This window comes from Ruegeria profundi, from assembly GCF_001507545.1.
Classification (GTDB): Bacteria; Pseudomonadota; Alphaproteobacteria; order Rhodobacterales; family Rhodobacteraceae; genus Ruegeria; species Ruegeria profundi.
This window is the reverse complement of the sequence record NZ_LQBP01000016.1, coordinates 1-41,846: the sequence shown is the minus strand read 5'-3', so window position 1 is coordinate 41,846 and position 41,846 is coordinate 1. Positions and strand designations below refer to the sequence as shown.

Here is a 41,846-nt window from a genome sequence, read left to right as displayed (position 1 = left end):
GCCCCCGATCCGTCCCCTCAATATACCCCGACATGCCCGCCTCCGGTCTTTGCCGAAAAGCATACCACAATCGGAGTTTCCACACAGCCTCAGCCCTGAGCAGTCACTTATGTTGACCGATATCAAGGACCGCCGTTTTCGAAACTGCAACACTTCAGTCATTGCTAATCCATTGATGTATCTTATTTGGGGGGAAGAGAATGAACCGGTTGTGTTTCAAGTCGTTCGCGAGAAGTGCGAGTGCCACTGCTTTGTTGACCAGCGCCACCTTGACATGCTTGGCTGGAATGGCTGCGGGGCAGGGCACGGAAATTGTTCATGACGCAGAGTACTATGTGCTTGAGCGACAGCACGCGGAGGCTTGGGCAGAGGACGACGCTGCCGTCGACGCTCGACTTGCCGAAATACGCAGCGCTAATGGCGGTCAGCCTCCCAACATCCTGTACATCCTAATTGATGACATTGGTTTCGGCGAGATCGGCACACCCTACTTGAACTACGTGCGTGGCTACGAAACTCCGAACATCAATGAGTTCGCGGAAGACGGGTTGCGTATGATGCGCATGTACACGGAGCCGTCCTGCACTCCCACTCGTGTCGCCTTTATGACCGGACGACAGCCCTATCGGCTGGGCATGGCTAAAACCTCGGTGGCGATGGACGGGTTCGGCATGGCCGCCGAGGAAGTGACCTTGGCCGAGGTTTTGAAAGCCGAGGGGTACAACACATCTCATGTCGGGAAGTGGCATATCGGCGACATTGCCGAGAGCTTCCCGCACAATCAAGGTTTCGACTTCGCCGCCTTCCCTGTGCACCAACAAGCGCAATTGGCACTTTTTGCGCGTGCCTCTCATGAAGGCAACCAGATGATCGGCGCAAACTACACCCAGTTTGACGACAAGTGGGTGTTGGATCGCAGTTTCCGTCCCGTACCGGGAACTATGGTTACGGGATTGGAGGCTGTGGCGGGCGAGTTGGCATCTGAAGTGGACCTTCAGGCCGGGGAAGAATGGACACAGGCGAAGTATATCGAAATGAACGAACGATATCAGCGCCAGACGCTTGAGCAATTAGATGCACTGATGGCCAAGGACGAACCGTTTTTTCTGCAATACTGGCCATTGCTACCGCTGACCTTTACCAGATCAGATGTTGACCAATTCACCTCACCCAATGGTGGATTTCAAACGGAATCGATGCAGAAAGTTGACGGTTGGATTGGCGATATTCTCGCGCGTCTTGAGGAAGGCGGGAAGGCCGACAACACGATTGTTATCATTATGGGTGACAACGGCAACTTCACAAAGTATGCGCCGTATTCAGGCTATTCACCGATGATCTACCGGGGCGGCAAGGGCGATGCGACCGAAGGTGGAGTGCGGGTTGATGCATTTATTCGATGGCCTGCGGCAATTGAAGCGGACAGCTACGTTGGAGACATGATCCATGTAGCCGACCTGTTTACGACACTGGCGCGCGTCGCCGGGGGACTCGAGCATCTTCCGACGGACCGTGTCATTGACGGTGTCGACCAAACGTCAATGCTGCTTTTGGGCGAAGGCAAAGGGCGGCGAGATACCGTGTTCGTTTACCAATCTTTCAATCTGGCGGCTGTTATCAAAGAGCACTTCAAACTGAACTTGGCGGACGCCGGCTCTAATTTGGTCGTCGCACCATTCTACGACTTGCTTCGTGACCCCGGCGAAAAGTATCCGGTTTCAACGCCTGTCGGTGCATGGGCCGCTTCTCCTTTCGAGCGCATTCTACAGCGACACATGGCTTGGAAACAACGTTATCCCGACCTTCCAGCGGCTGTAGATACGCCATATAGCGGGATCGACAACCTAAGGCTGGAGACGATTCAAATGCGGGATGAATGGCTTGCATGGAAGCGTCAGATCGGCGCACTTGAATAGAGATGGATAGATTGGCGTTTAGGTGGAGCATTTGCGGCAAATGCAACGGGTAGATGTCGCGCAACCCCTTTAGTGTAGAGGTTGTAGGGTGGTTGCGCTGCAGTCCACTATCAGGCCTGAATAGACAGCAGTTTTGTCCGGCTTCGCTGCCACCGGCCTAGCGCGCAGTTTCAGCCCGTTCCGCCACCACTTTCTGTAGGGCTGCTATACACCTCGGGGAACCGCTCCATAAAACGCAACGCCTCATCAGTGATGCAGTGGTCTTGACCCTGCATATGCGGCTCCTATCCTGTCGATTGAGCGGACGGAGAAACTGCGTGCTCAATGATGGACCCCAGCCGCCTCCACCCCTTCACCCCTTGTCAGCATCCGGATGACGTGCCGAAGGTTCAGCTCCGCACCGCGTCCGGAAATTTCCAACGCCTCAGCCACGGCCTCAACCGACGCCTGCGTCAATCCACGGCGTCGCACCTCACGACTGGCAAATTCGGTCAACTCCGTGACAGGAATTGAAGGAAGGTGAATAAGCCCTGCTCAAAACCGCCGTTTCAGTCAACAGGAGGTGCTGATCTTCGGAGGGGGAAACGCACCCCTTCAGCATGCAAAAGGCGGAGATCGCGTAAGCTATTGTTTTAAAACAAAACCACCGGCCGAATTTCGGCCGATGGCAATTAACCTCGTGTCAAAATGGCGGGAAACCCTTGCCAATGGCAGTTAATTCATGGGTCCGACAATATGTCTAAGCTGCGCAATTACCCACACTTGGAATGACCGCAACTTCGGCAGGTCATGCAGCCTTCAATCATCACCATGTCGTACTGGCCACAAGACGGGCAGGCTTTTCCACGCGGCGCATCCATGTTCACAACCTGCGCCTGAGGGTCGGACTTGAGGCCCATGCCCTCACCTTCAAGGAAGCCTATGGCGACCATATGCTGCTCGATCACACCACCGATTGCCGCTAGGATCGACGGGATGTATTTGCCTTGAACCCACGCCCCCCCGCGCGGGTCAAAAACGGCTTTCAATTCTTCGACGACAAACGAGACGTCACCCCCACGCCGGAACACGGCCGAGATCATGCGGGTCAGCGCAACGGTCCAGGCGAAGTGCTCCATATTTTTCGAATTGATGAAAACCTCGAACGGGCGGCGACGTCCACCGATGATAATATCGTTGATTGTCAGATAGATGGCGTGCTCACTGTCGGGCCATTTCAGTTTGTAAGTCGAACCTTCAAGTGACTGCGGCCGGTCCAGCGGTTCTGACATATAAATGACATCACCGCCTTGGACTTCTTGCGGGGCATCCGCGCTTTCACCCGGCGCTTTGTCCGAGTTTTCCGAAACGCTCAACACGCTTCCGGTCACATCATTCGGGCGATAGGTGGTGCAACCTTTGCAGCCCTGATCCCAAGCCTGCATGTAGACATCTTTGAAGTCATCAAAACTGATATCTTCCGGGCAGTTGATCGTCTTTGAAATCGAGCTGTCGATCCATTTCTGCGCCGCCGCCTGCATCTTGACGTGATCCGCGGGCGTCAGCGTTTGCGCGTTCACAAAGAACTCAGGAAGTTCCTTGTCACCAAACTTGTTACGCCACATCTGCACGGCATAGTCCACGACCTCTTCCTCGGTGCGTGATCCGTCTTTCTGCAGCACTTTTCGCGTATAAGCATAGGCAAAGACCGGCTCGATCCCGGACGAGACATTCCCCGCGTAAAGCGAAATCGTCCCCGTCGGTGCGATCGAGGTCAGCAGCGCGTTGCGAATGCCGTGTTCCCGGATTGCGTCGCGCACGTCTTCGTCCATCTGCTGCATCGTACCGCTGGCCAGGTATTTCTCGGTATCGAACAGGGGAAACGCACCCTTTTCCTTCGCCAAATCGACCGACGCCAGATACGCGGCGCGGGCGATCGCGTGCAACCAGCGCTCGGTCTGACGCGCCGCCTCGTCGGAACCATAGCGCAGCCCAAGCATCAACAGGGCATCGGCCAGACCTGTAACGCCCAAACCGATGCGGCGTTTGTCCTGCGCTTCGGCCTCTTGCTCGGCCAGCGGAAATTTCGACACATCAACCACGTTGTCCATCATTCGGACCGCTGTGGCGACAAGTTCTTGCAGGGCATCTTCATCCAGATGCGCAGCAGTTTCGAACGGCTCGGCTACCAGCCGTGCAAGGTTGATCGATCCCAAAAGGCATGCGCCGTAGGGTGGCAGGGGCTGCTCGCCACATGGATTGGTCGCCGCAATGGTTTCAACATAGCTCAGGTTGTTTGCCGCATTGATCCGGTCGATAAAGATCACGCCGGGTTCGGCGTAGTCATACGTCGCCTGCATGATCTTGTTCCACAGATCACGCGCCTGCACTGTGTGGTAGATCTTACCGTCAAAGACCAGCTCCCACGGCCCGTCCGCCTTGACCGCCTCCATAAAGGCATCGGTCACCAAAACCGACATGTTAAACATGCGCAGTCGGGCGGGGTCGGATTTGGCTGTGATAAAGTGTTCAATGTCCGGGTGATCGCAGCGCATCGTCGCCATCATCGCCCCGCGACGCGATCCTGCGGACATGATGGTGCGGCACATCGCGTCCCACACATCCATGAAAGACAGCGGCCCCGATGCATCAGCGGCCACCCCATGCACATCAGCACCCCTTGGCCGGATGGTCGAGAAATCATACCCGATCCCACCCCCCTGCTGCATGGTCAGCGCGGCCTCTTTCAACATGTCGAATATGCCGCCCATACTGTCTGGAATCGTTCCCATGACAAAGCAGTTAAACAGCGTCACCTGCCGTGCCGTACCTGCCCCGGCTGTGATGCGACCTGCAGGCAGGTATTTGAAGTCCTCCAATGCCGCGTAAAATTTTTCCTCCCAATGGGCCGGATCCTGTTCTACCCGCGCCAGATCGCGGGCTATGCGTCGCCAGCTATCCTCAACCGTAAGGTCTATGGGTGTCCCATCCGCCTGTTTAAAGCGGTATTTCATATCCCAAATCTGTTCGGCGATGGGGGCAGCAAAGCGGCTCATTGGCGATTCCCTGAGTAGAAAGAGATAAGCAGCTTACCCCAAATCACACCCTCGCCACAACACCTTGATGGCAGCGCCCAGCAGTCTACAATATAGAGGTGGTCTTCGGGACGACTCTGTGGGAAAGCTGTGGATAAATACGTTAATCTCATTAAACTTTCGGTTGGCTCAGAAAGCGTTGACAGCCTGATTGCGTGGCAGGACAGCTATCGCCAGCGGTTTGATGACCGTCTGCCCCGCCATGTCACCCGCATGTGGCCGAAACGCGAGGCCGAGATACTGAATGGCGGATCAATCTACTGGGTGATCAAAGGCGTCGTCCAATGCCGTCAGCGCATCCTTCGTTTGGATGAGGTGCGGGGTGAGGACGGAATCCGCCGCTGCGCCATCGTTTTGGACCCAGATGTTGTCCGCACACAAAACGCCCTAAAGCGCCCTTTCCAAGGGTGGCGCTATCTGCAACCGGAAGATACACCAGCCGATCTGCCAAAAAGTCGCGCGCAAGACGACGCGCTGCCCGATGATCTGAACCGCGCGCTGGCGGAAATCGGTGTGTTGTAATCAGGCAAGACGATCCAAAAGCTCGGATAACACGGCCTTGTCCTCTGCATCATAGCTGGCCACGCGGCTGCGCCACAACGTTGCCTGAGACCGCAGGATCAACCCATCTGACAAAATCTTCAGGTGGTTGGCACGCAAGGTTTCACCCGTCGATGTGATATCCGCAACCGCCTCAGCCGTTTCATTCATTACTGTGCCCTCGGTCGCACCCTGACTGTCGACCAGAGTGTAATCGGCCACGCCCGCATCTGTCAGGAACTCACGCACCAGCCGGTGGTACTTCGTTGCAATCCGCAGCCGATGGCCGTGTGCTTTGCGGAATGCTGCGGCAACGGCATCAAGATCGTCCAGCGTATCGACATCCACCCAACAGGCTGGTGTCGCGATGATAAGATCGGCCTTGCCGAACCCAAGTTGCGAGACTTCTTCGACCTGCTGTTCCCAACGCGGCAGTTTCTCTTGCACCAAGTCAATTCCGGTGACGCCCAAATGTATGCGCCCTGCGGCCAGTTCGCGCGGCATTTCCCCAGCGGACAGCAAGATCAGGGAAACGCCGTCAATGCCTTCAACCTTGCCGGCATATTCCCGGTCCGATCCGCTGCGCGACAGAACAATCCCGCGCTTTTCGAACCACGCAAAGGTCTTTTCCATCAACCGGCCCTTGGAAGGCACGCCCAGTTTCAAACTCATTGTGCGGCCTCCTCGATTTCCAGCATCAGATCGGGGCGCAGCACGCCGCCCACGGCGGGGATTTCGGCACCGTTACCCAATTGTCGGGTCAGCGCATCATAGCGCCCGCCGGTTGCAATCGGCGGCAGATCGGGGCGACCCTCGGCGTAAAAACCGAAGACAAACCCGTCGTAGTACTCCATCGAAGTACGTCCGTAGGCGGCCTCAAAATCCAGGCGTGCGACGTCCACACCGCGTGCTTGCAGCGCGGCCACCCGCGCCTCAAGCCGATCAAGCGCCTGCGTAATCTGCGGCAGGTCCACCGCCACGTCGCGCAATTGCTCTAACGCAAAGGGCATGGTTTCGCGCACATTCAATAGGGTCTCCAACCCTGCCAATTCGCTGTCGGCGATCGGCGGCGTATCGCGGTCTTCGCGCAACGCCTCGATCCGTGCTTCGATCTCGGTCGCGCGACGTTTGCCGATCATAGGTGCGTCAACCGCCAAGGGGTCTTCGGCATTCAGCAGCGCATCCCGCTCTTCAGGCGCTGGTTTACGCCCGGCGAACCGCTCCAGCAGGATACGAAAGCGACGCGGCCGCCACAGATGCCGCATCAACGCCGCCTTACGTCGGTCCGTGGTACGCAGCCCCTGAACCGCCGCCGTCAGAATGCCAATATCCCCGGTCGCCGCGCGCAGCGGCAAGCCACGCAGTTGGAGGGCGAACAGCGAGAATACCTCAGCATCCGCGCCCGAAGGATCGTCACGGTCAAAGACCTCGTATCCGACCTGAATGTATTCGTTGGACCGATCCGGGTTGAGCTCTTGCCGGCGGAACACCTCGCCGGAATAGGTATAGCGCGCAGGCTCGGCCCCGTCGCTCATGTGCATCTGCACCACCGGCAGGGTGAAGTCGGGACGCAACATCTGCTCACCCCGCAGCGCGTCCGACGTCACATAAGCGCGGGCCCGGATGTCTTCTCCGTATAGGTCCAGCAACGTCTCTGCCGGTTGCAGCAGCGGCGGATCGACGACCTGCGCGCCCGCAGCCTCGAACCGGACACGCATCATGGCCGCGCGGGCCTGAATCTGAGAACGATTGGCCATGAGCTAGCCCTGACTGTCCAGAATTTCGCGAACCTTGGCGACCAGATCACCTCGCGGCACTTCGAACTGACTGGGGCGTTCTTTCCATTCCTCAAGCGTGGCGCTTTCGGCGATCTTCGCCCCAAGGATCAAATCTTTGATCTGAACGATACCATTGGCCTTTTCGTCGCCGCCTTCGATCACGGCAATCGGAGAGTTCCGCTTATCCGCATATTTCAGCTGATTGCCAAAGTTCTTGGGGTTGCCCAGATAAACTTCGGCCCGAATGCCTGCATTGCGCAGCTCGGCCACCATAGCCTGATAGTCCGCCATGCGGTCGCGGTCCATGACAGTAACAACGACAGGCCCCTTGGCCTGCGCGCTGATCCGTCCTTTTTCACGCAGAGCAGCCAGCAAGCGGTCAACCCCGATTGAAATTCCAGTCGCAGGTACTTCCTGCCCGGTGAAGCGTTTGACCAGATCGTCATAACGCCCACCACCTGCAACAGACCCGAACTGCCGCTTGCGGCCTTTTTCGTCGAAGATCTCGAATGTCAGTTCGGCCTCGTAGACCGGGCCAGTGTAATAGCCGAGGCCACGCACGACCGAAGGGTCGACAACTATTCTGTTCCCTTCGTAGCCTTGAGCCTCCAACAAGGCACAAATGCTCTTAAGCTCATTGACACCTTGCCGACCGATTTCTGAACCCTCAACCAGTTTATACAAGCCATCAAGTGTTTGTTGATTATTCTCTTTTCGCGAATTCAAAAACGAGAGCACTACATCGATTTCTTCGGCGCTTCGGCTCCAACCTTCAATGAACGCTCCAGACTCGTCCCTTCGACCAGGGCCAAGCAGTTCGCGAACTCCTTGGTCACCTACTTTATCGTGTTTGTCCATTGTCCGCAGAATCGCCTCTTCTACGTTTCGATCCCACACTGCCTGTAGCTTGGCATTCTCCTCTTTCGAACCCTCGAGCTTGCCGAGTTTCACCTTGCCAAACGTGAGTTCAAGAATACCGTTCAGAATTTTCCGGTTGTTCAATCGAATAACATAGTCACCGCGTGGAATCCCAACCGTCTCGAGCGTGTCAGCCAGCATCGCGCAAATCTCGGCGTCCGCCGCCATCGAAGCTGTACCTACGGTATCCGCATCACATTGATAAAACTGGCGATACCGCCCAGGCCCAGGCTTTTCATTCCGCCAAACCGGCCCCATCGCATAGCGGCGATAGGGCGTAGGCAGATCATTGCGGTGTTGCGCATAGACACGGGCCAAAGGCGCGGTCAGGTCATAGCGCAGGGCCATCCAATCGCCGTTGCCGCCCTCATCGAACTCCTGCCATGCAAACACGCCTTCGTTCGGGCGGTCCACGTCCGGCAGGAACTTACCCAGCGCCTCAACCGTTTCGACCGCGCTGCTCTCAAGCGCGTCAAAGCCATAGCGATGATAGACGTCCGCAATAGCCCGCAGCATTTCAGTGCGCTGCGTGACTTCCTGGCCGAAATAGTCACGGAACCCTTTTGGCGTTACGGCCTTGGGGCGGGGCTGTTTCTTGGGCTTGGCCATGTGGGGCGTCCTTGGGAGTATCCTTGTTCCGCGCGCGGTCTATCCCATGCCCCGCATCGGGGCAAGGTACGCTTTCGCTGGCCTTGGACTGCCGGGGTCGTTATGACCGGCTCAAGACAGGAGATCCCAATGCAGCATCTGGAAGAACAGATCGCCCACCTGACCCGCACAGTTGACGAGCTGAACACAGTCGTCACCCGCCAACAAGGCGATATCGACCGTCTGGCCCGACGGGTCGAGATGCTGCTGCAGCGCGAGGCTGATCGTGCACAAGAAGGTTCGGGCGGGGTCGTGTTCGGAGACGAACGCCCGCCGCATTACTGAACGTCTTTGAGCCCCAGCGTGGTTTTCACTGCGTTGTCGATGAGGCAAGCTTTTGGCCAGAGCTAGTCAATCCCGGCACCAATCCAGCGCGTTAGATTTCCTCGACCAAGCTCACGCCGTCCAGCGATTTGATCGCGCCCTTGATCTGCGGGTTGATGGGGAAATCCTGACCCAGATCCATCTCGACATCTCCGGGCAAACCCGGGTCCAGCAGGCAAATGTGGATCGGGCCTTTGGCAGCCCGTTTGGCGGCACCGGCGGCATCCTCAAGCACCTTGGCAACGGTCGGTAGCACTTCGGGCACGTCCACGAATATGCGTAACCCCGTGGCACCTGCCTCGGCCACGACCGAATCCGCCGGACCCACCGAACGCGCCAGCAACTTCAACTGATCGGATTCCATCGTAGCTTCGGCCGACAGAACCACCTGCGCGCCGGTTTCCAGAAACTCACGCGACTTCTCAAGCGTTTCCGAGAACAGTGTGACCTCATACGCCCCTGTCGGGTCGGACAATTGCGCAAAGGCAAAGCGGTTGCCCTTGGCCGATTTCCGCTCTTGCCGCCCGGCGACAACACCCGCCATTTTGGCAATGAACGGACCCGAGCGCGCTTTTTCCGTTACATCGTCAAACGTCATGACCTGCTTGCGCTTCAGCGCCGGCATGTAATCATCCAGCGGGTGACCGGATAGATAGAACCCGATGGCTTTGAACTCTTCGCTGAGGCGCTCTGCCGGCAGCCAGTCCGCCGTGGGCGACAGGCGCGGTTCGGGCAGATCATCACCCGCCTCACCAAACAGCGACACCTGGTTCGAATTCTTCTGGTCATGGATCGCCGCCGAATACTGAACCAGCGGATCGAGGCTTTCGAAAACGCGGCGGCGGTTCTTGTCTAGCTCATCGAATGCTCCGGCCCGTGCCAGCATCTCCAACGGGCGTTTGCCAACTTTCTTAAGATCGACCCGGCGGGCAAAGTCGAACAGGTTGACAAAGGGTTTGTCCCCACGCCCGTCGACGACAAGATTCATTGCGTCCACGCCCACGTTTTTCAAAGCGCCCAGCGCATAGACAAGTTGCCCGTCTACTACGTCAAACGTGGCGATTGACCGATTCACGCAGGGCGGCACATAGGGCAGCTCGAGCCCTTTGCGCACCTCTTCGAAATACACCGCCAGTTTTTCGGTCAGGTGGATATCGCAGTTCATGACACCGGCCATGAATTCGACCGGGTGGTTCGCCTTTAGCCAGCCTGTCTGATAGCTGACCACCGCATAAGCCGCCGCGTGGGATTTGTTGAAGCCGTAATTGGCGAATTTCTCAAGCAGGTCGAACACCTCGGACGCCTTCTTGGCATCCACGCCGTTTTCTGCCGCGCCCTTTTCGAATTTGGGGCGCTCGGCATCCATCGCCTCTTTGATCTTTTTGCCCATCGCGCGGCGCAGTAGGTCAGCGCCGCCAAGGCTATACCCCGCCATGACCTGAGCGATCTGCATCACCTGCTCCTGGTAGACGATGATGCCCTGCGTTTCCTCAAGGATATGGTCGATCAGAGGATGGACCGAAGTGATCTTGCGTTGGCCGTTCTTGACCTCACAATAGGTCGGGATGTTCTCCATCGGGCCGGGGCGGTACAGCGCCACAAGGGCGACGATATCCTCGATACAGGTTGGCTTCATGCGCTTGAGCGCATCCATCATGCCCGAGCTTTCAACCTGGAACACCGCTACCGTCTTGGCAGCCGAATAGAGCTTGTATGTCGCCTCATCATCCAGCGGGATGGCATTGATCTGGTTCTCCGCCCCTTCGGCCGGTTCGTACAGTTCTGTCCCATCTGCCGCGATATGCAAATCCCGCCCGGATTTGAAGATCAGATCCATGGCGTTCTGGATCACAGTCAGCGTCTTAAGGCCCAGAAAGTCGAACTTCACCAACCCGGCCTGTTCGACCCATTTCATGTTGAACTGGGTCGCGGGCATGTCTGACCGCGGATCCTGATAAAGCGGCACCAACGCATCCAAAGGACGGTCCCCGATCACCACACCTGCCGCGTGGGTTGAGGCGTTGCGTAGCAGCCCTTCAACCTGTTGGCCATAGGTGAGCAGACGATCGACCACCTCTTCATTCCGTGCCTCTTCGCGCAGACGCGGCTCGTCCTTAAGCGCTTTTTCGATCGAAACCGGTTTTACCCCCTCGACCGGGATCATCTTGGACAGGCGATCCACCTGCCCGTATGGCATTTGCAAAACCCGCCCGATATCACGCACGGCGGCTTTCGATAGCAAGGCACCAAAGGTGATGATCTGCCCCACCTTGTCGCGTCCGTATTTCTTTTGAACATAACGGATCACTTCCTCACGACGGTCCATGCAGAAGTCGATATCGAAATCGGGCATCGAGACACGCTCGGGGTTCAGGAACCGTTCGAACAGCAGGCTGTAGCGCAACGGGTCAAGGTCGGTGATCGTCAGTGCATACGCCACCAGCGACCCAGCCCCCGAACCCCGCCCCGGCCCAACCGGAATGTCATGGTCTTTGGCCCATTGGATAAAGTCGGCAACGATCAGGAAATAACCCGGAAACCCCATGCCTTCGATAATATCCAGCTCGAAATCCAACCGTTCCTGGTATTCCTCGGGCGTTACTGCGTGCGGGATGACAGCCAAGCGTTTCTGCAGACCTTCATTGGCGATGCGGCGCAGCTCGGCCACCTCGTCATCAGCGAATTTCGGCAAGATCGGATCGCGACGATAGGCCATGAAGGCGCAGCGCTTGGCGATCTCAACCGTGTTTTCGATCGCTTCGGGCAGGTCTGCGAACAGCGTCGCCATCTCTTGTTGGGACTTGAAATAATGCTGCGCCGTCAGGCGGCGGCGGCCCTGCTGCTGATCGACATAGGCCCCTTCGGCAATACAGATCAGCGCATCATGGGCTTCGTACATATCCGAGGTCGGAAAATAGACGTCATTAGTGGCGACCAAGGGCAGGTTCTTGGCGTAGGCCATCTCGACATGGCCGCGCTCGGTCAGGCGTTCTGCTTCGGGCTGGCCATCCTCACCCGGATGGCGTTGCAGTTCGATATACAAACGATCCGGGAACATCGCTGCCAGCCGGTCCACCAACGCCTCAGCCGCCGGGCGTTGGCCTTGTTGCAGCAAACGGCCTACCGGCCCGTCTGGTCCGCCGGTCAGGCAGATCAAACCATCCGAGCGTTCGGCCAGTTCCTCAAGCGTGACCTGCGGCAACTGCCCGCCCTTGTCCACATAAAGACACGAGCTGAGCTTCATCAGGTTCTCATACCCCGTCTCGGATTGCGCCAATAACACTAGCGGCGCGGGTGCCTTGGGCTTTTCACCCGGCTGGGCCTGCACAAAACACAGATCCACCTGACAGCCCATGATCGGCTGCACCCCCGCCCCGCTTGCAGTGACCGAGAATTCCAGCGCCGAGAACATGCTATTGGTGTCCGTAACGGCAACGGCGGGCATCTCCATCTGCTCGCACAGGGCAGGCAGCTTTTTCAGCCGCACGGCCCCTTCTAACAGGGAATATTCAGTATGAACGCGAAGGTGGATGAATCGAGGTGTACTGCTCATGCCGCCTACGCTACCCCAGCCAGCAGCGCGGCAAAAGCGGGAACCGACGCTTTTGGATGTTTAAAAAATCAGCGCCGATTGTTCGGCTTTTTCAGAAGGTGCTTCGGCAGGGGCTGCTAGGTCAGAACGGAAAACGCATTGATTTCAAATGGCTGAATGGTTCGGAAAACAGGCATTACCCTATCGAATGGTCGTAATCATGCATAACATAATCAGTTTTTCTTGCCAGATAACCTGCCCTGTTTCTAACATCGAACGGCAAGCTATTCGCCCGCCACTCTTTCTACGTCGCATCGAAGGAGGGCACCGCAGGGCGCAACCGGGTAAGGCGACGGGTTTCTCGAATGAATATCACGTTTCTTCTGAACGGAGAGACAGTTGAGCTGGCGGATGTCGATCCTACAGCCACACTGCTGGACTGGCTGCGCGAGGATCGCGGCCTGACTGGCACCAAGGAAGGCTGCAGCGAAGGCGACTGCGGCGCCTGCACCGTAATGGTGACTGACACAGATGGGGCCAAGGCACTGAATTCCTGCATTCTGTTTCTGCCGCAGTTGCACGGCAAAGCGGTCCGCACCGTCGAGGGGGCCAGCGGCCCGAACAATGAACCCCATCCGGTACAACAAGCGATGGTGGACCTTCACGGCTCACAATGCGGGTTTTGCACGCCCGGTTTCGTGATGTCGATGGTTGCAAGCCACGCAAATGGCGCAACAGATCACGATACACAGCTTGCCGGGAACCTGTGCCGCTGCACCGGCTATGCGCCGATCATCCGCGCAGCGGAAGCGGCTGAGGCGCAGCCTGTCCCGGTCTGGGTCAAGGACGAACCCGTTGCAACGTCAGCCGCGCCGACCATGTTGCCCGGTTCGTCTGACGAATTGGCCGCCTTATATGCAAACCACCCGGATGCCACCTTGGTCGCAGGTGCGACCGATGTAGGCCTGTGGGTCACCAAGCAGCTGCGCGATCTGACCCCGGTGATCTTTCTGAACCGCTGCGAGGATCTAAAAAAGGTCACGATCACCGAAGACGAAATCCGCTTTGGCGCCATGGTGGACATGAACCGAATGGGCGAGGCGCTGGCCGATATGCACCCCTCTTATGCCGAGATGATCCGCCGTTACTCCAGCGTTCAGATCCGGCACGCCGCCACAGTCGGCGGGAATATCGCCAATGGCTCACCCATCGGGGACAATCCGCCTGCGTTGATCGCGCTTGGCGCGACCCTTCACTTGCGCCACGGGGATGAACGCCGATCGATCCCGCTGGAGAATTTCTTTATCGACTACGGCAAGCAAGATCGCGGCCCCGGCGAATTCCTCGAAGCTGTCAGCTTCCCGCGCCAGCCGGATCGTCTGAAGTGTTACAAACTCAGCAAAAGGTTCGATCAGGATATCTCGGCCGTATGCGGGTGTTTCAACATCACCATTACAGAGGGCACCGTCACTGATGCGCGCATCGCGTTTGGCGGTATGGCCGGTATTCCAAAACGCGCCTCAAACGTTGAGGCCGCTTTGATCGGCCAACCGTGGACGCCCCAGACCATTCAGGCGGCATTGCCTGCCTTCGGAACGGATTATGCCCCGCTTACGGACATGCGCGCCTCGGCCACCTATCGGCTAGAGACGGCCAAAGCGATGCTGGAAAGATACTTCCTTGAAGATCAGGGTGAAGTAACAAACGTGCTGGAGGTGTCAGTATGAGCGTGACCAAGGCTCTGCCTCATGACGCGGCCCCCCTACATGTCTCTGGTGTGGCGCGATACGTCGACGACATCCCCACGCCAAAAGGAACGCTGCACCTGGCGTTTGGCCTCAGTCCGATAGCCAAAGGCAGAATCACCGCGATGGATTTGTCGGCTGTAGAGGCCGCGGACGGCGTGGTCATGGTCATGACCGCCAGCGACCTGCCTTTTGCCAACGATGTCTCACCGTCGATCCACGATGAACCGCTGTTATCAGATGGCACCGTTCATTATATCGGCCAGCCCGTATTTTTGGTCGTTGCAACAAGTCATTCGGCCGCGCGCAAGGCCGCGCGCCTTGGCAAGATCGACTATGACAAAGAGACGCCGATCCTGACGATCGAAGACGCGCTTGCCGCTGACAGCCGGTTCGAAGACGGTCCGCGCATCTATGCCAAGGGCGATACGGATGCCGCCATTGCCGGCGCGGCGCACGTGATCGAAGGCTCGTTTGAGCTTGGTGGGCAAGAGCATTTCTATTTGGAAGGACAGGCCGCCTTGGCGGTTCCGAATGAAGGCGCGGACATGTTGGTGCATTCTTCGACCCAGCACCCAACCGAGATTCAGCACAAGGTAGCCGATGCTTTGGGCGTTCCGATGAACGCCGTCCGGGTCGAGACCCGTCGCATGGGCGGGGGTTTTGGCGGCAAGGAAAGTCAAGGCAACGCTTTGGCCGTCGCTTGCGCCGTTGCAGCGCGGGCCACCGGCAAAACCTGCAAAATGCGATATGACCGCGATGATGACATGATCATCACCGGTAAACGCCACGCCTTCCGCATCGCCTACAAGGCTGGGTTTGATGAGAATGGCCATATTCAGGGCGTCTCGTTCCACCACTATGCCATTTGCGGCTGGGCACAGGACCTGTCCTTGCCCGTCGCCGACCGCGCGATGCTGCACTCGGACAATGCCTATTTGCTGCCGAATGCCCGGATCGAAAGCCACCGCTTAAAGACCAATACCCAATCCGCCACCGCCTATCGCGGGTTCGGCGGCCCTCAGGGAATGGTTGGGATCGAGCGGGTCATGGACCACGCGGCCTATGAATTGGGGCTGGACCCCGTCGAATTACGTCGTCGCAACTATTATGAGCCCGCACACGCAGTAACCGAACACGCACCCGCTGAGAAACCGATGGGTCATCCCGATCCGCATGAAGACCTGACCAGCCGTGGCGCTGTTGAGATCGGGAACGCTCCGGTGCGTCCTTTGCCTGCCGGTGGCAATACCACGCCCTACGGCATGGAGGTTAGCGACTTTGAGCTTCACGGTATGACCGAGGCGCTTTTGAAGTCCAGCGATTATGCCGCGCGCAAAGCGGCCATCCAGAAATGGAATGCCGCGAACCGCGTGATCAAAAAGGGTATCGCCTTTTCCCCGGTCAAGTTCGGTATCTCCTTCACGCTGACCCATCTGAATCAGGCGGGCGCCTTGGTGCACGTCTATCAGGACGGCTCGGTCCACCTGAACCACGGCGGCACCGAGATGGGCCAAGGGCTGTTCCAAAAAGTCGCGCAGGTCGCTGCTTCGCGCTTTGGCATCCCGTTGGAGATGGTGAAGATCACCGCCACTGACACCGCGAAGGTGCCCAACACATCAGCCACCGCGGCATCATCCGGCAGTGACCTGAACGGAATGGCAGTGAAAGCTGCGTGCGATACGATCCGCGACCGGATGGCCGAATATCTCGCCGAACGTCATCAGGCCGATCCATCGACTGTCATCTTTTCCGAAGGCACCGTTTCGGTCGGTGAAGAACGCTATACATTTGCCGAAGCCGCTGCCCTTGCCTATCAGGGCCGGATCAGCCTGTCGGCAACCGGGTTCTACAAAACCCCGAAGATCGAGTGGGACCGGATCAAGGGGCGCGGCCGCCCGTTCTTTTACTTCGCCTATGGCGCGGCTGTGACCGAGGTCGCCGTCGACACCCTGACCGGGGAAAACCGCATCCTGCGCACGGATATCCTGCATGACGCGGGCGCCTCGCTGAACCCCGCGCTGGACATCGGGCAGGTCGAAGGCGGCTATGTGCAAGGTGCCGGCTGGCTGACGACCGAGGAACTGGTCTGGGACGATACCGGCAACCTGCGCACGCATGCGCCGTCGACTTACAAAATCCCCGCCTGCTCGGACCGGCCGGATGTCTTCAACGTCGCGCTGTGGGAGGGTGAGAATCGCGAGAACACGATCTATCGCTCGAAAGCGGTGGGTGAGCCGCCCTTCATGCTGGGCATTTCGGCTTGGTTGGCGCTGTCAGATGCGGTAGCGGCCTGTGGCGACAGCTATCCGGCGTTGAACGCGCCCGCGACGGCCGAAGAAATCTGGCACGGCGTGCAAAGAATTAAGGGAGGCATCTGATGGGATTTGACCTGGAGGCTTTGAGGGAGGCGATCAAAACCCACGGGACAGTCACCCGGGTGGTTATCGCTGCGATCAAGGGATCGTCCCCGCGTGAGGTTGGTGCTGCAATGCTGGTTTGGGAGGACGGGCAAAGCGGCACAATCGGGGGTGGCACCCTTGAGTTTCAGGCGACCGAAGCCGCGCGGTTGCAAACATCGCAAATTAAGCTGACCCACCACGCGCTTGGGCCCGAGATGGGACAATGCTGCGGTGGCGCGGTGTCCCTGCTCAGCGAGGTCTACGACCTTGAGGCCGTGAACGCACTCGACAGCACTATTGTTGTACGGTCAGCGAAGGATGGTGACATGCCTTTATCCGTCAAACGCCTGCTGGCGTCCGCCCGCAGTCAAGGCATCGCACCTGAACCACAACTGATTGAAGGCTGGATGGTTGAACCGGTACACCAACCCACGCGCAATCTGTGGATCTGGGGCGCAGGCCACGTTGGCCGCGCGCTGGTGGATGTCCTGTCCCCACTGCCCGATCTGGCGATTACCTGGGTCGATACCACGCAAGATCGGTTCCCGGACAGCATTCCACCCGGTGTAACCGCGATTCCGGCTGCCAAACCGGCGGCGCTGGTCCATCATGCACCACGTAGTGCCGAGCATCTTGTGCTCACCTATTCTCATAATCTGGACCTGGAACTGTGCAACAGGCTGCTTTCGCACGATTTCCGCTTTGCTGGCCTGATCGGCTCGGCTACGAAATGGGCGCGATTCCGGTCTCGGTTGGCGGCCCTTGGGCATTCACCCGAACGGATAAGCCGGATCACCTGCCCAATCGGTGATCCGTCACTGGGCAAACACCCGCAAATGATCGCCGTTGGCGTCGCCGCGCAAGTGTTGCGTCCGGCCCGGCAGAATGACTTGAAGAAGGACCTGAGCGCGTGACCACTCCACTCCTAAGTTTGCAGGGGCTGACCAAGGCCTATCCCGGTGTCGTGGCCAATGATCAGGTGTCCTTTGACATTGGCGAGGGCGAAGTCCATGCCCTGCTGGGCGAAAACGGCGCGGGCAAATCGACGCTGGTCAAGATGATTTATGGTTTGGTCAAGCCCGATAGCGGCACCATGACGCTTCGTGGCCAGCCTTTTGCGCCTGCTGAACCCAGGGCTGCGCGCGCGGATGGGATCGCGATGGTGTTCCAACATTTCTCGCTGTTCGACGCGCTGAACGTGGCCGAAAACATTGCCCTGGGAATGGAGAACCCGCCCCCGATGGGCGATCTCGCCTCGCGCATTCGCGAAGTGTCCGAGACCTACGGCCTGCCTTTGGACCCTTACCGCACGGTTGGTGACCTATCCGCCGGTGAGCGTCAGCGGGTTGAGATCATCCGATGCCTTCTTCAAGACCCCAAGCTGTTGATCATGGATGAACCAACCTCGGTTCTGACCCCGCAAGAGGTCAACATCTTGTTCGAAACACTGAACAAATTGCGGTCCGAAGGGACATCCATCCTGTATATCTCGCACAAGCTCGAAGAAATTCGCACGCTGTGTGACCATGCAACAATCCTGCGGCTGGGCAAGAATGTGGGCGAATGTGTCCCCTCACAGACCTCGGCCCGCGATATGGCCGAGTTGATGGTGGGTTCAACCCTGCAAACGCCCGAACGAGCAGGACGTGAGTTCGGTGAAGTCGCACTGGATGTCAGCGGGTTGTCGGTGCCTTCGCCTTCGGAATTCGGAACCGCGTTGAAAAATGTGCACATGACAGTTCGAAAGGGTGAAGTTCTTGGCATTGGCGGGGTTGCCGGGAACGGGCAGGATGAACTGCTGGGCGTGCTGTCCGGTGAAATCCTGACCACCGCAGACGCGATCAAGTTTAACGGACAGCCCATCGGAAAACTCGGCCCAACAGCACGCCGCAAGCTGGGCGTTCTGACCGCCCCCGAGGAACGGCTTGGACACGCGGCAGCCCCGGATATGAGCCTGACCGAAAACGCGCTGCTGACCGGGTCGGTCCGCGAGAGCCTTGAGAACAACGGTTTTCTCAAATGGGCCGAAACGAAGAACTTTGCCGAGAAAATCATAAAAGCGTTCGATGTCCGAACCCCCGGCCCCGAGAATGCGGCCCGATCATTGTCGGGTGGCAATCTGCAAAAATTCGTCATTGGCCGCGAAGTTATGCAAGACCCGGACGTTCTGGTGGTGAACCAGCCAACCTGGGGCGTTGACGCCGCTGCGGCGGCGGCAATCCGACAGGCCATTCTGGATCTGGCCGCCAAGGGTACGGCAGTTGTCTGCATCTCGCAGGATTTGGATGAGCTGATGGAAATCTCCGACAGTTTCGCCGCCCTGAACGAAGGCCGGCTAAGCGCACCGCGTCCGACCTCCGGCCTGACCGTAGATGAGATCGGCCTGATGATGGGTGGCGCGCATGGCATGGAGGTGGCCCATGTCTAAAACACAACAAAAGAGAACAATAACAGGGGGATGAGCGGATGATTGTGTTGGAGAAACGGCCTCAGCCGTCCAAGGCGTGGTCTTATGCCACCCCTTTGGTCGCGGTGGTGGCAACGATGATTTTTGGCGGCGTTCTGTTCGCCATCCTGGGAAAGAACCCGATCGAAGCCATCGGTACCATTTTCTGGGAACCGCTGTTTGGTGAGTTTGCCTTCTACTACCGTCCGCAATTGCTGGTGAAAGGCGCGCCGCTGGTGCTGATCGCAATTGGCCTGTCGCTGGGTTTTCGCGCGGGCATCTGGAATATCGGCGCCGAAGGCCAGTACATCATGGGTGCCATTTTTGGGGCCGGGGCCGGGCTGGCTTTTTATCCGCTGGAGGCGTGGTACATCTTTCCGATCATGGTGATCGCCGGGGCGTTCGGCGGCTGGCTTTGGGCGATGATCCCGGCCTTTCTGAAGGTTCGCTTTGGCACCAACGAAATCCTTGTGTCGCTGATGTTGGTCTATGTGGCCGAGCAGATGCTGGCCTCGGTCTCACTTGGTCTGCTGAAGAACCCCGAAGGCTTTGGCTTTCCCGGCTCGCGCAACCTGCAATCCTATGACAGCGCGCATAATGCCGAACTGATCGCCGGATCAGGGATGCACTGGGGCGTCGTAACGGCACTGATCGCCGTGATTTTCGCCTATATCCTGCTGAACCGGCATATGCTGGGGTTCCACATTCGCCTGACGGGTGAGGCCCCTCGGGCAGCGAAATTCGCCGGCGTGAACCCTGCCCGGCTGATCCTGTTCTGTCTGGGTTTGTCCGGCGCTCTGGCAGGTCTGGCTGGGATGTTCGAGGTCTCAGGTCCTTCGGGCGTGGTCAGCATCGACTTTAACGTGGGCTACGGCTTTACCGCGATCATCGTAGCTTTTCTGGGCCGCCTGCATCCGGTGGGCATTCTGCTGGCCGGGGGCCTGATGGCGCTGACCTATATCGGCGGCGAGATCGCACAGTCTCAGTTGGGCCTGCCAGCCGCTGCCATCCAAGTTTTCCAGGGGATGCTGTTGTTCTTCCTGCTGGCTTTCGATCTTCTGACAAACTACCGCATCCGTGCGGCCCGTAGCGAGGTAGCGTAACATGGACCTTGGTGAAATTAACCCCGTCCTTCTGATCGCCTCGCTGATGGTGGCCGCAACCCCACTTCTGCTTGCCGCGATCGGAGAGCTGGTCGTGGAAAAAGCAGGCGTTCTTAACCTTGGCGTCGAAGGCATGATGATCGTCGGCGCAATCAGCGGCTTTTCGATCTCGGTCGAGACGGGCTCGCCCTATCTGGGTTTTGTCGCAGCCGCTGTTGGTGGCGCGGTGCTGTCGCTGTTGTTCGTGCTGCTGACGCAGGTGGCGCTGGCCAACCAGGTTGCCAGCGGGTTGGCGTTAACGCTTTTTGGACTGGGCTTCAGCGCCTTGATGGGGCAGGGCTACGTTGGGGTCAAACCGCCCAGCATGGGTGAAATCCATATCCCGGTAATCAGCGATATTCCAGTGATCGGCCCGATCCTGTTTCAGCATGACCCGATCCTTTATGTCGGTATCGGTCTGACCGCCGCCGTGTGGGCGACACTGAAATACACGCGGGTCGGCCTGATCCTGCGCGCCGTGGGCGAAAACCACGATGCCGCGCACGCGCTTGGCTACAAGGTGATCAAGATCCGCATACTGGCGATCCTTTTCGGCGGAGCCTGCGCAGGCCTGGGCGGAGCCTATATCAGCCTGATCCGCGTCCCACAGTGGACCGAAGGGATGACCGCAGGCGTGGGCTGGATCGCTCTGGCCTTGGTCGTGTTCGCCAGCTGGAAGCCGTGGCGCGCGTTGCTGGGTGCCTATTTGTTCGGCGGTATCACCGTGTTGCAGCTTAATTTGCAGGCAGCGGGCGTTGCCATCCCTGTCGAGTATCTGGCAATGTCGCCCTACATCATCACGATCCTTGTGCTCGTGATCCTTTCGGCCGACAAGAGCAGCGCACCTGCCTCACTGGGCCGGATCTTCCATGCCTCACACTAGGGGCCAACTGAACCAACTTGGGGAGTAACACATGAAATTCACTTCACTTCTGACAAGCGCCGCCATCGCGCTTGGTCTGGCCACAGGCGCTGTGGCCCAAGACAAAACCAAGGTCGGTTTTGTCTATGTCGGCCCCATCGGCGACGGCGGCTGGACCTACGAGCACAACAAGGGTCGTCTGGCCGTCGAAGAACATTTTGGCGACAAGGTTGAAACCGTGTTCGTCGAATCCGTTCCGGAAGGTCCAGATGCCGAACGCGTGATGACTCAGATGGCGCTGGACGGTGCAGATCTGATCTTCACCACGTCATTTGGCTATATGGATCCGACCATTAACGTTGCCAAGAAATTCCCGGATGTGAAATTCGAGCACGCAACAGGCTATAAGACCGCGCCGAACGTTTCGGTTTATTCGGCTCGTTTCTACGAAGGACGCGCGGTTCAGGGCCATATCGCTGGTAACATGACCGAGTCGAATATCATCGGCTATATCGGATCTTACCCGATCCCCGAAGTGATCCGTGGCATCAACTCGGCTTATATCCACGCCAAGAAGGTGAACCCGGATGTCGAGTTCAAGATCGTCTGGGCCTACACATGGTTCGATCCGGCGAAAGAGGCGGATGCCGCCACCGTTCTGATCGAACAGGGCGCGGATGTGATCCTTCAGCACACCGACTCGACCGCACCACAGGCGGCCGCACAAGAGGCCGGCAACGTTGTCACCTTTGGTCAGGCCTCGGACATGAGCGAATACGCTCCGTTCCCGCGTGTATCCTCGATCATCGACGACTGGGCCCCTTACTACATCGCCCGGACTCAGGCCGTCATGGACGGCACATGGGAAACCGCCAACACGTGGGATGGTATCCGTGAAGGCATGGTTGCAATCGGAGAGATCTCGGACGCCGTACCGGCCAATGTAAAGGAAGAGGCGCTGGCGCTGAAAGCCGCAATGGCCGCAGGTGAATATCACCCCTTCACCGGCCCGCTGAAAAAGCAGGACGGCAGCGACTGGTTGGCAGAAGGCGAAGTGGCCGATGACGGCACGCTGGCGGGTATGAACTTCTATGTCGAAGGTCTGGAAGGTGACATTCCGCAATAAGCGGCACCGCAAAAACACCGAAGGGCTGGCCGCTTGGCCGGCCCTTTTTTGTTCTGCACTACACATTGTTTTGGAATACCTTCGCTCCCTCTGATGCAGGCGATCAACACCGCTTTTGGTCAAGCGGCTTGATGCGCTCCAGCAAGACTGCTTTAAGCGTCCAAGCAGGCTCAGGTGGCGGCGTCCGGCTGGCCTGCACCGTTCAATCGAAGCGTACCGCAGAGGACAAATGATTGATTTCCTTGTCATAGGCGGCGGCATCGCTGGCCTGAGTGCCGGGGCGCGCCTGTCGGCCCACGGGCGGGTAACCGTTCTTGAGGCTGAAGACGCGATTGGCTATCACGCGTCCGGTCGCTCGGCCGCATTGTTCGAACAAAGCTACGGTCCGCCTTCGGTTGTTGCGTTGAACAAGGCCAGCGCGGCGTATCTACACGATGAGAATGGCGGATATCTGACTCCTCGCGGTATTTTGTTGGTCGGTCGCAAGGACCAGCAAGCCGCGTTTGAAGCAGATGCTGCCGCGTTGAACATGCGTGCCATTTCTGCGGCTGATGCAATAGATCGCGTGCCCATTCTGGACTCAGACAAACTTGCCTATGCGGCTGTCAGCCAATCTACATTCGATATCGACACCGACAGGTTAATGCAGGATTTCGTCCGAACCATCCGCGGAAATGGTGGGGCGGTGCTGACCAAGGCGCGTGTCACCTCAATTCGGAAAGACAAGCATTGGATCGTGGAGGCCGGGGATGTTTACGACGCGCGCAAATTGGTGAATGCAGCAGGTCCTTGGGTCGATGAGGTTGCCGCCCTGGCGGGGATCAAACCCATCGGTATTACGCCAAAGCGCCGGTCAATGGCGCGCTTGCCTGCCCCCGGCGGACATGACATCAGGGGCTGGCCGATGCTGTTCGGTGTGGGGGAGGCATGGTACGCCAAGCCCGATGCGGGCAAACTGCTGGTCTCACCGTCCGAGGCCGAGCCTGTGCCGCCTCAGGACGCATATGCCGACGATTTGGTGCTGGCCGAAGGCTTAGCCCGCTACGAAGAGATGGTCATCGAACCCGTCACACGGGTTGAGGCGAACTGGGCCGGGCTGCGCAGCTTTGCGCCAGATGGGACCTTGGTGCTTGGCCCCGATCCGGCAGACCCTTCCTTTATCTGGTCAGCGGGTCAGGGCGGGTATGGATTCCAGACCTCTCCCGCCGCGTCGCAACTGGTTGCTGATCTGGCGACAGGTATGACCCCCGATCTTGATACAGAAACCACAGCCGCCCTCAGCCCGGAAAGACTGCGCCGATGATCAAACGAACCCTTCCCCCTAGCGCCAGCGTTGCAACCAAAGGTCAGGACGGGCGGCTTGTTGCCCCCGCGGCGACCCGCAACGCGGATGCACTTTGCGATCTGCTGGTGAAGTGGGCACCGACCGAAGGTCAGGCACTGGAAATCGCCAGCGGGACAGGCCAGCATGTCAGCGCCTTTGCGCAGGGCTTGCCCGCCTTGAAATGGCAACCGACCGAAGTTGAGCCCGAGCGACGCGCAAGCATCAATTCCTATACTTCGGATTTGCCCAATGTTGCAGAAGCAGTCGCACTGGACGCAACGGCCCCCGGTTGGCATACGAAATTTTCGGATCAAAACCTTATCGTCTTGATCAATCTGGTGCATCTGATCAGTTGGCCGGAAACGCAGGTGCTGATTGCCGAAGCCGCGCAGGCGCTTGCCCCAAAAGGCCGATTTATCCTCTATGGTCCGTTCAAAAGGTCGGGCCGACTGACGAGCGATGGCGACCAGAGGTTCCATGATGCGCTTGTCCAGCAAGATCCGGAAATCGGATACAAGGATGACGGTGACATCGCCAGTTGGATGGCCACCCAGGGCCTGAACGTCCTTGAAGTGGTTGAGATGCCGGCAAACAACCTGACGTTTGTTGCAGAAAAACGTGATAGCTGATCAAGATCAAAGTCGGTCTCAGCACGCTGCAGCATATCCATATCACATTATGTGAAATGGAATGGTGACATGAGCTGGCAGGAAAAGATCAAGGACACGCGACAAGGTCTGCGCGCCCTTAACGGTGCGCTACCGGATACCACCCGCGCATTCGGTGCGCTTGGGGCAGTCGTGAAGCAAGGGGGTGAGCTGGACTACAAAACCAAAGAGTTCATCGCTTTGGGCATCTCGATCGCGATCCGGTGTGAGCCCTGCATCACGCTCCACACCGAAGCCCTGATCAAAGCCGGGGCGTCGCGCGCTGAGTTTTCAGACGTGTTGGCGATGACCATCCAGATGGGTGGAGGCCCGTCGATGATGTACGCCGCCAAAGCGTTGGAATGTTTCGACGAACTGTCCCAATAAAAAAGACCCCGGAGTTCTCCGGGGTCTTTGACTAATCACCCATCCTTGCGGATGGTTTCGTTTTTCGGGTCATAGGGGCTGTCGCAGGTCACGACTGCGTCCCACAGCTTGTCTTGCATCTTGACCTTCAGTTTGGTGCCTTCGACCGCCAATTCGGGCTTCACATAGCCCATGCCGATGGATTTCTCAAACGCCACCGAATACCCGCCCGAGGTCAGACGCCCCACGCGCTCACCTTCCGGAGTGTACAACACCTCACGTCCCCACGGGTCGGCATCGTCCGGCCCGTCGATCAGCAGAGTGCAGCATTTCACGCGCACACCAGTCTCTTCCAGCTTGGCCTTGCCGTAGAAGTCTTTCGACAGATCGACAAAGCGCGGTAGATCAGCTTCCAGCGGGGTCGCATCGCGGCCCAGCTCGGTGCCGAAGGCGCGATAGGATTTCTCCTGACGCAGCCAGTTCTGGGCGCGGGCTCCGACCAGCTTCATACCGTGCTTCTCACCAGCTTTTTCCAGCAGGTCGAACAGATAGTTCTGCATTTCGATCGGGTGGTGCAGTTCCCAGCCCAGCTCACCTGTATAAGCCACGCGGATCGCGTTGACCGGGCACATGCCCAGTTCGATCTGGCGCGCCGACAACCACGGGAAGCGCTTGTTGGACAGTGCGGTTTCGGGGTCGGCGTCTTTGATAACCTCTTTCAGAACATCACGCGACTTTGGTCCGGCGATGGCGAAGACGCCCCACTGGGTGGTCACGTCCTGGATCTCGATGTAACCGAACTCCTCCATCTTGTCCTCGGCCGCTTTACGCAGGTAATCGGCGTCATACTCGGTCCAGGCACCGGCGGAGACGATGTAATAGCTGTTCTCGCCATTGCGGACGATGGTGTATTCGGTACGGGTGGTGCCGTGCGAGGTCAGCGCATAGGTCAGGTTGATGCGTCCGACCTTGGGCAGCTTGTTACAGGTGAACCAATCGAGGAACTGGGTCGCGCCGGGGCCTTTGACCACATGCTTGGTAAAGGCCGAGGCGTCGATCAGGCCAACGCCGTTGCGGATCGCTTTGGCTTCTTCGACGGCATATTGCCACCAGCCACCACGGCGGAAGGAACGGCTTTCCTTGTCAAAGTTGTCCGGTGCATCCAGCGGGCCGAAGTAGTTCGGACGTTCCCAGCCGTTGACCCAGCCGAACTGCGCGCCGCGGGCTTTCTGACGGTCATAGGCCGGAACGGTGCGCAGCGGGCGGCAGGCTTCACGCTCTTCATCCGGATGGTGCAGGATATAGACGTGCTCATAACACTCTTCGTTCTTGCGCGCGGCGAACTCGGTGGTCATCCAGTTGGACGAATACCGCTTGGGGTCCAGCGAGGCCATGTCGATCTCGGCTTCGCCATCGACCATCATCTGCGCCAGATAGTAGCCGGTGCCGCCTGCTGCGGTAATGCCAAAGCTAAAGCCTTCGGCCAACCACATATTGCGCAGACCCGGAGCCGGACCAACCAGCGGGTTTCCATCAGGTGTGTAACAGATCGGCCCGTTGAAATCGTCCTTCAGGCCCGAGTCGGCGCAGGACGGCACGCGTTCGGCCATCGCCATGTATTGCTCGGCAATCCGATCGAGATCCAGCGGGAACAGGTCTGCTCGGAAGCTGTCTGGCACACCATATTCAAACCGTGCGGGTGCACCGTGTTCGTAGATACCCAGAATCCAGCCACCGCGTTCCTCACGCGCATAAGATTCGTTGTCAGCGTCACGCACAACGGGGTGCTCGGGGTTGCCTGCCTCACGCCATTTGACCAGTTCAGGGTCTTTGTCCATGACGATGAACGTGTGCTCAACCGGGATTGCGGGCATCTTGATGCCCAGCATCTTGGCCGTGCGCTGTGCATGGTTGCCCGACGCGGTCACAACGTGTTCGGCGGTGATCACCACCTGCTCGTCGGAGGGAACAAGGTTGCCGCCCTGCTCAACCATCTTGGTGCAGGTGACTTCCCAATGAGTACCGTTCCAGTGGAAGGCATCGGCCTGCATTTTGCGCACGATGTCCACGCCGCGCTGACGGGCACCTTTGGCCATCGCCTGAGTCACGTCAGCGGGGTTAATGTAGCCGTCTTCGGTGTGGTAAATCGCGCCCTTCAGGTCGCCGGTTTCGATCAACGGCCAGCGTTCCTTGATCTGATCCGGGGTCAGCCATTCGTATTTGACATCACAAGTCTCGGCCGTGGATGCATAGAGCATGTATTCATCCATACGATCCTGCGTCTGCGCCATGCGCAGGTTCCCGACCACGGCAAAGCCCGCGTTCAAGCCGGTCTCTTCCTCAAGCGTCTTGTAGAAATCGACCGAGTATTTGTGGATGTGAGTTGTCGCATAGGACATGTTGAACAACGGCAGCAAACCGGCTGCGTGCCAGGTTGAGCCAGACGTCAGCTCATCCCGTTCGATCAACATGACATCGTCCCAGCCCGCCTTGGCCAGGTGATAGGCAATCGAGGTCCCGATGGCGCCGCCGCCAACGACCAATGCTTTGACTTGGGTTTTCATAACCGGGCGTCTCCCCTTGAATTCAGTTGACACCATATGGCGCAATTGAAGACCCCGGCGCGACATTCATCCGACCAGTGAGAGAAAGAAAACGACCCGCTATTCAATACGGGCCGTTGATTCAATGGATTTGGCCTATTGGCCGGCGGCTGCACATCGTTTTATGCTGCCAACTTGTGCGCAGGATGTCCCCAACCCGCCCTTGTGCACGCGCACGGGCTGCGACGACTTCTTAGGCGCAGCAGAGTCCGCAGACGCGCCCGTAACCCCAGGTATTCCGAAGGCCGGTAATTTGTCTTTCAACCGCTTGAAAAAGCCCGACCCTTGCGCCGTGTCGTCGGCAAGCGCAGCTTGGCGTTGGTCGGACTCCAACAGCAGCTTTTGCGCCCGACCATATCCGATTTGCAGAACATCCTGATTTTCGAACACCTTGCCACCGGTAATGTCCATGATGCCATCGCTATTATACCCAGATGCCGTCATCGCGTTGACCATCACCGCAGCAAAGTTAAGATTCTCGAGTTTTTCGTCGGTCATCTTTTCCTGCACCAATATCATCTCAGAGTATAAGTCATCCATCTTCTGTGCGACTTCTGCTTGCCGGTCTTGCGGGATCAGGATACCTGCCCCCACGACGGGCGAAGGGAAGGTCAGCAACGCATTCAGGGCGGCATAATCGACAGCTTGCAACAGTTCGAGAATGGCTTCGTCTGACGCATTGGTGTTCATTCGGATCACGACTTCCTCATCGATTCCAATGCGCCCGGTAATCCTGCGATAGTCGGGGGCTTCGTCAGACTCCAACATGGAATATGTGGTTTCCATGAACGCGACGCCATCAATGACCGCGAAACCTTTGGTGATCTCGGTCATCGCTGCAAAATTCTGCTGCCGCGACAAGGCGATACCAGCCAATGAGTTGCGCGCGGATTTGGGCTTGAGGCTAATGTCGAACCAGGCGACCTCATCCCCGTTGGAATAGACCAGCCCCGTCTTGCTTAGCTTGCGGGCGAAGCCCTCTTTTCCCGCTTTGGATAGGCGTATCAACTCGGACGTACCAGAAACCGAGCTTATCAGCGGCGTCGGGTCATACTCCGAAAGAACAGTGTCCACCGGTGCGCTGTCGAGGTCTGTCAGCTCATACCGATCCCAACCCTGTGCGGCCGCAGGAAGATAGGGTTTGGCACCGGCGTTCCAGCGGTTCTGACGATCGCGCTCAACGGCTTTGGCCTCACGTTCGCCCTGTTGCTGCGCGAAACGCTGTTTGATCGTGTCAACATAACCACTGACGGACAAACTGCCGTCGTGTTTTTTACCCTGCTGGAAATAGTCGAGGCCAGCGATGACCAAACACACGATCATTGCAAAACCCAAAATCCGTAAAACGCCCATTCGAGACCCTAAAATCAATCACTGCTCTTGAATGCGAAAGATAGTCTGCGAATAGGGCAGCCATGTGGCTTCAGGGTCAGATTTTTGTCGAAGGTCAGTTTCCGGGGAAAGACAGGATTTTACCTGGATTCATGATGTTATCCGGGTCCAGCGCCTTTTTTATGGCATCCATGTAAGTGACCGCCGCACCTAGCTCTTTAAGTAAATAGGGGCGTTTTCCCTGTCCGATTCCATGCTCACCAGTGCACGTACCTTCCATCGAGATCGCCAGATCGTTCAACCAGCCAACGAACGCATCTCCACGGGCCACTTCCTCGGCATTGTCCATGTCGATCAGCAGCAGAGTGTGGAAATTTCCATCCCCCACATGTCCGACAATTGGTGCCATGAGGCCCATCTCTTCGGCCTTGTCCCGGGTGGTCGTGACACATTCCGCAAGACGCGATATCGGAACACAAACGTCGGTTGAGATTCCCCGTGCACCGGGGCGCAGTTGCAAGCTGGCCCAATACATATCATGCCGGGCTTGCCAGAGCTTGTTCCGCTCTTCGGTGGTCGAGGTGGCGGCGAAATCGGCACCGCCGAATTCTTCGGCGATCTGTCCAAAGGTGTCCGCCTGTTCGACCGCGCCCGCGTCCGAGCCGTGAAACTCCAAAAGCAGTAACGGCGTTTCTGGCAAACTCAGCCCGGAATAGGCGTTGGCAGCCTTGACCGACAACGCGTCCAGCAGCTCGATCCGGGCCACAGGCACACCATATTGGATCGTCGTCATCACGGCCTGACAGGCCGCATCGACGGACGGAAAGGAACACCGGGCCGAGGTGATCGCCTCGGGGATGCCATGCAGGCGCAGGGTAAGCTCGGTGATGATGCCCAAAGTGCCCTCAGCCCCTATCAAAAGGCGGGTCAAATCGTACCCGGCAGAAGATTTCCGCGCCCGATGCCCGGTGCGAATGATCTGACCGTCAGGCATCACCGCCTCAAGGCTGAGGATATTGTCTTTCATCGTGCCATAACGCACGGCGTTTGTACCTGACGCCCGCGTTGCCGCCATACCACCAAGCGAGGCATTGGCCCCCGGATCGATGGGGAAGAACAAGCCCTGATCCCGTAAATGAGTGTTCAGATCTTCGCGCGTCACGCCGGGCTGCACAACGCAGTCCAGATCATTTGCATGTACGGCCAGCACATTGTTCATCCGTGACAAATCTACTGAGATCCCCCCCGCCGGGGCGTTCACGTGCCCCTCAAGCGAGGTGCCGGTGCCGAAGGCAATCACAGGGACTTTGTGCAAGGCGCAGGTTTTGACAATCTGTGAAACCTCCTCGGTCGACTGGGGAAAGACCACTGCGTCCGGCGCTTGATTTTCGATCCAGGTGGTCGTGTGGCCATGCTGTTCGCGAATAGCTTGGCCCGTTTGCAGACGGTCGCCAAACTTTTGCTTGAGTATGCCTACAGCCGTTTCAATCCCGGCCTCGTTTCGCGCCAAAGCTACAGCCTGCACCATTTGTAGTTCCCTTTATTCGCCCAGCGCGATGCCTTCGCGGCGCGGGTCTGCGCCACCGATCAGACCTTCGCCAATTTCAATCGCGTGCAACCCAGATGTCAGATCGCGTGGATTGACCTCATAGCCCAGTTCGATCAGCGAATCCAAGAACCCCTCGGCTGACGTGCCTTGTTCGACATCGTAAGTGCCGAACCGATTGACAAGATGCGGCAGCGACAGCGCCTGTTGCACATCCATATCCCAATCCGCCCAGGCAATGATCGACTTGGCCACATACCCGATGATCCGGCTACCACCCGGCGAGCCGATCGCCAGCACCGGCGCGTTGTCCTGCATAACGATGGTTGGACTCATGGATGAACGCGGACGTTTGCCGGGTTCCAGCCGGTTCGCGATTGGCACACCGTTGCTGTGGGTTTTGAATGAGAAATCCGTCAACTCGTTATTCAGCAGGAACCCATTTGTCATCAGGCGTGAGCCAAACCCGTTCTCAATGGTGGTGGTCATCGACAACACGTTTCCGTACTGATCCACGATCGAAATATGCGAGGTCGAAGGCAGTTCCAGCGACACATCATCCGCCCAGTTGGATGCATGATCGAATTCCGGATTGCCGGGCGATACCTCAGTCAGTGCGCCCTCAGTGTTCAGCAACTGACTGCGTTCAGAAAGATAGTCGGGGTCAACCAGCCCCTGTGTGGGCATCGGAACAAAATCATGATCCGCCATGTAACGCCCACGATCCGCAAAGGCGAGGCGCGAGGCATCGCCGATCAGCCTCCAGGCATTTGCGTCCTCTGGCCCCATCGCGGCCAGATCATAATCGTTCAACATGCCCAAAATCTGCCCAACCGTCAGTGCCCCCGACGAGGGCGGGCCGATGCCGCAAACCTCAAAGCTGCGATAGGCGGCACAGACAGGTTCACGCTCGATCACTTGATACAGCGCCAGATCGACACCGGAAAGAACACCAGGATTACCAGGGGCGTTGCGCACAGTGCTGACGATCCCGGCAGCGATTTCGCCACCATAGAACCCGGCAGATCCATCGCTGGCCAATACGCGCAAAGTTTCTGCGTAATCCGGATTCATCAGACGCTGACCTTGCTGCAACGGCTCGCCGCCCGGCAGGAAATACTCGGCTGTGGCCGGAAAGCGTGATAGCCGTTCAGAATCCGCTTCGACAAGGGACGCGAGGCGCGGAGACACAAGAAACCCTTCTTCCGCCAACCTGATGCCATCCTGAAACAGGCCCGGCCAAGGGCTGCGCCCCCAACGGCGGTGGGCGTCTTCCATCAGCGCAGGCGTGCCGGGCGTGCCGACCGAAAGACCACCAACGACGGCATCGAAGAATTGCAGCGGCTCACCATCCTTGTCCAAAAACAATCGGTGGTTCGCTTCCAGAGGTGCTGTCTCGCGCCCGTCCAGCGTGGTCAATGTGCCAGTCGCGGCGTCATACCAGACCAGAAACGCACCGCCACCAAGGCCCGAGGATTGCGGCTCGACCAAACCCAAAACGACTTGAACGGCGACCATGGCATCAGCCGCCGACCCACCGGCACGGAGCACCTTGGCCCCGGCCTCAACAGCCAGGGGATGCGCCGCAGCAACCATCCAGTTGTCAGAACGCACCGGTATCCCGGCCATTTTCGCCTCAAGAGAGGCGATGACCTCATCGGTCAGAGCCTGAACCTGACCTTCGGAGGCACCCTCGGGCGCGACCGTATCTGCCGTTTCCTGTGCAAGGGACGCACCGCCAAAGGTCAACGCCGCAAAAAACAACCCCGAAATCAGATTTCTATTCATCGTATCCTCCAGAAAACTGTTTCTGCGGCGCGGGCGCGTCACAGCATAGATGGGACAACCTGATCCGGCGGGCGGTGTCCGTCCTCAAAGGTCTTGATGTTGATAATGACCTTCTCCCCCATCTCGATCCGCCCTTCCAGCGTGGCCGAGCCCATGTGGGGCAAAAGAACGACATTCGGCAATTGCCGCAAACGCGGGTTCACCTGAGTGCCGTGTTCATAGACGTCGAGACCCGCACCCGCGATATCACCAGACCGGATCAGTCGGGTCAGTGCGTTTTCGTCAATCACCTCACCCCGAGAGGTATTGATAACTACAGCGGAGGGTTTCAACAGCTTCAAACGGCGCGCATTCATCAGGTGAAACGTGGATGGAGTCGACGGGCAATGGACCGAGATTACATCCATCCGCGCCACCATCTGATCAAGACTTTCCCAATAGGTTGCGTCAAGCTCCTGCTCAATCTCGGGGCGCAACCGGCGACGATTGTGGTAATGCACTTGCATCCCAAACACGCTGGCACGTCGCGCCACGGCCTGCCCGATCCGGCCCATTCCCAGAATCCCAAGACGCCGGCCACCGATCCGACCACCCAGTAAGGCCGTGGGCGCCCAGCCGGACCAATCCCCCTGTTGCATCAAGCTGATGCCTTCGGGCAGTCGTCGTGTAACCGCAAGGATCAGCGCCATCGTCATGTCGGCCGTGTCATCGGTCAGAACGCCGGGCGTGTTAGAGACCAGGATACCGCGCTGTCGCGCTGTCGCGACGTCGATGTTGTCGACACCCGCCCCATAGTTGGCAATCAGGCGCAGGTTTTCGCCCGCCTGCCCCAACAAGCCACCATCAATTGTATCGGTAACTGTGGGAACCAATACATCCGCACTTTGAACCGCAGCGACCAGTTCTTCGCGCGACATGGGGGCATCATCGTCGCGCAGTTGAACATCGAACAACTCGCACAGTCTGGTTTCCACTGCCTCGGGCAACCGTCGCGTTACGACAACACTCAGACGTTCTCTTGGCACCTTTGCACTCCCATCGCTTTGCAAATCTTTGCGCGCCATGGCATCGTGGCGCAGGATCAGGCGGGGCACAAGAACCCCAATCGCATTGAGACGACCTTTTTTCGAAACCAGATCAACAGGCACAAGAGCAGGCAGTCAGTGAGTGGTTTTCTAACGGTAAAACGCCGCCTTCTGGTGATTTCGTGCGCATTTATTGTGTTTCTGGGGGCATTCAGCGCCAACGCACAAGACAAGCGGGGCCAAGTCACAAACCTGCCTATACCCCGCTATGTTTCGATGAAGGCCGCTGAGGGCAATGTGCGCCGCGGCCCGTCGCTGACGCATCGAATCGATTGGGTTTTCAAGCGGCGCGGTATGCCGCTGCAGATCACGGCCGAATACGGCAATTGGCGTAAGGTGCAGGATCGTGACGGAGCCGGAGGATGGGTACACTACGCCCTGCTTTCAGGTGTACGTACCGTCCTGATCGATTCCGAATTGCTGTCCGTTTACACAAACCCCGACCCCAATTCCCAAGTCAGCGCCAAATTCGAATCCGGTGTGGTGGCACGCCTTGGCAAATGCAGCCTGGATTGGTGCCACATCTCGGCTGGCGGGTATCGTGGCTGGGCAGAGAAATCAAAACTCTGGGGCGTCGACCCCTCTGAAATTCGCGAATAGCGTAGCGATTGGGCCGCCGCGACAACTGGGTATAGCTTTATCCTCTCCGGGTTCTCGGGTGCCTGCGAAAAGAACAGGCTATGCCCGGCTAGGTAGGTGTGCTGGCTTTCCAAATATTTTTATTCTCTTCAATGTGTCAAAGTGTGTGTTCAGCAATTGAAAATCCCTCATAGAATGGCAGTGCGCGCCCATGTTTTGTAAGCCCATGATGCTAAGGTAAGACCCTAAAAACGCAGGTTTGCGAACTCAGCACCATTCACCATTTTGTGACTTACGAACTCCGGATGATGCTTAGGCGGCACCGTTTGCGCCATGCCGCTCAACTAGCGCCAGTTTTGCTGTTCCGGGCTGTCGGTCATGACTAAAAATATTTTTGCCCAAAGCTGATTTTTTCGCCTAAAAGCTCTTGAACCCTCCAAACAACAATCGTAGACAGCGCCTCACTGTTGGGGTGTAGCCAAGTGGTAAGGCAGCGGTTTTTGGTACCGTGTATCGTAGGTTCGAATCCTACCACCCCAGCCACCCACTCTCGCATATCCAGACCGTGCAAGGTAAGCTTCGAATAGTCGCGCGTTATCAGCGGTTTAGCGGCGTCGTGCGCTGGCGCAGACCATTGACCGAGCCGGAACACGGCGGCAAATAGCCAAAAGTCTGTGCTCGGCGTTTTCGCGGTAGCAGGTTTGGGTTTGGTGGATCAGAGAGTCGCGAGAAGCGCGCGCTGCTCCTGCCAGTCTGATGGCAGGGTTCGCGATTTGCACCAGTCGGACGTAAAGCCAAGGGGCTGTTTGCCTTCAAGTACATCTCGCACGAGATCCGGCGCGAGGAAGGCAAGATCGATCATGTGCTGGACGCGTCGTTTGGAGGCGGCGATCTTGTCCCGGATCCGTTCCGCCGTCACCTCGCGCTCGGACTGTTCGAAGCTGAGCAGCATGTTCAGCGTGAGCCGCCCCATGCTGGTCGCCGTGTTGAAGGACTGCGTGACGAAAACGAAGGAGGCGCCGGCGGCATCGAGGATATCGACGATCTTGGCAAAATTCGCCAGCGACCGGGTCAGGCGATCGATCTCTCCATCTTGGATATCCGCCAATAGCTGCTGCCAAGCCGGGCGATCCAGCGATCCGCCGGAGAGTTCCCCGTCGTTGTAGTGATCGCCGAGCAGCACCCAGCCTTCATGCTTCTGGCTGGCGATGTAGGGGGCACGGGCTTCCCGCTGGGCGTGGAGCGAGTTGAACTTCTGTTCCAGCCCGTCTTCCGACCTTTTACAGGTATCGATGGCGCAGCGGGTCTTCTTTATGCGCCCGTCCCGGCCCTGCTGGTGAGGCCAAAGAAACGAGGCCCCGACCAGCTGGTGCCGGTAACCTGCAGCGCAATGGCAGACAGAGATTTGTAGTGGTCGTCGTTCATCACGAAGCCGTCTTCTCGAACTTCTACCTGATACCTCCGGCCGTTCCATTCCCGCATAAGATGCGTACCGGTTTTGATCGCGGGTTTCGGGGTTCTGACATGCTGGCCGCCTGCAGCGGATATCAGGGCGCGCTTCAACTCTGTCGTTAGCTCGCCGAAAGCCCGACACTGCGCATCCCAGATCAGCGCCTTGCGGATGAAGACCATTGACAGCAAATTCGGCGGGGCGTCGCCGAACGCCGCCGCCAAGGCCACGCGCAGGGCGGGCCGGTCTATCTGGCCGAGCTCTTCCCAGCACGTGGCGTCCGCTGGCTGTGCAATGATCCGGTAACAAGATGCTTTACCGTCTTCTGGTTTCCCGGTGGAGATCTCAAACCCAGCCTTGCGCCGCCCGCGTCGTGTGCGACTGCCAGCCGAGCTTCTCGCTGATCGTGGCAACATCCGCCTCGGATTTCCGGCACTGACAGCCTTTGGTCTTGACGGTGTGGTGGCGGACGGCGGCAACGGTGCTCTCGATTGGGATGCTCGTTCTGATTTGCTTCGAGTGTTCGGCGGTAAAACCGTAGTAGGCGAGCAGGACGTCTCGGTCGTTGACCAGCTTGGCCGCTACCTTATCGTGTTTCGCCCTACAGGGCTCGACGAAGAAAAATCGAAGGCCGAGTCCGCCTTCGTCCCGGCTTGCCAGATGTCGTGCATGTGGCCCTTGACTTTAGACTGCGCCGATTTTGGCATCTCTGTAAGCAGGGTCCCGGTTTTGCGGACCCAACAGCGTTGTTCACGCGCGCTGCCTAAAACTTACCGCAAGGGCGCCCATGATCCCAAGGCGCCATCGCAGATGGCAAGATCGGGCGCATGGGCCTTGCTACGCCACGTGAGGTCGAGCAGCTACTCACGCCAGATTTGGGTACTCTCCCGAAAGCCGTAAGTAATTTTTGAAAGCTGGTGATGGCCCTGAGGGGCGGCATATCATGGCGTTGTTCACGCGCCGCAATTCTTTACTGAGAAAAGGATATGCCACGTGTCAGAGCCTACCATCGCCCAGCTTTAACTCTGTGTGAGCCTCGTGACAGCCTCTTTTGACAGAGCGACGCCTTTCACCAACGGCAAACCGCCTTAGACGTTACCTTTAATGTTATTTGCAAAGCGCGGTCGGGCGACAACGAAGTTTTTCAGTTCGATGTTCCCCAAGCCAACTTTAAAGGGTGGGACAAACGTATTGGACGTCTCAACCAGGATCAGAGTATTCTGATCTGACATCAGGGGCAGAGCATCCCGATATTGCAAAATATTGGCGTTCGTCAATTTCTCGGTATACCCACCGCGTATTGCTGACCAATTCACCGTGTGGCTATCGGACGCCTCATCGTATAAAACCAACGATACTCGGAATTTCAGATCAGACTGATTGGTCACGATCAAACTGAACATTTCTTCCATAGTGTCAATGTAAACGCTGTTGATTTCCCTAGTTTCGCGGGAAATTATGTCGCCAATCGTATGGGTCGCTTTTATGTTCAAAGAACTCTGCCTGTAGGCTTCGAAAAACGTATACCCTGCTAGAATAGTCCAAAAAAGCATTGGGGTAATGAGGACTGCCTCGAGAGAAATCGAGCCCTCTTCTTTTGCTTGGAAACGTTTTAGGCCATTGGTCAGAATTCGCTTAATCATGATACTAACTCGGCTCTTGTACAAAGACAGTTGTAGCGGTCAGGGCGTACTGGCCTTCCTCGTTGACCAGAGCCTTGCCCATTGCGGATGTTGGGAAAACGGGGTTGATCTTGGCGCAGGCTCGAAGAACCATCAACTCGTTCTCTAGGCCGTTTTGGAAAGTCCGCACCGGGCGAGCAACTTCGGAGAGGTCAGTGCAATCAGGATTGGCGGGCACCGTCATAGCGGCAAAAGGATCCTGTCGGATCATCTCCAGACGCATGTTGGCTTCGCAATTGCTGATAAAACCGGCGCGGCTGCAAATAAGAGCCTTGATGTCGTCGTGTTGTGGATTGGCACCGGTGTTCAGGCGAATGTCGCGCACGGTCAGGTCAACGGCGCGCTCAAGCTGCGCGTGTTTCAATGTTACCAAGCCAAGCTCTAGCCCCGAAAGAACCAACAACATGATCGCTGGGAAGACGATAGCAAACTCAACGGTCGGGTTTCCGTCCTCTTGGTGGTGGAACTTGTTCAGAGCGGAAATCAATCTACGCATCATTGTGTCAACCTCAGCATACGGACGGAGGACGCGATCGAAGTAAAGGCGTTTTTGAGATCAGGGGCCGATGCTTCATAGTAATGGCTTGCGGAGCTTGCGCAGTTTTGCAGTACCTTTTGGCCATTCACCGGGGCATCGACGCTGACACCAAAAACAATCACCCCTTGATCCTTGGCGGCCTTGCATACGTGTTTGGTGCGCTGATCCTTGGCGACCGCATTTTTCTTGCTGAATGCCTTGCCTTCCCACTGACCATAGGCGCTTGGCGAATGGGTGAAGATGTTGTTTTCGATGTGTTCCAGAGACACTAGGTTCAGCAGTTCAACGTAAGACAATTGTACCGCTTCGCCGGGTTCGTCTTCTGTCACGCACGTACTCTTTTTCTTACCCGAGCAACGCGTGTCTCCATTTCCGTAAGGGTGATCCTGCCAGCTATTGTCATGCGGCCACCAGTAGTTGGGGTTGCCGTTCGACTGGTAGACCGAGAAACGATCAGTTTCCGCGTTGTACCATATATCTGACATAGTGGTGCGCATCGACGGGTTAAGCATGTGCTGGTCAGTATTGTCTCCGTCGGACACAAGGATCAGAACCTTCAGGACGTCGCCATTATAAGCCACGGGGCGGTCCTTGAATGTATCCGGCACGATATTGTCGATGGTCGCGAGGTTATTGATGACCGGACGTGTGCCCGGGTCCAGCAGGACAAGGCCCCAATTCGCGCCATTGTCCAGGCCTGAGTCCTCATCCGCCACTGGATTGCTGAGCTTGGTGAGGCCGTCTACATAGTTATGAAGCACCGTTTTATCGTTTTGAAACGGCAGGATCGCCGAACCGGGGCGGATTGGGCAGACGGGATGTTCAATCGGCTCTTTAGTCTCGGTGTAAGGGTCAAAATGAGCCGTTTGTTCCAGCAGCCTGGTCAGTGAAAGTTCAGGCTGGCTGAATTCGTTATCGATAAAGTTGACACAGTGCGAGTGGTTATGGAAACGGTCCAGATTATAGTATTTCAGCAGATCCGCGCCAGCGTTGACCTGGCTGGAATACGGGATAAGTGAAAATGAAATCTCGTTACTCCAAGTCCCGTTTTTCGTTCCAATCTGCGTGATGATGCTTTTCGTAGCTTCTTTCAATGCTGGCAGATCAATCGAGGTCGAGACGTCCGTGACTATTGAGATTTCGGCCAAACCAACGCTTTCCTCAGCCGTGCTAGCCGCGGGTGCGGTCATTGTATCGACGCCAGAAAGGTGCATGAATTGGGTCGGCAACTCGGAAATGGCAGTTGCCGACACCTCGCGATAACCTGCGCTGTTGACCACATTGATGCTGGTCACATTTTCCAAAAGGCCCTTCTTTTCCAGATATGAACGAACGACGGATTTTGGCTCGGCTTTTTGATCAAGGTCCGCAGCGGCCAGAACAGCCCGGTCCAGTGTGTACTGCAAGTTTGTGCGTTCGTTCTCAAAACGCATGTAATCCACGCCAATACCCACAGTGGCGACCATGATCAAAAACATGAAGAGGGCAAAAATGGTAAGTGAACCGCTTTCGTCACGACCAAACTGCGGTGTATCTTTCGGGGGCAGAAAATCTAGCATGGCGCTCTCCGGCTAGCATCCAAGTTTCGAAGACACCTTAGGAAAGAATTTCGTTATTTTTTGGGAAATGATTGGGCGACAAAATTACTGAAAATGAACCAAATGTTAACGCAAGATGAACAATCTTGAGTTCGCTAAGCGCAATTGCCAAGTTGTCTTCTACAACCACTGAAATATTGGCACAGACTGGTTCATACTGCCACCCCGGCAGCGTAGTTGGCCCAGAGGTTAAACGCATAGTTGCGGACGTGGTGGTTGGTGAGTTGATAACGGCGGGGGCGGCAGAAAGATATAGCTGCGTAATTCATCTGTGATGACGACCCTTGGTTCGCCAAACTGTGAAACCAGTCTTTGGTGCAACCGCTTTGCCGCTTTTGTATTCCTGCGCGTTTGCAAGGGAATATCGAGAACGTCTCCATTTACGTCGATCGCCCGCCACAGCCAGTGTTTCTTGTAAGGAATCACTACTTCATCCAGGCACCACCTGTCGATCGGTCGCGGCCGATCCCGGCACAGGCAGTCCGAGAAATGATGTCCAAATCGATTGACCAGCAGCCGGATTGCTTCCCGAATGACCATCACACCCTGCGCTGCCAAAAGGTCTCGCAAGCTCTGAAAAGCTAATTTCGCGCTTCTTCAGGTCGAGATTTCAACCCGGCATTCCAACCCGCCCAGCGACGCGGATGTTCGTAGATCCAAGCGGGCGCCATAGGCAGCAAGCAGATCGACTGCAATTGCCAATCCCAAACCGCTGCCTGTGACAGAGGTGTCTAACCGCCCCCCGGATCGAAGGGCCTCGCGGTGAGCGTGTAGCGGTATTCCGGGGCCGTCATCCTCGATACGGATTTGGATGTGATCTTGTCTACGGTTGGCTGTCAGGCGTACTGACCGTCTGCTCCACTTGACTGCGTTGTCGAGCAAGTTGCCAAGAACTTCTTCGATGTCCTGTGCGTCCATGCGCACCCAGAGATCGGGGTCTCGGTTGATTTCCAGCGTCTTTCCTTCGCGATCCGCTATCGTAGTAAACAAGCGAGCCAATCGATCGATGGAATTTGACAGATCGGTTCGGGAATGAGTCAGGTCCGCGGTGTGCAGCGCCCGCAGCCTGGCCAGTGACCGGCTCAGCTGAGCGTCAATCCGATCCAGTGTTTCCTGTGCGATATCGGTCGCAGCTCCGGCCTCGGACAGGGTAACCAGTTCGTTACGCAGGATGGCGGCGGGGGTTTTGAGTGCATGTGCCAGATCCGCCGCCTGTCGGCGCGACCCCGCCACTATGTCGCGGTTTCGACGCAAAAGCTTGTTCAAGTCATCGACGAGGGGAGAAACCTCTTCAGGATAGTCACCCGGTTCGAGGTCGTCGTCCCGATCCCAGCGATGCGCCACATCGCTGCGAAGCCTCTGCAGCGGACCGAGGATGAACGACATCAGGAGCAGCGATCCGGCCACTCCAATCAGACCAACAAGGGCAAACACAGGCAACAGGCTTTTCTGCGCAGCACGACGCTCGGCCACAAGCTGCGCCCGACTTTCGGCGACGCTGACACCCCAGACCGTACCGTCTTCGTAGGTAATCTTTTGATAGGCGCTACGCAGGGTTTCATCTTCCGGCCCTTGTGTGTTCCAGAGCGTCTGTACATCCGGGTTGCCGTGTGGTTCGGCGATGATCCCGTCAAACAGCGACGCCGAAGTATAAATCTCTCCATCATCACTGCTGACCTGCCAATACCGCCCTGAATAGGGTGTGCCGTAGGCCGGGTCGAACATTAGATCGCGCAGTGCATCGGGGTTCTGAGTGGTGACGCTCAGTCCCACCACCAGCTGCGTATGGCGGTCGCGCAAAGCGGTGTCGAACCGTTCCGAGACCCGGTCATTGATATAGGAGAACACTGCAAGTGTGCCCAGAGTCACAGACACGGCACCGGATGCAATCCCTCCCAGCAGTGCCCGTTGACGCAGTGACAACATCAGGCTGAATCAATCATATATCCACGGCCCCGAACCGTTTTGATCAGGTCGGAGCCCAGCTTTTTACGCAGGCGGTTTATAAAGACAGCAATGGTGTTTGAATCCCGGTCGCCATCGTATTCGTAGATATGCTCAGACAGCTCGGTTCTCGAGATCAGGCGCCCCGTATTGTGGACCAGGTAGGTCAACACGGCAATTTCCTGCGCTGTTAGGTCGACCGGCACGCCATCGACCGAAACCCGCCCGTTGCGGGTGTCCAGAGTGACGCGTCCCATTTCGATTACCGGATTCAACTGCCCGCTTTGCCGCCGCAGAATGGCGCGAACGCGCGCAGCCAACTCGGACATGTGGAACGGTTTGGTCATATAATCATCGGCTCCGGCATCCAGGCCATCAACCCTTTCGCTCCAGCCATCGCGCGCCGTAAGGATCAAGACCGGAGTCTGGACACCGGAGTCGCGCCATTCACGCAGAACCGATACACCATCGCGCTCAGGCAGGCCGATATCCAGAATGATCATGTCGTAGGGTTCGGTCGCGCCCAGATGCAGAGCTTCGAGCCCGTTATGGACAACATCCACCACCCGGCCTTCGGCGTTCAGAAGCTTTTTGATCTGATCGCAGAGGTGTGGTTCATCTTCTGCCAGTAGAATTCTCATACTCTGGAGTTATAAGCGCGTGGACGGTTGTTTAACCATCACTTTTTGCCACCGCCCTTGCCGCCGGAATTGCCACCGCCGTTGCCGCCAGAGTTGCCACCGCCATTGCCGCCAGAATTGCCACCGCCGTTGCCGCCGGAATTGCCACCGCCGTTGCCGCCGGAATTGCCACCGCCGTTGCCGCCAGAGTTGCCACCGCCATTGCCGCCAGAGTTGCCACCGCCATTGCCGCCAGAGTTGCCACCGCCATTGCCGCCAGAGTTGCCACCG

The 41,846-nt window shown here is 57.6% G+C and carries 32 protein-coding genes, 1 tRNA gene and 3 pseudogenes; 15 read left to right on the top strand and 21 right to left on the bottom strand.

Annotated elements, in window-relative coordinates; all coding sequences use genetic code 11:
- Nucleotides 1-254 precede the first annotated feature (254 nt).
- On the top strand, nucleotides 255-1,916 hold the full coding sequence (locus AVO44_RS19820) for a sulfatase-like hydrolase/transferase (protein ID WP_233422040.1): 1,662 nt from the start codon (nucleotides 255-257) through the stop codon (nucleotides 1,914-1,916).
- 321 nt (nucleotides 1,917-2,237) lie between these two features.
- Here the strand turns inward: AVO44_RS19820 and AVO44_RS21180 are convergent, their stop codons facing one another.
- Together AVO44_RS21180 and AVO44_RS19815 are read right to left on the bottom strand one after the other, a co-directional pair.
- A complete protein-coding gene (locus tag AVO44_RS21180; protein WP_157770060.1) occupies nucleotides 2,238-2,411 on the bottom strand; it encodes a hypothetical protein in 174 nt (57 codons plus the stop codon).
- A 257-nt stretch (nucleotides 2,412-2,668) separates the two neighbouring features.
- A complete protein-coding gene (locus AVO44_RS19815) occupies nucleotides 2,669-4,951 on the bottom strand; it encodes an adenosylcobalamin-dependent ribonucleoside-diphosphate reductase (protein ID WP_068340991.1) in 2,283 nt (760 codons plus the stop codon).
- Nucleotides 4,952-5,080: 129 nt separating this feature from the next.
- Between AVO44_RS19815 and AVO44_RS19810 the strand changes: the two genes are divergently transcribed.
- Nucleotides 5,081-5,512, top strand: a complete 432-nt coding sequence (locus AVO44_RS19810) for a DUF1489 family protein (protein ID WP_068340988.1) — start codon at nucleotides 5,081-5,083, stop codon at nucleotides 5,510-5,512.
- Here the strand turns inward: AVO44_RS19810 and hisG are convergent, their stop codons facing one another.
- Genes hisG through hisS form a run of 3 tightly spaced genes read right to left on the bottom strand, consistent with a single transcriptional unit; the run spans nucleotide 5,513 to nucleotide 8,835 of the window.
- Complete coding sequence (gene hisG / locus AVO44_RS19805; RefSeq protein ID WP_068340986.1) at nucleotides 5,513-6,202, bottom strand: ATP phosphoribosyltransferase; 690 nt, start codon at nucleotides 6,200-6,202, stop codon at nucleotides 5,513-5,515.
- Nucleotides 6,199-7,287: an ATP phosphoribosyltransferase regulatory subunit gene (locus tag AVO44_RS19800; protein WP_068340976.1), complete on the bottom strand. Its 1,089-nt coding sequence runs from the start codon at nucleotides 7,285-7,287 to the stop codon at nucleotides 6,199-6,201. Before AVO44_RS19800 ends, hisG begins: the two co-directional genes overlap by 4 nt.
- A 3-nt stretch (nucleotides 7,288-7,290) precedes the next feature.
- Nucleotides 7,291-8,835, bottom strand: coding sequence for a histidine--tRNA ligase (gene hisS / locus AVO44_RS19795; protein ID WP_068340973.1), 1,545 nt, complete (start codon nucleotides 8,833-8,835; stop codon nucleotides 7,291-7,293).
- A 129-nt stretch (nucleotides 8,836-8,964) separates the two neighbouring features.
- On the opposite strand from hisS, the gene AVO44_RS19790 reads away from it, so the two are divergent.
- Nucleotides 8,965-9,159 carry a SlyX family protein gene (locus tag AVO44_RS19790; protein ID WP_068340971.1) on the top strand — a complete coding sequence of 65 codons (195 nt, stop codon included), beginning with the start codon at nucleotides 8,965-8,967 and terminating at the stop codon, nucleotides 9,157-9,159.
- A gap of 91 nt (nucleotides 9,160-9,250) precedes the next feature.
- Here the strand turns inward: AVO44_RS19790 and dnaE are convergent, their stop codons facing one another.
- The gene (dnaE, locus tag AVO44_RS19785; protein ID WP_068340967.1) at nucleotides 9,251-12,751 is read right to left on the bottom strand and encodes a DNA polymerase III subunit alpha; all 3,501 of its coding nucleotides are present in this window, start codon (nucleotides 12,749-12,751) and stop codon (nucleotides 9,251-9,253) included.
- A gap of 344 nt (nucleotides 12,752-13,095) precedes the next feature.
- Between dnaE and xdhA the strand changes: the two genes are divergently transcribed.
- The 10 genes from xdhA (at nucleotide 13,096) to AVO44_RS19735 (ending at nucleotide 24,811) form a co-directional block, all read left to right on the top strand.
- Entirely contained in the window at nucleotides 13,096-14,457 is a 1,362-nt protein-coding gene (xdhA, locus tag AVO44_RS19780; protein WP_068340965.1) for a xanthine dehydrogenase small subunit, read from the top strand.
- On the top strand, nucleotides 14,454-16,856 hold the full coding sequence (xdhB, locus tag AVO44_RS19775; protein ID WP_068340962.1) for a xanthine dehydrogenase molybdopterin binding subunit: 2,403 nt from the start codon (nucleotides 14,454-14,456) through the stop codon (nucleotides 16,854-16,856). The genes xdhA and xdhB overlap by 4 nt, the downstream gene beginning before the upstream one ends.
- The gene (gene xdhC, locus AVO44_RS19770; protein ID WP_068340959.1) at nucleotides 16,856-17,791 is read left to right on the top strand and encodes a xanthine dehydrogenase accessory protein XdhC; all 936 of its coding nucleotides are present in this window, start codon (nucleotides 16,856-16,858) and stop codon (nucleotides 17,789-17,791) included. The genes xdhB and xdhC overlap by 1 nt, the downstream gene beginning before the upstream one ends.
- The gene (locus AVO44_RS19765; RefSeq protein ID WP_068340956.1) at nucleotides 17,788-19,305 is read left to right on the top strand and encodes an ABC transporter ATP-binding protein; all 1,518 of its coding nucleotides are present in this window, start codon (nucleotides 17,788-17,790) and stop codon (nucleotides 19,303-19,305) included. Before xdhC ends, AVO44_RS19765 begins: the two co-directional genes overlap by 4 nt.
- A gap of 38 nt (nucleotides 19,306-19,343) precedes the next feature.
- Complete coding sequence (locus tag AVO44_RS19760; protein ID WP_068340950.1) at nucleotides 19,344-20,426, top strand: ABC transporter permease; 1,083 nt, start codon at nucleotides 19,344-19,346, stop codon at nucleotides 20,424-20,426.
- Nucleotide 20,427: 1 nt separating this feature from the next.
- Nucleotides 20,428-21,348, top strand: a complete 921-nt coding sequence (locus tag AVO44_RS19755) for an ABC transporter permease (RefSeq protein WP_068340947.1) — start codon at nucleotides 20,428-20,430, stop codon at nucleotides 21,346-21,348.
- A gap of 31 nt (nucleotides 21,349-21,379) precedes the next feature.
- Complete coding sequence (locus AVO44_RS19750; protein ID WP_068340943.1) at nucleotides 21,380-22,453, top strand: BMP family ABC transporter substrate-binding protein; 1,074 nt, start codon at nucleotides 21,380-21,382, stop codon at nucleotides 22,451-22,453.
- Nucleotides 22,454-22,682: 229 nt separating this feature from the next.
- Nucleotides 22,683-23,756 (top strand): NAD(P)/FAD-dependent oxidoreductase, encoded by a 1,074-nt coding sequence (locus tag AVO44_RS19745; protein ID WP_068340942.1) that lies wholly within the window; start codon nucleotides 22,683-22,685, stop codon nucleotides 23,754-23,756.
- A complete protein-coding gene (locus AVO44_RS19740) occupies nucleotides 23,753-24,406 on the top strand; it encodes a DUF938 domain-containing protein (RefSeq protein WP_068340941.1) in 654 nt (217 codons plus the stop codon). The genes AVO44_RS19745 and AVO44_RS19740 overlap by 4 nt, the downstream gene beginning before the upstream one ends.
- Nucleotides 24,407-24,475: 69 nt before the next feature.
- Complete coding sequence (locus AVO44_RS19735) at nucleotides 24,476-24,811, top strand: carboxymuconolactone decarboxylase family protein (RefSeq protein ID WP_068340940.1); 336 nt, start codon at nucleotides 24,476-24,478, stop codon at nucleotides 24,809-24,811.
- A 35-nt stretch (nucleotides 24,812-24,846) separates the two neighbouring features.
- On the opposite strand, the gene AVO44_RS19730 is transcribed toward AVO44_RS19735, so the two are convergent.
- The 5 genes from AVO44_RS19730 to AVO44_RS19710 all read right to left on the bottom strand — a co-directional run bounded on the left by AVO44_RS19730 (nucleotide 24,847) and on the right by AVO44_RS19710 (nucleotide 33,084).
- The gene (locus tag AVO44_RS19730) at nucleotides 24,847-27,354 is read right to left on the bottom strand and encodes a GcvT family protein (RefSeq protein ID WP_068340939.1); all 2,508 of its coding nucleotides are present in this window, start codon (nucleotides 27,352-27,354) and stop codon (nucleotides 24,847-24,849) included.
- A 135-nt stretch (nucleotides 27,355-27,489) separates the two neighbouring features.
- Nucleotides 27,490-28,716, bottom strand: coding sequence for a hypothetical protein (locus AVO44_RS19725; RefSeq protein ID WP_233422039.1), 1,227 nt, complete (start codon nucleotides 28,714-28,716; stop codon nucleotides 27,490-27,492).
- Nucleotides 28,717-28,840: 124 nt separating this feature from the next.
- The gene (locus tag AVO44_RS19720; RefSeq protein ID WP_068340934.1) at nucleotides 28,841-30,253 is read right to left on the bottom strand and encodes an FAD-binding oxidoreductase; all 1,413 of its coding nucleotides are present in this window, start codon (nucleotides 30,251-30,253) and stop codon (nucleotides 28,841-28,843) included.
- A 12-nt stretch (nucleotides 30,254-30,265) separates the two neighbouring features.
- On the bottom strand, nucleotides 30,266-32,059 hold the full coding sequence (gene ggt, locus AVO44_RS19715; RefSeq protein WP_068340932.1) for a gamma-glutamyltransferase: 1,794 nt from the start codon (nucleotides 32,057-32,059) through the stop codon (nucleotides 30,266-30,268).
- Between the two features lie 38 nt (nucleotides 32,060-32,097).
- Nucleotides 32,098-33,084 carry a 2-hydroxyacid dehydrogenase gene (locus AVO44_RS19710; protein ID WP_068341001.1) on the bottom strand — a complete coding sequence of 329 codons (987 nt, stop codon included), beginning with the start codon at nucleotides 33,082-33,084 and terminating at the stop codon, nucleotides 32,098-32,100.
- Between the two features lie 171 nt (nucleotides 33,085-33,255).
- On the opposite strand from AVO44_RS19710, the gene AVO44_RS19705 reads away from it, so the two are divergent.
- A complete protein-coding gene (locus AVO44_RS19705) occupies nucleotides 33,256-33,744 on the top strand; it encodes an SH3 domain-containing protein (protein ID WP_420865728.1) in 489 nt (162 codons plus the stop codon).
- A gap of 447 nt (nucleotides 33,745-34,191) precedes the next feature.
- Nucleotides 34,192-34,266: transfer RNA gene (locus AVO44_RS19700), tRNA-Gln, on the top strand.
- Between the two features lie 328 nt (nucleotides 34,267-34,594).
- Here the strand turns inward: AVO44_RS19700 and AVO44_RS19695 are convergent.
- From AVO44_RS19695 to AVO44_RS19650, 10 genes and pseudogenes are all read right to left on the bottom strand, one after another.
- Nucleotides 34,595-35,038: pseudogene (locus tag AVO44_RS19695) on the bottom strand (recombinase family protein); the annotation flags it as partial.
- The gene (locus tag AVO44_RS19690; protein ID WP_082677593.1) at nucleotides 35,035-35,589 is read right to left on the bottom strand and encodes a DUF2924 domain-containing protein; all 555 of its coding nucleotides are present in this window, start codon (nucleotides 35,587-35,589) and stop codon (nucleotides 35,035-35,037) included. The gene AVO44_RS19690 and the pseudogene AVO44_RS19695, both read right to left, overlap by 4 nt.
- A gap of 7 nt (nucleotides 35,590-35,596) precedes the next feature.
- Nucleotides 35,597-36,099, bottom strand: a pseudogene (locus AVO44_RS21655) (transposase); the annotation flags it as partial.
- 162 nt (nucleotides 36,100-36,261) lie between these two features.
- Entirely contained in the window at nucleotides 36,262-36,816 is a 555-nt protein-coding gene (locus AVO44_RS19680) for a TadE/TadG family type IV pilus assembly protein (protein WP_082677592.1), read from the bottom strand.
- A 4-nt stretch (nucleotides 36,817-36,820) separates the two neighbouring features.
- Nucleotides 36,821-37,351: a TadE/TadG family type IV pilus assembly protein gene (locus AVO44_RS19675; RefSeq protein WP_233422038.1), complete on the bottom strand. Its 531-nt coding sequence runs from the start codon at nucleotides 37,349-37,351 to the stop codon at nucleotides 36,821-36,823.
- Nucleotides 37,351-38,952: a TadE/TadG family type IV pilus assembly protein gene (locus tag AVO44_RS19670; RefSeq protein ID WP_068340928.1), complete on the bottom strand. Its 1,602-nt coding sequence runs from the start codon at nucleotides 38,950-38,952 to the stop codon at nucleotides 37,351-37,353. The genes AVO44_RS19675 and AVO44_RS19670 overlap by 1 nt, the downstream gene beginning before the upstream one ends.
- A gap of 291 nt (nucleotides 38,953-39,243) precedes the next feature.
- Nucleotides 39,244-39,558 (bottom strand): annotated as a pseudogene (locus AVO44_RS20855) (DDE-type integrase/transposase/recombinase); the annotation flags it as partial.
- A gap of 30 nt (nucleotides 39,559-39,588) precedes the next feature.
- Entirely contained in the window at nucleotides 39,589-40,917 is a 1,329-nt protein-coding gene (locus AVO44_RS19660; RefSeq protein ID WP_068340926.1) for a sensor histidine kinase, read from the bottom strand.
- Nucleotides 40,917-41,576 (bottom strand): response regulator transcription factor, encoded by a 660-nt coding sequence (locus tag AVO44_RS19655; RefSeq protein ID WP_068340925.1) that lies wholly within the window; start codon nucleotides 41,574-41,576, stop codon nucleotides 40,917-40,919. Before AVO44_RS19655 ends, AVO44_RS19660 begins: the two co-directional genes overlap by 1 nt.
- Nucleotides 41,577-41,614: 38 nt before the next feature.
- Nucleotides 41,615-41,846: hypothetical protein (locus tag AVO44_RS19650; RefSeq protein ID WP_205626565.1), on the bottom strand; the 232-nt coding region annotated here is incomplete at its 5' end.

Excerpts from the sequence above, each read along its gene's own strand:
- AVO44_RS19815 (WP_068340991.1), bottom strand. The coding sequence starts at position 4,951 with ATGAGCCGCTTTGCTGCCCCCATCGCCGAACAGATTTGGGATATGAAA.
- hisG (WP_068340986.1), bottom strand. The coding sequence starts at position 6,202 with ATGAGTTTGAAACTGGGCGTGCCTTCCAAGGGCCGGTTGATGGAAAAG.
- AVO44_RS19800 (WP_068340976.1), bottom strand. The coding sequence starts at position 7,287 with ATGGCCAATCGTTCTCAGATTCAGGCCCGCGCGGCCATGATGCGTGTC.
- hisS (WP_068340973.1), bottom strand. The coding sequence starts at position 8,835 with ATGGCCAAGCCCAAGAAACAGCCCCGCCCCAAGGCCGTAACGCCAAAA.
- AVO44_RS19790 (WP_068340971.1), top strand. The coding sequence starts at position 8,965 with ATGCAGCATCTGGAAGAACAGATCGCCCACCTGACCCGCACAGTTGAC.
- dnaE (WP_068340967.1), bottom strand. The coding sequence starts at position 12,751 with ATGAGCAGTACACCTCGATTCATCCACCTTCGCGTTCATACTGAATAT.
- xdhA (WP_068340965.1), top strand. The coding sequence starts at position 13,096 with ATGAATATCACGTTTCTTCTGAACGGAGAGACAGTTGAGCTGGCGGAT.
- xdhB (WP_068340962.1), top strand. The coding sequence starts at position 14,454 with ATGAGCGTGACCAAGGCTCTGCCTCATGACGCGGCCCCCCTACATGTC.
- xdhC (WP_068340959.1), top strand. The coding sequence starts at position 16,856 with ATGGGATTTGACCTGGAGGCTTTGAGGGAGGCGATCAAAACCCACGGG.
- AVO44_RS19760 (WP_068340950.1), top strand. The coding sequence starts at position 19,344 with ATGATTGTGTTGGAGAAACGGCCTCAGCCGTCCAAGGCGTGGTCTTAT.
- AVO44_RS19755 (WP_068340947.1), top strand. The coding sequence starts at position 20,428 with ATGGACCTTGGTGAAATTAACCCCGTCCTTCTGATCGCCTCGCTGATG.
- AVO44_RS19750 (WP_068340943.1), top strand. The coding sequence starts at position 21,380 with ATGAAATTCACTTCACTTCTGACAAGCGCCGCCATCGCGCTTGGTCTG.
- AVO44_RS19745 (WP_068340942.1), top strand. The coding sequence starts at position 22,683 with ATGATTGATTTCCTTGTCATAGGCGGCGGCATCGCTGGCCTGAGTGCC.
- AVO44_RS19740 (WP_068340941.1), top strand. The coding sequence starts at position 23,753 with ATGATCAAACGAACCCTTCCCCCTAGCGCCAGCGTTGCAACCAAAGGT.
- AVO44_RS19735 (WP_068340940.1), top strand. The coding sequence starts at position 24,476 with ATGAGCTGGCAGGAAAAGATCAAGGACACGCGACAAGGTCTGCGCGCC.
- AVO44_RS19730 (WP_068340939.1), bottom strand. The coding sequence starts at position 27,354 with ATGAAAACCCAAGTCAAAGCATTGGTCGTTGGCGGCGGCGCCATCGGG.
- AVO44_RS19725 (WP_233422039.1), bottom strand. The coding sequence starts at position 28,716 with ATGATCGTGTGTTTGGTCATCGCTGGCCTCGACTATTTCCAGCAGGGT.
- AVO44_RS19720 (WP_068340934.1), bottom strand. The coding sequence starts at position 30,253 with ATGGTGCAGGCTGTAGCTTTGGCGCGAAACGAGGCCGGGATTGAAACG.
- ggt (WP_068340932.1), bottom strand. The coding sequence starts at position 32,059 with ATGAATAGAAATCTGATTTCGGGGTTGTTTTTTGCGGCGTTGACCTTT.
- AVO44_RS19690 (WP_082677593.1), bottom strand. The coding sequence starts at position 35,589 with ATGTTGCCACGATCAGCGAGAAGCTCGGCTGGCAGTCGCACACGACGC.
- AVO44_RS19680 (WP_082677592.1), bottom strand. The coding sequence starts at position 36,816 with ATGATTAAGCGAATTCTGACCAATGGCCTAAAACGTTTCCAAGCAAAA.
- AVO44_RS19675 (WP_233422038.1), bottom strand. The coding sequence starts at position 37,351 with ATGCGTAGATTGATTTCCGCTCTGAACAAGTTCCACCACCAAGAGGAC.
- AVO44_RS19670 (WP_068340928.1), bottom strand. The coding sequence starts at position 38,952 with ATGCTAGATTTTCTGCCCCCGAAAGATACACCGCAGTTTGGTCGTGAC.
- AVO44_RS19660 (WP_068340926.1), bottom strand. The coding sequence starts at position 40,917 with ATGTTGTCACTGCGTCAACGGGCACTGCTGGGAGGGATTGCATCCGGT.
- AVO44_RS19655 (WP_068340925.1), bottom strand. The coding sequence starts at position 41,576 with ATGAGAATTCTACTGGCAGAAGATGAACCACACCTCTGCGATCAGATC.